This is a genomic window from Sphingobacterium sp. UBA6320, assembly GCF_002440335.1.
GTDB lineage: Bacteria > Bacteroidota > Bacteroidia > Sphingobacteriales > Sphingobacteriaceae > Sphingobacterium.
The window spans coordinates 1-57,671 of record NZ_DJTA01000012.1; the positions used below are offsets into that span (position 1 = coordinate 1).

44 protein-coding genes (1 of these 44 running past the window's edge) are annotated in these 57,671 nt (G+C 38.3%); 22 read left to right on the forward strand and 22 right to left on the reverse strand.

The genetic code is table 11. The features are described from left to right. Nucleotides 1-491: 491 nt before the first annotated feature. Nucleotides 492-2,972, reverse strand: coding sequence for a phosphocholine-specific phospholipase C (locus B3P23_RS07230; protein WP_293925256.1), 2,481 nt, complete (start codon nucleotides 2,970-2,972; stop codon nucleotides 492-494). A 411-nt stretch (nucleotides 2,973-3,383) separates the two neighbouring features. Here B3P23_RS07230 and B3P23_RS07235 point away from each other — a divergent pair, with 411 nt between their 5' ends. Both B3P23_RS07235 and B3P23_RS07240 read left to right on the forward strand, forming a co-directional pair. Beyond that, entirely contained in the window at nucleotides 3,384-4,196 is an 813-nt protein-coding gene (locus tag B3P23_RS07235; protein ID WP_293925257.1) for a helix-turn-helix domain-containing protein, read from the forward strand. A gap of 71 nt (nucleotides 4,197-4,267) precedes the next feature. Continuing rightward, nucleotides 4,268-4,951: a DUF6624 domain-containing protein gene (locus B3P23_RS07240; RefSeq protein WP_293925258.1), complete on the forward strand. Its 684-nt coding sequence runs from the start codon at nucleotides 4,268-4,270 to the stop codon at nucleotides 4,949-4,951. 123 nt (nucleotides 4,952-5,074) lie between these two features. Here B3P23_RS07240 and B3P23_RS07245 read toward each other — a convergent pair whose 3' ends face one another. The 4 genes from B3P23_RS07245 to B3P23_RS07260 form a co-directional block, all read right to left on the reverse strand. Beyond that, nucleotides 5,075-7,129, reverse strand: coding sequence for a glycoside hydrolase domain-containing protein (locus B3P23_RS07245; protein WP_293925259.1), 2,055 nt, complete (start codon nucleotides 7,127-7,129; stop codon nucleotides 5,075-5,077). Nucleotides 7,130-7,230: 101 nt separating this feature from the next. Beyond that, the gene (locus tag B3P23_RS07250) at nucleotides 7,231-8,454 is read right to left on the reverse strand and encodes a YdcF family protein (protein ID WP_293925260.1); all 1,224 of its coding nucleotides are present in this window, start codon (nucleotides 8,452-8,454) and stop codon (nucleotides 7,231-7,233) included. Between the two features lie 31 nt (nucleotides 8,455-8,485). Next, on the reverse strand, nucleotides 8,486-10,006 hold the full coding sequence (locus tag B3P23_RS07255; protein WP_045753060.1) for a RagB/SusD family nutrient uptake outer membrane protein: 1,521 nt from the start codon (nucleotides 10,004-10,006) through the stop codon (nucleotides 8,486-8,488). A 14-nt stretch (nucleotides 10,007-10,020) separates the two neighbouring features. Continuing rightward, nucleotides 10,021-13,176, reverse strand: a complete 3,156-nt coding sequence (locus B3P23_RS07260; RefSeq protein WP_293925261.1) for a SusC/RagA family TonB-linked outer membrane protein — start codon at nucleotides 13,174-13,176, stop codon at nucleotides 10,021-10,023. Nucleotides 13,177-13,493: 317 nt separating this feature from the next. Between B3P23_RS07260 and B3P23_RS07265 the strand changes: the two genes are divergently transcribed. Continuing rightward, the gene (locus B3P23_RS07265; RefSeq protein WP_248754101.1) at nucleotides 13,494-14,321 is read left to right on the forward strand and encodes an aminotransferase class IV; all 828 of its coding nucleotides are present in this window, start codon (nucleotides 13,494-13,496) and stop codon (nucleotides 14,319-14,321) included. Nucleotides 14,322-14,355: 34 nt separating this feature from the next. On the opposite strand, the gene B3P23_RS07270 is transcribed toward B3P23_RS07265, so the two are convergent. Both B3P23_RS07270 and B3P23_RS07275 read right to left on the reverse strand, forming a co-directional pair. After that, on the reverse strand, nucleotides 14,356-15,771 hold the full coding sequence (locus tag B3P23_RS07270) for a PLP-dependent aminotransferase family protein (protein WP_293925262.1): 1,416 nt from the start codon (nucleotides 15,769-15,771) through the stop codon (nucleotides 14,356-14,358). Between the two features lie 183 nt (nucleotides 15,772-15,954). Next, nucleotides 15,955-16,353, reverse strand: coding sequence for a hypothetical protein (locus B3P23_RS07275; protein WP_293925263.1), 399 nt, complete (start codon nucleotides 16,351-16,353; stop codon nucleotides 15,955-15,957). Nucleotides 16,354-16,623: 270 nt separating this feature from the next. On the opposite strand from B3P23_RS07275, the gene B3P23_RS07280 reads away from it, so the two are divergent. Continuing rightward, nucleotides 16,624-17,691, forward strand: a complete 1,068-nt coding sequence (locus B3P23_RS07280) for a DUF6688 domain-containing protein (RefSeq protein ID WP_349681558.1) — start codon at nucleotides 16,624-16,626, stop codon at nucleotides 17,689-17,691. A gap of 73 nt (nucleotides 17,692-17,764) precedes the next feature. Here the strand turns inward: B3P23_RS07280 and B3P23_RS07285 are convergent, their stop codons facing one another. Then, nucleotides 17,765-20,314, reverse strand: a complete 2,550-nt coding sequence (locus tag B3P23_RS07285; protein WP_293925265.1) for a WG repeat-containing protein — start codon at nucleotides 20,312-20,314, stop codon at nucleotides 17,765-17,767. A gap of 18 nt (nucleotides 20,315-20,332) precedes the next feature. After that, complete coding sequence (locus B3P23_RS07290; protein ID WP_293925266.1) at nucleotides 20,333-22,639, reverse strand: WG repeat-containing protein; 2,307 nt, start codon at nucleotides 22,637-22,639, stop codon at nucleotides 20,333-20,335. Between the two features lie 510 nt (nucleotides 22,640-23,149). Between B3P23_RS07290 and B3P23_RS07295 the strand changes: the two genes are divergently transcribed. Then, nucleotides 23,150-23,503 (forward strand): bleomycin resistance protein, encoded by a 354-nt coding sequence (locus B3P23_RS07295; RefSeq protein WP_108157598.1) that lies wholly within the window; start codon nucleotides 23,150-23,152, stop codon nucleotides 23,501-23,503. 98 nt (nucleotides 23,504-23,601) lie between these two features. Here B3P23_RS07295 and B3P23_RS07300 read toward each other — a convergent pair whose 3' ends face one another. After that, entirely contained in the window at nucleotides 23,602-23,835 is a 234-nt protein-coding gene (locus B3P23_RS07300; protein ID WP_094771600.1) for a hypothetical protein, read from the reverse strand. Nucleotides 23,836-24,052: 217 nt separating this feature from the next. Next, on the reverse strand, nucleotides 24,053-24,886 hold the full coding sequence (locus B3P23_RS07305) for an AraC family transcriptional regulator (RefSeq protein ID WP_281047332.1): 834 nt from the start codon (nucleotides 24,884-24,886) through the stop codon (nucleotides 24,053-24,055). An 83-nt stretch (nucleotides 24,887-24,969) separates the two neighbouring features. Between B3P23_RS07305 and B3P23_RS07310 the strand changes: the two genes are divergently transcribed. The 3 genes from B3P23_RS07310 to B3P23_RS07320 are packed head-to-tail and all read left to right on the forward strand — an operon-like array spanning nucleotide 24,970 to nucleotide 27,484. Further along, a complete protein-coding gene (locus B3P23_RS07310) occupies nucleotides 24,970-25,917 on the forward strand; it encodes an NADP-dependent oxidoreductase (protein ID WP_293925267.1) in 948 nt (315 codons plus the stop codon). Nucleotides 25,918-25,928: 11 nt separating this feature from the next. Next, complete coding sequence (locus tag B3P23_RS07315; protein WP_293925268.1) at nucleotides 25,929-26,879, forward strand: alpha/beta hydrolase; 951 nt, start codon at nucleotides 25,929-25,931, stop codon at nucleotides 26,877-26,879. Further along, nucleotides 26,876-27,484: an NAD(P)H-dependent oxidoreductase gene (locus B3P23_RS07320; RefSeq protein ID WP_293925269.1), complete on the forward strand. Its 609-nt coding sequence runs from the start codon at nucleotides 26,876-26,878 to the stop codon at nucleotides 27,482-27,484. Before B3P23_RS07315 ends, B3P23_RS07320 begins: the two co-directional genes overlap by 4 nt. 23 nt (nucleotides 27,485-27,507) lie before the next feature. Here B3P23_RS07320 and B3P23_RS07325 read toward each other — a convergent pair whose 3' ends face one another. The 5 genes from B3P23_RS07325 to B3P23_RS07345 all read right to left on the reverse strand — a co-directional run bounded on the left by B3P23_RS07325 (nucleotide 27,508) and on the right by B3P23_RS07345 (nucleotide 34,316). Beyond that, on the reverse strand, nucleotides 27,508-28,278 hold the full coding sequence (locus B3P23_RS07325) for a hypothetical protein (protein ID WP_293925270.1): 771 nt from the start codon (nucleotides 28,276-28,278) through the stop codon (nucleotides 27,508-27,510). A 297-nt stretch (nucleotides 28,279-28,575) separates the two neighbouring features. Further along, a complete protein-coding gene (gene pdeM / locus B3P23_RS07330; RefSeq protein WP_052627739.1) occupies nucleotides 28,576-29,226 on the reverse strand; it encodes a ligase-associated DNA damage response endonuclease PdeM in 651 nt (216 codons plus the stop codon). Further along, a complete protein-coding gene (locus tag B3P23_RS07335; protein WP_293925271.1) occupies nucleotides 29,198-31,708 on the reverse strand; it encodes a ligase-associated DNA damage response DEXH box helicase in 2,511 nt (836 codons plus the stop codon). The genes pdeM and B3P23_RS07335 overlap by 29 nt, the downstream gene beginning before the upstream one ends. After that, complete coding sequence (locus tag B3P23_RS07340; protein WP_293925272.1) at nucleotides 31,705-33,303, reverse strand: ATP-dependent DNA ligase; 1,599 nt, start codon at nucleotides 33,301-33,303, stop codon at nucleotides 31,705-31,707. The genes B3P23_RS07335 and B3P23_RS07340 overlap by 4 nt, the downstream gene beginning before the upstream one ends. Beyond that, nucleotides 33,300-34,316, reverse strand: a complete 1,017-nt coding sequence (locus tag B3P23_RS07345) for a ligase-associated DNA damage response exonuclease (RefSeq protein ID WP_293925273.1) — start codon at nucleotides 34,314-34,316, stop codon at nucleotides 33,300-33,302. Before B3P23_RS07345 ends, B3P23_RS07340 begins: the two co-directional genes overlap by 4 nt. A 125-nt stretch (nucleotides 34,317-34,441) precedes the next feature. On the opposite strand from B3P23_RS07345, the gene B3P23_RS07350 reads away from it, so the two are divergent. The 4 genes from B3P23_RS07350 (at nucleotide 34,442) to B3P23_RS07365 (ending at nucleotide 39,190) form a co-directional block, all read left to right on the forward strand. After that, entirely contained in the window at nucleotides 34,442-35,227 is a 786-nt protein-coding gene (locus B3P23_RS07350; RefSeq protein ID WP_248754116.1) for an N-formylglutamate amidohydrolase, read from the forward strand. Beyond that, nucleotides 35,214-37,052 carry a flavohemoglobin expression-modulating QEGLA motif protein gene (locus B3P23_RS07355; RefSeq protein WP_248754117.1) on the forward strand — a complete coding sequence of 613 codons (1,839 nt, stop codon included), beginning with the start codon at nucleotides 35,214-35,216 and terminating at the stop codon, nucleotides 37,050-37,052. Before B3P23_RS07350 ends, B3P23_RS07355 begins: the two co-directional genes overlap by 14 nt. A gap of 13 nt (nucleotides 37,053-37,065) precedes the next feature. Then, nucleotides 37,066-38,076: an ATP-grasp domain-containing protein gene (locus B3P23_RS07360; RefSeq protein ID WP_094771608.1), complete on the forward strand. Its 1,011-nt coding sequence runs from the start codon at nucleotides 37,066-37,068 to the stop codon at nucleotides 38,074-38,076. Between the two features lie 154 nt (nucleotides 38,077-38,230). Next, entirely contained in the window at nucleotides 38,231-39,190 is a 960-nt protein-coding gene (locus B3P23_RS07365; RefSeq protein WP_045753039.1) for a helix-turn-helix transcriptional regulator, read from the forward strand. 57 nt (nucleotides 39,191-39,247) lie between these two features. Here the strand turns inward: B3P23_RS07365 and B3P23_RS07370 are convergent, their stop codons facing one another. Further along, the gene (locus B3P23_RS07370; protein WP_293925274.1) at nucleotides 39,248-39,727 is read right to left on the reverse strand and encodes a DinB family protein; all 480 of its coding nucleotides are present in this window, start codon (nucleotides 39,725-39,727) and stop codon (nucleotides 39,248-39,250) included. A 70-nt stretch (nucleotides 39,728-39,797) separates the two neighbouring features. Then, nucleotides 39,798-41,336, reverse strand: a complete 1,539-nt coding sequence (locus tag B3P23_RS07375) for a SulP family inorganic anion transporter (protein WP_094771678.1) — start codon at nucleotides 41,334-41,336, stop codon at nucleotides 39,798-39,800. Between the two features lie 265 nt (nucleotides 41,337-41,601). On the opposite strand from B3P23_RS07375, the gene B3P23_RS07380 reads away from it, so the two are divergent. The 3 genes from B3P23_RS07380 to mazG all read left to right on the forward strand — a co-directional run bounded on the left by B3P23_RS07380 (nucleotide 41,602) and on the right by mazG (nucleotide 45,639). Then, nucleotides 41,602-43,203, forward strand: a complete 1,602-nt coding sequence (locus B3P23_RS07380; RefSeq protein ID WP_293925275.1) for a Na+/H+ antiporter — start codon at nucleotides 41,602-41,604, stop codon at nucleotides 43,201-43,203. An 83-nt stretch (nucleotides 43,204-43,286) separates the two neighbouring features. Further along, nucleotides 43,287-44,774: a PLP-dependent aminotransferase family protein gene (locus B3P23_RS07385; RefSeq protein ID WP_293925276.1), complete on the forward strand. Its 1,488-nt coding sequence runs from the start codon at nucleotides 43,287-43,289 to the stop codon at nucleotides 44,772-44,774. 52 nt (nucleotides 44,775-44,826) lie between these two features. Continuing rightward, nucleotides 44,827-45,639 (forward strand): nucleoside triphosphate pyrophosphohydrolase, encoded by an 813-nt coding sequence (gene mazG, locus B3P23_RS07390; RefSeq protein WP_094771613.1) that lies wholly within the window; start codon nucleotides 44,827-44,829, stop codon nucleotides 45,637-45,639. 124 nt (nucleotides 45,640-45,763) lie between these two features. Here the strand turns inward: mazG and metA are convergent, their stop codons facing one another. Together metA and B3P23_RS07400 are read right to left on the reverse strand one after the other, a co-directional pair. After that, nucleotides 45,764-46,708, reverse strand: a complete 945-nt coding sequence (gene metA / locus B3P23_RS07395; RefSeq protein WP_045756094.1) for a homoserine O-acetyltransferase MetA — start codon at nucleotides 46,706-46,708, stop codon at nucleotides 45,764-45,766. A gap of 203 nt (nucleotides 46,709-46,911) precedes the next feature. After that, complete coding sequence (locus tag B3P23_RS07400) at nucleotides 46,912-47,814, reverse strand: LysR family transcriptional regulator (protein ID WP_094771614.1); 903 nt, start codon at nucleotides 47,812-47,814, stop codon at nucleotides 46,912-46,914. A 282-nt stretch (nucleotides 47,815-48,096) separates the two neighbouring features. Here B3P23_RS07400 and hutH point away from each other — a divergent pair, with 282 nt between their 5' ends. From hutH to kdsB, 7 genes are all read left to right on the forward strand, one after another. Next, entirely contained in the window at nucleotides 48,097-49,677 is a 1,581-nt protein-coding gene (gene hutH, locus B3P23_RS07405) for a histidine ammonia-lyase (protein ID WP_293925277.1), read from the forward strand. Between the two features lie 2 nt (nucleotides 49,678-49,679). Then, nucleotides 49,680-50,936, forward strand: a complete 1,257-nt coding sequence (gene hutI, locus B3P23_RS07410; RefSeq protein WP_094771616.1) for an imidazolonepropionase — start codon at nucleotides 49,680-49,682, stop codon at nucleotides 50,934-50,936. After that, the gene (locus tag B3P23_RS07415) at nucleotides 50,930-52,948 is read left to right on the forward strand and encodes a urocanate hydratase (protein WP_281047340.1); all 2,019 of its coding nucleotides are present in this window, start codon (nucleotides 50,930-50,932) and stop codon (nucleotides 52,946-52,948) included. The genes hutI and B3P23_RS07415 overlap by 7 nt, the downstream gene beginning before the upstream one ends. Further along, the gene (gene hutG, locus B3P23_RS07420; protein ID WP_293925278.1) at nucleotides 52,938-53,897 is read left to right on the forward strand and encodes a formimidoylglutamase; all 960 of its coding nucleotides are present in this window, start codon (nucleotides 52,938-52,940) and stop codon (nucleotides 53,895-53,897) included. Before B3P23_RS07415 ends, hutG begins: the two co-directional genes overlap by 11 nt. A gap of 293 nt (nucleotides 53,898-54,190) precedes the next feature. Then, complete coding sequence (gene trpS, locus B3P23_RS07425) at nucleotides 54,191-55,189, forward strand: tryptophan--tRNA ligase (protein ID WP_045753548.1); 999 nt, start codon at nucleotides 54,191-54,193, stop codon at nucleotides 55,187-55,189. 18 nt (nucleotides 55,190-55,207) lie between these two features. Beyond that, nucleotides 55,208-55,822, forward strand: a complete 615-nt coding sequence (locus B3P23_RS07430) for a deoxynucleoside kinase (protein WP_094771620.1) — start codon at nucleotides 55,208-55,210, stop codon at nucleotides 55,820-55,822. A 70-nt stretch (nucleotides 55,823-55,892) separates the two neighbouring features. Beyond that, entirely contained in the window at nucleotides 55,893-56,636 is a 744-nt protein-coding gene (gene kdsB / locus B3P23_RS07435; RefSeq protein ID WP_293925279.1) for a 3-deoxy-manno-octulosonate cytidylyltransferase, read from the forward strand. Between the two features lies 1 nt (nucleotide 56,637). On the opposite strand, the gene B3P23_RS07440 is transcribed toward kdsB, so the two are convergent. Both B3P23_RS07440 and B3P23_RS07445 read right to left on the reverse strand, forming a co-directional pair. Continuing rightward, entirely contained in the window at nucleotides 56,638-57,543 is a 906-nt protein-coding gene (locus B3P23_RS07440) for an aldo/keto reductase (protein WP_293925280.1), read from the reverse strand. After that, nucleotides 57,533-57,671: the final stretch of an FKBP-type peptidyl-prolyl cis-trans isomerase gene (locus tag B3P23_RS07445; protein WP_045753552.1), read on the reverse strand. The gene runs 569 nt beyond the window's last position; only the last 139 of its 708 coding nucleotides appear in the window; the start codon falls outside the window, past its right edge; its stop codon occupies nucleotides 57,533-57,535. The genes B3P23_RS07440 and B3P23_RS07445 overlap by 11 nt, the downstream gene beginning before the upstream one ends.

The following is a 57,671-nucleotide window of genomic DNA, read 5'->3' on the forward strand; positions in this document are numbered from 1 at the left end:
AACCTATTTCAGTATAAGACACTTCTACCTTTCTTCTACCTTTCTTCGACCTTTCTTCGACCTTTCTTCGACCTTTCTTCTAAACTTGTTCTACCTCCACCTGAGTCTTCTTCGAGTCGGCTTCGAGTGTCCCCTCACTCCCTGTCGAAGCCCAGTCGAAGCCACCTCGGAGCCCACTCGAAGCGACCTAGAAGATGGGGCGAAGTTGGTCAGGAAAAGGTTGGAGGATTGCCGACCCAATGCCGAGCCAGTCTCCAACGTGATCCCGACAGGCATTCGAAACTTGATCAAAGCATATGAAAAGATTAAAGAAAAACAACACTAGTTGCTTGTGCAACAGTGCTGTTTAATGTGTTTTTTCAACCGTTTATTCAGGTAGACATAGGGGTTGTTTATATGTCACACCCACCCATAAACAACCACAAAAAAAATCGCCTGGTTATCCTAGGATTGTATGGCGATTAACATACGATATCCGGATCGCTAAGTTTTTATGCCATTAATGGATCGCTTTTTGCATTTTCACCAACTTCAATACGTCCTGCAAACTGCTCGAAATAGCTCAAGTATCCAGTACAGCTTACTTTTATATCATACCAAAAATGCTGTTTGGATAAATCAACTTCGACAACCTTACTGGAATCTGCACCCAGCTTAATACGGCGTGTTGCTTGTCCATAACTGTTATCTTGAAGCCATACTTCAACCTGACGGTCTTCTTGATTTACGATCTCAAACAGCAATCGGCCAGTAAATCCTTTACCTTTTTTATCATGTTCGTAACGACAAGAAATTTTAATTTTTGGGTTTTCTTTACTACCAGCAAATGTTCGAAAAAAACCATTAGGACCATAAACGCTCAATCTGTATGCAAGATGATCGAAGGTATCTAATGACCAACTATCCTGCAACCGATCTCCTGCGACAGTAGCATAATTCCAACTTCTGCCTTTTTCATTATCATAAGGGGTTTCGCTGTAAACGGTAAATGCTGCCCCCGCTGATGCAGAACCGAACACGCGGTTTGCAGCTTCAAAGGAAATCTGATAGGCTTGATTTTTTTGATCAAAATATCCGTCAACATAGAGTTCGTACGGTAATCCACATGAATCTCTAGAACCTTTTTCTTGCTTTGGAAAGTAAGGAGAAATGCGAGGATCTTGATCTATCTGATCTATTTCAGCTTGATCTAAAGGTTTAAATCCTGTGGGTAGATCTTTATATTGTGCTTGATGAATGCTTTTTATGAATGATTTTTTCTGGACAAATTCGGGCTTTGCTATCACTTCTCCTTTGTAAGGTCTGAAAGCCGACGTTAAATCTCCACAAACTGCCCTCCTCCATGCCGTAATATTGGTTTCTTTGATATTAGAACGTATTTTGTGGCTAATGAACCGCTCTAAAAACTGCAATGGTGAAGTGTGGTCAAATACCTGTGAATTGACCCAGCCTCCTCGGGACCACGGAGAAGCAATAATCATCGGTACACGATACCCTAGACCGATATTACTTTCACGCCCACTTTCGGGGTGATATTGCTCTTCTTTTCTTACATACTCCAACCGTGTGTCGATGCTTTGAGAAACTTTACCTGAATCTTGACGATAAGGATTTGGCGCAGCAAAAGGAGCCACATGGTCAAAATAACCGTCATTTTCGTCATAAGTAAGAATAAAGATGGTTTTTTTCCATACTTCTGGATTTTTAGTTAAGATGTCCATGACTTCACTGACATACCAGGCTCCGAACCAAGGTGAGTCTGGGTGATCCGAAAAAAGTTGTGGTGCCGTCAGCCATGATACCGTGGGCAGTTTGCCTGTATCGACATCTGCTCTAAACTGATGCAAGATATCACCCTTCGGTATCTGGAGTTGGCGAGTCTCATCGCCTTCTTGATATTCCATCTGCTCGAGCTCCATATAGTCTGGAGCAGCACTGTTATTGACAAATGCGCGTCGGTGGATTTCTTTTGTGTATGCACTCAACTTTTCAAAGTTTTCATCTGTATACAGCTCTTGTTCCTTTACCGTTTCTTGCAGCCGCTTTTGTAATTTATCGTACTCTTTCCCAGCTGTAATGCCTTTTTTGTTAAGTTCTTCAAGCTTCACATTGATCTGCTTTCTCTTTTCAATCAATAGATCTTGATACCGCTTGCTATATTTGACAGCATATTGGGGGAAATACTCCATGACATTGCATCCAAAATTCCCCAACCAACTGTTTTCTTGACCACTGTACCCCTCACTACTGGAAGATATTTCATTTTGATAGATTTTCCAGTCCACACCATTGTCGGTAAGGCGTTCGGGAAAAGTTTTCCATGTGGCTTTGCCGCTAAACTCAGAATCTCCATTCCAGACCAGTGCATTATCGGTCAGTTTTTCTCTGATATTGCCTGTCCAAAAATAGAGTCTATTGGGGTTGGTACCGGTTAAACTGGAACAAAAATGTTGATCGCAGATGGTAAACGCATCGGCCATGGCATAGTAGAAAGGTATATCTTCACGTGTATAATGGCCCAATGTTAAGGGCATCTCTTTAAAATCTTTAAATCCCGAACGCTTGACATCTAGCCATCGATCCATCTTGCCTTGATTACGTGCATCGGTCTGGTCTGTCCAATTATGTGGCAGGCAGCCCATCCAAGTGACTTTAGAATCTTTAATATCCAGTCGAAAAGGGACATAAGTTTTACCATCCGATTGGGACTGTAGCCAAACCTTGCGGTGATTGGGTTGGCGGACAACACGCGGGTCGTTAAACCCTCGAACTCCCCTTAGCGTGCCAAAAGCATGATCAAATGATCTGTTTTCTTGCATCAGCAGAACAACATGTTCTGCATCATAAAACGTGCTTCCTAATGTAGGATTAATGGCCATGGCTTTAGCAATAGATTGAGGGAGCAGTTGTGACAAGGACATACCACCTGTCAGCATCGCTGCTTTTTTTAGAAATTCTCGCCTGTTATCCATTTTATCAATTATTCTTTTAAATCATCTTTACTGAATCAGCTACATAAATTCAACTTTTCCTTTTTATAGCAACATACGATCGCTTCTTCTTTCTGATGTTGTAATATCATACTAGACTGAAAATATGAATAATAACTTGTTTATAATGAACAGCAATTATAAACTAATTATTGGAAATAGAATATAATTTTTTTCATCATTTCGATGTTGCTCATTAACCATCATGCTTTGTTGTGATTAGAGATTGATCGCATTCGTTCAAATTAAGTAGCCACACATGATAAGGTCTTTGAAAAAGCTAAAGATCATACCGGAGAAAACTTTTGGAACGGTGCATCTTATAGGTGCAAGTAAGCGATAATCTTATTATCTTTAAGATCTATCTTCTTTTAATCATTTAGATATGCTATTATGTTTACCAATATTACACCTCTTTCCGATCAACTAAAAAAATATATTACCTGCTTTACAGTATCACATCATAGAGAGACCTTTCCTTTAAAGTATACAGCATTTCCTAATCTGGGCACCTGTCTAGCCTTATTTAACCAGACGTCCATAGGCATCAGGCCCAACGAAGTTACTTTCACAAAAGATGTAACCCATGGACCAAAAATTATCGTCTTGGGTAGATTGACACAACCAACCATCATTACGTTTAATGATCCTGTAGACGAAATAAGCATTAATTTTACACCTTGCGGTATCAATTTTTTTTTTAAGGTTCCATTTATAAAAATAGCTGCTCAGTCCTCTCAGTTGCTGAACGAATCCAAATGGTCTAAATTTGCCTCTCAACTCTTTACGGTTCCTATTGAAAAAAGGATTGAAAGACTCGAAGAATTTCTTTTGTCAAATTTAAGACAACATCAAGGTGATCCATTAGAAAGAATTTATAAGAGCACTGCTGAAGTGGATAAATTGACCGTGAAGGAGCTGGCCGCAATCGCCTGTATGTCTGAACGAAATTTCTTAAGGCATTTTAAAAAGTATATGGGCTGCAGTCCATCTCTTTTTAAAAAAATAATTAGATTTAGAAATGTACTTGATGCTCAATACTCGAAAAGTACAAACTCATACCACAGGTTTTTAATTACGGAAGATTATTACGATTCATCGCATTTCAGAAAAGAATTTGTACAATTTACAGGTTACGCAATAAGCTCATTTAAAAAAGGTTCTTTTCTACCCGGCAATGGGAGTTCGGTCTTTAAACTGATGTGAAAGTTGTCCGATTTGTACCTCTTTGGTTTTCTTCCGAAATGTACTTTTGATAAATAAAATAAGTTGTCATTATGAAAGAAGTATTCCTATCAGCATTAACATTTATTAGTTTAAGTTGCTATGCTCAAAAGCCATTAAATCTGGAATTAAAGAAACAATTGGATACCATTCTACGAACTGATCAGGGTATAAGGGAATTTTTAGATCCGCAGGTAACGGATGGAAGGAAAGATACCATTGCGCAATTCCTCAATTACCCGAGACCATTACTCGATAAAAGTAGCTGGAAAATTATGCAAAAAATTGATTCCATAAATATCGAAAAGGTAGAGCATATTATTGAAAAACATGGTTATCCAGGTAAGACATTAGTTGGTGAACCTGAAAATACAGCTGTTTTTTATGTCGTACAGCATTCAGATAAAATCTCAAAGTATTATAAATTAATTGAAAATGCAGGAAAGAATAAAGAATTACCGTTTCGGTATGTTGCTATGATGCTGGACAGAAAACTGACCCGCGAAGGAAAAGAACAGATATACGGTACCCAAGTATATATGCAGATGGTCAATAATCCAAAAACGGGCAAAAAAGAGCCATTTGAATATGTACTGCCTATTAAAGATGCTAAAAATGTAAATAAGAGAAGGAAAAAAGCTGGTTTTGATTCTACAGTGGAAGAAAATGCTCAGAGACTCGGTGTGGTTTATAAAGTATATACGCAGGATCAAATAAATGATATCATTAACAAGTAGGTTGGCGTATCTCTAACAGTTTAATGTTGATTCCATTTGTAAGATATCAACACCAAACTCACAAAACAGCCATTTGGCAATCCCAAACGGCTGTTTGTTAATCAGTTTAATCAGCCCTTAGTCTCATTCTTTCAGATCTGAAACCCAGATATTGGCTGTACCATAAGTAGAAGGTTCGGCGCTGGTTTCTATCTCCAGTAATCCACCTTTACGGAGTTCGTCATGATGCAACCAAAGTCTGTCGATATCTTTACCGTTGAGCAAAATCCGTTTGACATACTTGTTTTTATCGTTATAGTTGATCACTTTGATTTTAAGTTTCTGCTCTCCCCGCTGTACAACGATCTCTGGAAATAAAGGGACGCTGACATAATAGATAGGCTGTCCGATCAAAGGCTGATGTAGGCCCAATGCCGTCAATACAAACCAGCCTGACATGGCGCCGGCATCGTCATCCATGGTCCGTACAAATGCTTTAGGTTGGTTCTTGTATATCCGGTCTATGAAGGGATCTATACCACGGCTATTGTCATTAAAGTAATATTGTATGACCGTATCCAGAGCCAGCTCCCGTACTAATGATTGATAGCGTGATGGCTTACTGCTGGCATAATAGGATGTGGGTGACTGTATATCGGGTTCGTTGGCGCGATTAAAATAATGATGATCAAAAAAATCATCCAATTGCGTTGTAAATGCTTCTTTGCCTCCAGCCAGATTGACCAGTCCCTGCATATCAAAGGGTACATTCCAACGGTATTGACGGATTGTACCTTGATACATATTTCTTGCTGACATACGGTCTACATCCGGACGAGTGAGATCTTTAAATTCCTTTAACCAAACACCGGCATAGCTGCTAGCTCGATCGAGGTAGTGCTTACGATCTGCTGGCAACAAACCTGCCATAGCCCACATGTCATAAGCAGCTTCTAAATATTTATCGGGTTTTGAAAAATCGAAACGCATGGTATCCCGCACTAAGGAATCACGGATAGCGGATAAATGAATATCATATCCCTTCTTACTCGCATCTAAAAGCACAACAGCTGCATGTTCTGTCCTAACGGAGTTTGCAGGCTCGTTTGGTCCGGCGAAATCAAACTTGCCATAACGATAAAGATCTGAAACCGAAGAAACGATATTTTGATACTGCTGTGGATAAAGCAGCTCTAACAAAGGAAGCTGTGTTTTGTAATTATCCCAAATGGCCCACCCATGGTAGCGATTGCCTTTGGACTGGTGGACTTGCCCATCTGTACCCCTATAATGCCCATCTGATTCATTGATCTGATAAGGAGACTGCAGGGTGCGATAGAGCAGGGAGTAAAATAGTTTCTCGCGATTAGGATCTCCTTTGACCGTGATACCTGACAGGTAAGTTTCCCAACGATGATCAGAGTCAGCCTTTACCTGAGCATAGGTTTTAGTGCTATTGGCTTTTAAAGTCGCCTCGGCATAATCGGTACTCACGGCAGAAAAAGCAATACGCAATGTAACCTTTTGTGTTTGATTGTCGAGCTGGAGTGTCAAGAGATTGTCTGCTCCTTTCCATTGGTTATTGTTTGCTACAGCGATGGCATAATGGATGCTGTATATGCCCACCCCACAAGTTGTTCTTGATCGAATAGATCCTTTGAGCACCCCGTCCTTTGTAAGCGTGTACGCGTTCGAAACAAATGCACCATTGAATGCATGTGCGAGATCTAATGTCAGCCCCTTTTCTCCTGCGGGAAACGTGTATTGATGAATTCCAAAGTTCTCATGCACTGCAAATTGTGCTTTTATACGACTCTTTAAGGCAATATCATAATATCCGGGGCCGGCTTTTTCCTGCTCTTTAATCAGAGGTTTGCCATCATCCTGAAGTCCTAAAAATGGCTTTACCAATATTAAGCCACCACTTCCCTTACAGCCTACTCCTTCAAATCTATTGTGCGTAAACCCGAGTATTTCTTTGGCTAAGTGTTCATAGCCCATATGCAACGTGGGATAGGTTTGTGGCGCGATACTCATGTGATGGAATGGCGAAGATGCTGCCGGTGACAGTTGTCCGTGGTCTCCGGAAGATCCTAAAAACACATTTGTAAGTTCGGTCTTTGACTGTCCATGGAGGATCAAGACAGGACTTAAGCTGATTAGAAAACTGGTTGATAATTGTTTCAGGTATTTTTTCATAACGCTATTTACAGGTCCTAAAAATAGACCTGTAAATTACTTTAATTTTGGTGTGGATAATAGATGAATTTGAAAATTATTGAAGCAGCTATCAAAAAATGCTACGGATCTAACGGTTCATCTGGATCTATGGTCAGGGATTCTATACGAGGTTTAAACTCCACGATAACATCACTGATGCGTTTACCCAATTCATAAGGTACATAACCTAATTCTCGTATACAACGATCGGCCATATTTTGAACGGCATCGATATGCGGCACACTGCTGTTGACGATTGCAAATTTATCTGGAGGAAATCCGTAAGTCAACAAGATACGAGCGGTGTTACGGAGATTAGTGGTGGTATGTCGGGCATGTGGATCGATCAAGATCGCTTCTTCGGGTACTCCCAGTACCTGCATCAGGTATCTTTTCATCTCCAGCGCTTCAATATAAGGTGTCTTATAGGGATGCACACGGCCTCCAGAAACCACAATAAAGGGTGCCAGCCCGTCAAAGTAACTACGTGCCGCCATTCTGGAACGCAACATCCCTCCTGGGCTGATAGGCTGATCGTATTGATCTGGACCTGCTCCCAAAGTTAAGAGAAGACTGTAAGGATAACGGGTAAAATCTGTTTTACGGATCGCTTCATATGCCTTCTTGTTTTCCTGTTCCATCAAAGGTTCCAATTGTGCGGCATCCCATCTTTCGTTTACTTCCAATAGCCTAACGGCTGTCCAAAGAGATTCGTAAAAAGCCAACTTAGGTTGCCGCACGTCTTTGAGGACGTCTTGTGCCACGTCTTTGAGCAAGTATAGATAAGGTTTACTGGTAATATTAAAAGAAATCGAATCGATGCGCGGATAGTTGGGCTTCTTAGCTCCAGCATAGACATCGATCACGTAGTTCATTGCTTCTAGATCTTGTCGCAAGGCGCGAGCAAGATATTCATCTGCTTGCTTTCCCTGTGACGGCCCATAGGTCTGAGAATCCATCAACCGCTTACGGAATGACTGCCCTGTCTGCCTTTTGGTGTTAGCAACAAAGATATTCACCAAGAGATCAATCTCCTGTTGCTTCCATTTGAAAGCATCGAGAAAACAGGCTACGTCTGCACATGTAGTATTATTAAGGTAGCGGCTATGCCTTTGTTTCAGCAGATTTTGAACTTCAGGCAGAGATAGTAATTCTCCAGTCAGTACGCTATCTTGAATTAGAATAGAGGTGGCATAATAGTTTTTGGCGATCACCCAATCTTGTGGGCTTCTATCGCTATGAAACTCCTGGCCCCAGGATACATTCGAAAGAAACATACCCAGGGCGAGAAGCCATATTTTCATAGTATTGATCATAAGAATAGTTTGTCACTATTTAATATCCTGTATTTTGATACATTTTTTCAGGATTTAACTTATACTCGTCAAATGGTATCGGATAAAAGCGATCCTTAATCGTAATATTGGATAATTTGGCATTGCCATAGTCGGCCTGACTCTTCTTTTTAAAATAATCGACCAGTCCATTTGCATCATAATTGCGGATGAGGTCAAACCATCTGTGGTTTTCAAAGGCTAGTTCTACACGGCGCTCATGCAAAATAGCATCTTTCAATGTCGGGTATTTGGCTGCGTAACTGGCATTAGTCCTTGAAACTGCATATGATGGTAAGCCTGCCCGAAGTCTAACTTCATCGAGTAAAGCAATGGCTTCTGCATCTTTACCTAAATGCATCTTCACTTCTGCAAGGAGTAACATTACGTCGGCATAACGGATCAGTATCCAGTCATTTCCTCCTCTTCCCTCGGTTCCTGCGGCTTCACTGTTGTCTCTGAATTTGGTGATAAACCAGTCTTTAACTTGTGCATGTTCGGCAAACTTGATCGAAAAGCTTTTGCGCAGATCTTGCTCTTCATAATCTTTTACCAGATCATGCTTCACATTGCCTCCAATACCTGTTGACACAAATTTTGAATTGATATTTTCTCCTCTTGCCTGATTATTACGCGCAATACTTGAACTGTAGTTTTGATCACCTTGCAGATACTGAACTTGCAGCACTAATTCTTTACAGGTACTTTTTTTGCTAACATCAAAAACTTCTGAATAAGGGATCTCGGTAAGCTTTCCGAACGTACGCATTCCGTATGATGCTGCTAAATATTGCTCTGCTTTTTGAAAATTAACTTGTTTATCGCCGGCTAAAGTGGCTCCCATTGTCAGGTAGACTTGTCCTAAAATAGCATTGATGGCTGCTTTGGAGGTACGACCCACAGCATACTGCCACTGCACATTGGGTAGGTTGCTGTTCAGAGCATCAGTCAGATCAGTTACGATCTGCTGGTAAACAGTAGCCTCTTTCTGTCTATAGGCAATTTCGGCAGCTTGCTCTTTGGTCGTGATCTCGACTGTTGACAACGGAATATCACCAAATTTGCGTACCATATGGAAATATAAGAGTCCTCTCACAAACTTGGTCTCAGCAATGTAACGTTCCTTGACTGCATTGTCTGCAAATGTTACGCGGTCGATATTGGACAATAGCGTATTGCAGCGTGCAATGCCATCGTACATCGCTGACCAATGTGTTTTGATATAGGAATTACTCGGTAATATCGAAAAATCATTAAACTGGAAGGGTTCACCTGCATTGGACTGGTTATCATCGCGGCCGGTATTGTCCGAACGCTCTTCGCTATAAAGCGCACTGGACTCGCCGATAGTGCTTCCTAAGCGCAATGCTTGGTATAAACCATTTACAGCTAATAAAACGTCGTTTTCTGACTTGAAATATGCGCCGACTGATACCTCATTGGGATTTTCCTGATTCAAAAATCCTTTGTCACAAGAGGATAGTGCTAGAAGAACGAAGGGTAATAAATATCTTTTTTTCATGATAGTCGATTTTTTTAGAATGTAACTTTTAATCCAAGATTGAATGAACGCACCAAAGGATATAAACCATAATCTACCCCGGGAGTCAGATTACCACGCTGGTTATAGTCGGGCTCTGGATTGTAACCTTTGTATTTGCTAATGGTAAATGGATTGTCTACACTTGCGGATATCCTTATTCCTGAAAGAGATAACTTATTGGCAGTTGCAGTTGGTAAGCTGTAACCCAAGATGATATTGGTCATCCTAAGGAAGGAACCATCTTGTAGGTAAAAAGTAGACAAACGTGTGCTGTTGCTTTGGGTTCCGCCACGTGAGGCACGGTATACTTCGCCGTTGCCCGGATTTGAGGCCGATCTATAGCGTTGCGCCACATCTGCATATTGATTGCCCGAGCCTTCCATATTATACAGGTAGTAATCATAACCATCCAATACTTTATTTCCTTGCGATCCATTGAATGAAGCTCTCAAGTCAAAGTTTTTATATCGTGTATTGATCGCAAAACCATAGGTAAAATCAGGATGCGGACTACCGATAATACGTTTGTCTTCATCATTTACTATACCGTTGCCATCTACATCTTCAAAATAAAGATCGCCGGGTTGCATTGGATTGGTTGAACCTGCAGATGGTGCAACACTTTTATAGTTTTCTTCGGTCGCTACTCCCAATACTTTGAAACCGTAGAACATACCGATTGGACTGCCCTCTTGGGTAATATGTGTGATGTATGAACGCTCCGCCCCATTGGTCATAATGGTAGATCCTCCACCAAGATCCAGTACTTTATTACGGTTGACATTGATATTGCCACTAATCCCTAAATCAAAGTCTTTTTTACGCACTAAGGCAGCATCGACTTGAAGATCAAATCCTTTGTTCTCAACTTTACTATTGGGCAGATTGGTCAAGATCGTAGTCGCTCCGGATACTGCGGTGATCGGCTGGTTGAACAACATATTGGACGAACGGCTCAAATAAATATTGGTCATGATATTCAAGCGACCTCGGAGAAGTCCTAAATCCAATCCAGCATTGTATTGTGAGGTGGTTTCCCAACCCAATTTCGGGTCACGTAAATCTCCTGGCGCAAGGGCGGTTTCTACTTTATTGCCAATGATCACACCTGTGGGTGAATTGTAGGTGGTGATGGCATTATATTCACCAATATTGTTGTTTCCACTTTTTCCCCAACTTGCTCTTAGTTTCGCCGTTGATCCCTCTCCTAACCATGCATCATAAAAATCTTCTTTGGAGATGGTCCAACCGGCAGAAACGGAAGGAAATGTTCCCCATTTGGTGTTAGGCCCAAACCGAGATGATCCGTCTGTACGAAATGAAGCGGATAGAAAATATTTGGATGCATAGCTGTAATTAACGCGGCTAAAATACGACTGCAGTGTTGTAATTCTTTTGTAAGCGTCTAATAGCTGAAAATTTGATGGATCTGCCCCTTTGTTAGTGATTTCATCGATCGCATCATTCTGAAATCCATTGGCGCGAACAGACATATAGTCGACATCTGTCCTTTGTGCCGAATAGCCTAATAAAGCCGTTACTTGATGCTTATCCGCAAATGTCTTATTATAATTTAACGTGGTCTCGACTAGCTTGTCGATCTCACTACGGGTAGTAGCATCGGCATAAGCGGCGGCTTTTGCAGAATTAGAATAGGGTGCATTATTGCCATTTGAAATACTGGTAGGTCGATAATAATCGTGCTTCTCGTCGTAAGTTGACAAGCCACCGTTTACCTTTAGGTTCAAACCTTCTAAGATGGAGAAATCGGCAAATGCATTATATAACCCGCGTTTTCCGCGTCTATTATTTTTGATCTCAGTGACGTAGGCCAAGGGATTTTCCGGATTTTGGACGCCATAGTTATTGGCCGACAAATCGGCCATTAAAAATTTAGCGTAGCTACCATCTTCATTATAGACAGGTAGTGTAGGTAAATAAATTAATGCGGCCATAGAAGGACTCCTATCATAACGGCCTGTAGTCACTTCGTTGTTATCGTTGTAGGTGAAAGAGACATTGGCACCGACAGTAAGCCTTTTGCTCACCTTGGCATCGGTATTGGCTCTGAAGTTAAAAACCTGTTGCCCTGTACCCAACATAATACCTTGCTGATCTTGATAGGAAGTACTTAAAAAATATCTATTTTTATCATTCCCACCATATGCAGATACGTTGTGGCGTTGAAAAGGTGCATTGCGATACAAAGCATCCTGCCAATCCGTATCATATTTTGCTTTCTTAGCCAGACCTGTCGAAAAATCGTAATATTCTTCTGGAATTGAAACCGAACCGGCGTTACTGACACGGGCGACACGATCGGCATTGCTGTCTAAGCGCATATTATCATTCCAGGTCAATCCTTTACCAGTGACCAAATCTTTGTAAGCATTATTACGACCATCGATCAACAAGTCGATAAATTCCGCTGAATTTAATAGATCTATCTTTTTTGATAGCTGCCCAAAACCACCTAATACTTCGTAATCTACTTGACTACGCCCCTCTTTACCACGTTTGGTCGTAATGAGGACCACACCTCCTGCCGCTCTGGAACCATAGATCGCGGCAGAAGCAGCATCTTTGAGGATATCGATGGTCTCGATATCATTAGGATTGATATTCAAGTTATTGCCCGACGGATAGCCATCAATAACATATAGCGGATCTGAACCTGCATTGATAGAACCCATACCGCGCACCTTAATTTTAGTTCCCTCATACGGTGCTCCGCTTGTTTGCATGATTTGTACACCGGCTACTTTGCCCACTAAGGCTTGTGAAAGTTTAGGCGATGTCAGGTTGAGCTCTTCAGCTTTTACACTTGCAATCGCTCCTGTTACATCAGATTTACGGATTTTTTGGTAACCAATGGATACCATCACCTCCTCGAGCTGCTGGCCTTCTGAAACCAATTTGATCTGAAATCCACTTAAAGTAGTAACGGTATGCTGCGCTGTGGCGTAGCCAATAAACCGTATAGAAATGTTGTCTCCTACTTTTCCTTCCAGCACAAATTTACCGTTCTGGTCGGTCTGATAATCTTGTTGGGTGCGTAGATTACGGACGGTAGCTCCGCTAATGGGCTGACCATCTGCATCGAGCACAGTTCCGGATAGCTGCTGTTGAATATTCAGTTCGCTTTTCAACAAGGCTATTCTTAAATTGCTTGCTTCTGTAGGTAGAGAGTGGCATGTAAGTGGTAATAACAGCCACAATAGTCTAGATGATTTAAAGTACATGAGTTTTGCCTTTACAAATAAGATTGATTAGCGGCAAAGCTATAAGTTGATTGTTAAGTGAGGATTACCCCAAGCTTATGAAATGATTAACAAAGGCATGATTGGCTGCATGCTCAACAATAGCCTTAATAGAAAAGATTAGTGGTAAGTAAACTTTTCAAACTTGCTTTTCCATATTGGATTGCCTAGGTTTGTTTCCGCAAAACATTTAATACAAAAAGGATATGCAAACTCCCTATGTTATTTTTAACGGAAAACTCATTTCGGAAAATGAAGCTCAACTCGCCATCAGTGATCTAGCTATCGTTCGCGGATACGGTATCTTTGATTTTTTCAAAACGGTAAATGGACTCCCTATATTTTTGGAAGATAATCTGGATCGTTTTTATCAATCTGCATATCTCATGGATCTTCCTGTTAATTATGCTCGGGAGGCAATCAAAACATGCATAGACACGTTGATACAAGCTAACAATATGCCGGACTCTGGGATTAAGCTGCTATTGACTGGTGGCTATAGTCCCGATGGCTATAGCATAGCAGAACCCAACTTCATTATCAGCCAACAACCATTAAAAAGAAATGTCATTTTGGAAGAGAAAGGATTAAAGCTACTTCCTTTTACCTATCATCGTCCCTTTAGTCAGGTCAAATCCATCGACTATGTCATGGGGATACAAGCTTTAAAAGTAGCAAAATCAAAAGGTGCTGACGATGTGGTCTATATGCAAAATGGCTTTATATCAGAATGTCCTCGTGCCAATTTCTTTTTGATCAGTCATGAGGGTAAGTTATTGACCGCAGCGGAAGATGTTCTTCAAGGTATTACGCGTAAGAAAATCATTGATCTAGCAAAAAATATCATGGAGGTAGAAGTGCGAGATATTAGCATCTCCGATCTGGAAAATGCGGCGGAAGCTTTTATAAGTTCGACCACTAAAAATATTACTCCCGTCACGTCGCTGCTGGGATATCAAGATTTTGCTCCACAAGCTGGACCTTTCACCAAACAGTTGCAAGAGCTTTTACAAGATTTGATTTATAAACAATAACAGGTTTACGGCAACGTAATTGATTACTGATCAATCAAATGGAATTTTTGACAATTTTGCCTAAACATTTCAAATCAGCATAAATCCGTTCGTTCCAACCTAAAGCAAAGTTGAGTCGCATACAGTTGTGATAACGATCTTGGAGGGTAAACATTCTACCGGGAGCAAAGCTAATTTGATGACGCATAGCGGTATCATATAATGCTGCGGTATCAACTCTTTTATCTAACTCAAGCCAAAGCACAAAGCCTCCTTGTGGCTGACCTATTTTAGTATTGTCAGGAAAATATTCCTCGATAGCTTGTTGATATTGCAGGCAATTTGCGTAGAGTTTGTTTCTAAACTGATGCAGATGATGGTCATACCTGCCGTGCTCCATAAAATCGGCTATCACTTCTTGATAGAGTATAGGGGTAGAAATCGTCTGTAGAAGTTTCTGACGAATGATCTTACTCTTAAACTTTCCGGGAGCAACCCAGCCTACTCGATAACCTGGTGCTAGTGTTTTGGAAAAAGAGCCACACCACATGACTATTCCCTCTTCATCATACGCTTTACAAGGCTTTGGTCTAGTGGTTCCAAAGTATAGATTGCCATAAAGATCATCTTCAATTAATGGAATATTATGCTCGGTGAGTAATTTAACCAGTTGTATTTTATGATCTTCTGGCATCAAGCTTCCTAATGGGTTGCTAAAATTTGCTGTAAAACAACACACATTTATACGTGGCAGATACTTTCTTAATGCATCCATATCAATGCCAGTAAGCGGATGTGCAGGTATCTCAATGACCTGTAAACCCAAAGATTTAGCAACCTGTATCGTTCCAAAATACACCGGAGTTTCAATCGCTATGGTATCGCCTGGTTTTGTGACAGCAAGCAAGCAGTTAAAAATGGCATTCATAGCACCAGATGTCGTTACTAAATCATCTTCCGTAAGCTGTCCTTCAAATTCCATACTCCATTTGGCAACACTTCTCCTCAGATTGACACTTCCTTGAGCAGGTTCATAACTTGTCCCTCCATCATCAAGTTTCCTAATCATATGGATCACTCCTTTATTAAGCTTGGCAATAGGAAGCATACTTTGCGCCGGAACACCAAGGGAAAATTGAGTGACCTCTTTATTTTTTAAGGAATTATAAACTTTATCGATAAGATCTTCAGGCTGCTTTTCGCCACCTGATGACGACAACATGCCCACAGATGGAAGAGAAAATCTTCGTTGTGAAGTTTTACTGACATAATAACCAAGGCGTGGTCTAGAGTTGATCAGCGATTTGCTCTCCAATTCGAGAAAAGCCTGTTTAACGGTATTGATACTCACATGATACATCTTCTGTACGGTACGTATAGAAGGAAGTTTTTCTCCCAGTTTTAACGTACCATTGAAGATCTGTTCTTCAATAATGTTTGCAATCTTTACATATAAGACTTCCTTCTTCATGGCTTTAACTATATGATAACAATATATTTTTTAGTGATGCTATGTTCTTCAAGATCGATTTGATTATACGTTAACATGGGATACTAAACCTCCAATGTAATCATTTTTAGAGCTCCAATGATCAATTTTAAAAAATCCAATCCATGCGCAATTAGAACTGCTTTTTAAAGTTACAAACAACATTTAAAGATTCAACCAGTAAATAAGCCTCTCAATAGCTGATGTCAATCTAAGAAGTTGCTGTTCGCCATCCTCAAATGCCTGATTAAAATTATTTTTTGCTTTTGCAATTAATGCGTCTTGAAATTCATGTCGATGGATCTCATCGAAGAAAATACAATTTATTTCCACTTGATGATAGGGATTGACAATTGCTGCTGCATAAGCAACAACCTGTTTAGCTTCTAGTAAAACAGCTAACGGTAACCCAAAGTCTATGGTTAACTGTTCTACCGAATTTACATGCTCTCTAGATAAATTTTGATTAACACGTTGCTTATATAAAGAAACAACAGAACGGAGTTCAGATAGATATAAATTTTCCAATTTAAAATCTTCAAAATTGTTGACTTTCATGCTCATATCATATTCGTGAACGGCAAATTTAAAGAACGATACGTATGGGATACAGATACAGAAACACAATTTTTTAGGGGTACAATAAATATATATTGCCAATTTTAATACGAGTGGTAATCTCTTTTAATTCTTGATTCGAAAAACAGTATTTTTAAGGTATAAATAAGAGGTCATTATCATAAAATGGGACATTTAACATCAAGATATAAACGGAAATTTACATCATAAATTCATTGTACAAACTAACTTTAAAAATAATTCACTTCAAAACTAATGGAAATCTTTATTATACTATCTATACTATCAGTTCCAGTAATCGGCTATTTGATTTATAGGCAAATTCGACAACAGGTTAGTACTCCTACAAAAATTGTGGAGTATATATTTATTGTTGCTTTATGCTTATCATTCCTTTTATTCTGTTTTGGGTTGATGATGTACGGATCACATCACACAGAAGCGATAGATATCGTTGACAATGGTTATTCTCCATTTGCTTCGGAACATAGTTTAACCCTCATTTTCTTATTTGGAACAGCTCTTGTTGGATCGATAAAACTCTGGTTAAAAGGGAGATCACTACCCCCTTTGTTATTTGTACTAACATTGATTTTTGTCGTCCTTGGTATCATAATTAGTTTTTTTGTATTATTACAGATTTCTTCTAACACGCAATTTTACGATGCTTGGTTGTTTGGCTTTTTACCTGTCACCAACATCATAACGGCTATAACTTTAATTTACAAAGTCATTGCTGAAGAGGCAACGGAAGCTTCGAATAAAACTTATCGGAATAAGTTTCTCAATTACCTGAATCAAAAGATGGCTCATACAGCTCATCAACCCTTGTATGTTATTATTTTGCTGGTACCTATATGGATAATGATAGTGGCTATCCTGATGTTATTTGGACAGGAAGCGGATTCGATATCAAAAGTATTTACGGAAACTACAACCTGGAATTTTTCAACAAAAACTCATCCTCCATTTTTAGATCATAGAGGGCATTATTTATGTACTGTTGCCATATGTGGTGATCCCAAAGTCGTAAAACCACTGCGTTTAGGAAAAAGACATGGGTATGAAATCGTTGTAAACAGACAGTTGCTCATTGCTAATGCTTTTGAAGAATTGATCTCGGAAAGTTGGCCTGCGGCACATAAAATCATAAGAGGGTTGTACGATAAATACTGTTACCCTTTGTCTAAAAAGGTCACGTCCGTGGAAAGATCAAACTTGGTATATAGATTAATGAAACCCCTAGAATATTTTTTTCTCTTATGTCTGTACTTGTATAGTGAAAAACCTGAAGAAAAAATTGCCAGGCAATATCAAAGCTAGATCAATAAATTAAATAGAAAACGACAAAGAGATGCAAAACTTTATAAAATAAATAGGGTGTTGGGGTTGAACCTTACTTTACTCCTAACTGAAAAGGAAGCAAATCTCCATTTTTTAATATATATCTCCAGGTATTATTTCGATAAACGAGTAGAGGAAAAATATCTGAAGGAGTATCTGTATGAGTATCAAAATATGATGGTGCATCAAATAGAATTTCTTCCAACTCCACTGGGATAATAATCTTACCTTGAACATCTGATATCCCAAATTTATTATTTTTTTGAAGAAGGAGATATTGTCCATTCTGAATAGATCGGATTTGGGTATATTCAACGGGAAGCAGTAGCTTACCGCTATGCAAATCCCCAAGACCATAATATTGATCATAGCCATTTACTTTTGGTAATATGACAGCATGATCAAGGAAGAAAGATTCTTGATGGTTTAATCTCGAATTGGTCAGATCATATTCCAAAGGGAATATGATGGTTCCCTTTTTATTGATAAGCCCCATTTTAAACATTAATGCTCTCGGATCCAAATTTTCGGATTGGCATACTAAAGCAGCATTTCCTACAAAATCAAAAGCCCATACATATTGGGGAGCGACAACGATTCGACCTTCTTCATTGATATATCCATAGCCGTTTTCATTATGTAGCAAAGCCATACCATTTTTATATGGCATAATGACGGTCTCCTTACCTGAATTCTGAGGCAAGTACCCTTGTTTTACAAATGTTAGGCTATATGATCCTTTCAGCTCCTGATGAGACGTCATATCATAGAGCTTTCCTATTTTATCATCTTCGGACACCATTAAAACCTGAGCTGAATTCATGCGATACACAGCATGATAATTTAGTTCTTCACCTTTTAAATTTTCCAGATTCATTAAAAGATAGCTCATTTTATTACCGTTTCTAATCTTTACCAGAGATCTTTTGCTATCGATGGTATCGATCTGCTTGATATCCGCTCCTACTACTTTTGTGCCTTTTAGGTCAAATAAATGACTGATTTGAGTATCAAACTCATCAATTCTTTCATTTTCAGGAATATGCATATTCGCTTTAATATAATCTTGTTTTCCTAAATTTAAGATATCGATACTTTCGTAAATAGCCGGAATCATCTCCTTGTTCAAATCCAGATCATATAGGCCAGTTTTCCCATTCTTTATAAAGGCGATTATATGTTCAGGTCCATGGTATAACTCAGAAATTCCTTCTACATCACTTAATAACAATTGACCGTTTGTATCAAAAAAACTGAACAATTTATTTTTCTCGGCAATCAGGTATTTTTTTTGACGGTCTGGATTTTTAAAATCAAAAAATTGGATATGGTAATATTGAGGATCTATAAAAGTATTTGTTTGTGGAATGTACAATCCATAAAAAGCTCTTTTCTTGATTTTAAAAATAGCTAATCCATGGCTCCCCGATGAGTAAAAATAGTCATTGACATGTGTTATATCACCATGTTCTATTTTAAAAACGACCTGTCGATTCGGGTTTAAAAGGGAGGTGATCTGTTGCTTCTTAGTAACTAAATAATCATCGTATACTTTGACCTCATCGTATATGTTAGGTAATATTACGGTTCCCTTCAAGTCTACCACTCCTTTTTTATGTTGTTTTGTCGTAATGAGATATTCTCCATAGTAACCGTTAAAAGAATTATCATTAGGAAGTTCAATACGTTCAAATTCAAACGGAATTTTCAACTCACCATCTTGACCATATGCGCCGTAAAGATTGTTTTTTTTGGCAATCAGTAATCCCATGAAGAGTTCAGTATCGACAAATTCCTTTTTGGTAGGAATATGTATAACAAGCGACTTACCCCCTTTTGAAAAGGAAGAAATCCAATTATCACTGCGCATACCCATATGATGATGCTCATATTCAAACGGAATCAAGATATGCTCATTCCAATCTATAACACGCCATTTTCCATCTTTTTGTGCATAAAGATAAGACTGACGATGACCACAACCTCCACAATAATCAAAACCATCGTAACCATTTTTAGTCATTATTTTATTGTGCGACCGACTAAATAAGTACCATTTCCCATGTTGTTTGACGTCAAAATAATCGCCGTCCAAGTAACCAATTTCATCAAAAAAAGGCAATTGCGTTTTATCAACAAATAATAAACTTACTTTACCATCACGTTTTATTTTCCAAAAATCACGAAATTGAATATCTATATCATCATACTCTGCTTCAAGCAAAACATCACCTTTGGGAGATATGATACCCATTTTTTTGTCTTTTAAATATTTTAGTACAGTTTTGGGAAATAGCTGTGGATGGGCTGCCAACTCCCGTTTATAATCTTCTATTGCATAGGTATCATTAAACTCAATGGAGGTTTCTTCTGCCAGTATAAGGCTATTTCCAAGGGTATCTATATAGTACGTATTATCCTTATCTATTATTTTTGCAAATCCATTTCTAAAGGGTGCCATACGCCTCCCCTCCTGTCCAAACCGATATAACTCGGTCTGTGCTTGGGCTGAAAATACTAAGCCAAAGAATAAAGCAAAATGGAATAAAAAAAGCTTCAAATTCCAGGTACTCTGTGCGCTATTAATTAAGAATAATATCATAAAAATTATTTTTAGAGATTAGTACCGTTTCTCTTTTGATTTAATAGCATATTTCTGTCCGTCTCTACCAACAAAATAATACCATTCTCCTTCCTTTACCAAGAGCGGCCATGTTTTATCTTCACCTTCATAATTTCGACGGATCTCATCATACAACGGTTCTACCAAAATTTTACCTGACCAATCAGCCAGTCCATACTTATCGCCTTTTGCAAAAGTAAAATTCAGATATGCACCACCAACTTCGAGATCCTGATATCCAGGACCGAGTATAATCTGCCCATCACGTCTGACCATGATCTGCTGATTCAGTTTACTGAAGATCAATATATCAGATTCTTTACCAGTGGTCAATACCTGTTCATATTCAAAAGCAACTACGATGTTGCCTTTTAAGTCAATCATTCCGCGCTGATATTTAAAGCCTGAGTAATTTTCTTTATCGATGATTTTTTTAGCTGCTATGGCATAACCTTCATAAAAATCATCGACTTGATCGTACTCTTCAAAGCATTTTTCATTTCCCACGGTATCGATAAAAAGATTTCCTTCTTTGGCATATATTTTTTTTAAGCCATGATAAAATCTACCATTCGGATATTTTTCATAATTGGGAAAGCGGATCAAATCGTAACTACCATCGGATGTCCAATTAGTATTGGAATACACCAATTTTCCATCCGTGTCGGTTAATTGCAAAGATTTATCGTGATGTTCAACCAATAAGAAATGGTCGTTTACTAAACGTATATCTGTGACCGTATTGTCGAATGTACGGATCTTATCCTGTCCAATATGATAGATCCAAAACTGGTACTGATAATTAGAAACTAATTTGCGGACAAGAATAAGATCCTTATTAAAGAGCGTGATTTGTTGTTCATGCGGAGATATCAATACTTTCTTAGTCTCCAAATCAAACAAACCTATTTTTAAAGCATGATGTTCGCCCGCTTTTCCATCTGAAAATGTGATAAAACGTTGCGATATATCAAATTGATTTTCTATTCCCGATGCTGAATATTGGTAACCATCATCGAAACTATAGTGCACCGGTAAGATTTCCATTCCATTTTCATATACGATTCCTGAGTTTTGATTAGATCCGACTAAGAAAAAAGTCTTCCCGTTATAATAGTGCAACTTGATGTTCTGATATTTCCCCAATGGAATAATGGTTTTTCCATCCCAGTTACAGATACCTGTTTTTCCATTTTTAGTCACTTCAAAAAAATATGAAGCTTGCTCAATCTGGACTTCATAAGCTAATCTTTGCTTGACTTGTTCCGTTATATTTGCGTCAAAAATAAGATCAGACATCCCGATCACTGGACTGGAACTGTATTTATGATTCCCATTGGCAGCTAATACGCGGATCTCCTCATACTCAAAAGGCAAAATTGTCTTACCGTTGATATCAATAACGCCATAACCACTTGCTTTTTTTGCTATTCCAAGGTTTCTAATAAATGAATCCAGCTGTTCAAATTCATTTTTTATGATTACTTTTTTGGAAATTGGATCAACAACACCATAATGATTTCCCTGTTTAAAAATCAACCATTTAGAACCGTCAATGATTTTGTAATCCGTATATCCAGAAAGCAATACGTTGCCATTGGTATCCATGAGATCAAGTTGTGTACCTTTTTTCCCCTTAATATAGGTCTGTCCATCCCCTTTGATGTACTGGAGATGACTATCATACTCGACAGGTACGATGAGCTCACCATTTATCTTGGCCAACCCACTTTTATCGTGTGTGCGTATCTCCACAAACTCATCAGACAAGAAACTTGTTATATACTCATATTGAGGTCTTTGCAAAATCTGACCATTAAGAGCGGAAACCCATCCCCACAGATGATCATCAGCAACACCAATAATATTTTTATTAATTACTTCAGCTTTCTGAAATTGGACCGGAACAATAATTTTCCCATTTTCATCAGCAACTCCGGTCTTTCCATTCTTTTTTAGCACAAGGTATTTATAATCGTATTGCTTTCCCTTATGCCACTGTCCATCATAAGATGTAGCAAGTTCGATCTCATCATACGCTATAGGAACAATCAGATCTCCATCTTCGTGTAGCACTCCATAATAACCATCCTTAATCACAACAAATAAATCTGCCGCGTGCTCTTCTACATCATCTATCCAATGATTGCCTGCTAAATGATAAAAAAAATCCTTCTTTTCTTTTTTAACTTTGATTAGTGGTGAAATGGACCGCTCAAAGCCCATTGATTCTACGATCTGAACAGTTTGTGAATATCCAAAAAAAGGTAATAGCAGAAAGAAGATAGGAAGAAGATGTTTCATGAACCTCAAGATTTTCTCAAATATCTTAATTATAATGTTGTGAATATCTCCCTGAATACCGCTAGTTTTAGGCTAAATATTTGATCCAATTGAATGTCCATCCGTTACTTCATGTCTCAAAGCGCTCATGTTTTCAGCAACATGTTCCTATAATCAACCCTATCATTATGCTTGGACTCCTATTATGAGCTAAAAAATAGAACATTTATTGGTCATAATCCTCAATGGAAATAAAAATTAGGTTTAAGAAATGAAATCCATGTTAAAATAATAAAAATAGGTACTCCCTCGTTGATTGAAAATAAATTGTTATTTTTACGTATAAGGTACTGAACATCAATAAGGGCATCGCAAGAAATTTTCAGATACTATTTGTACGATTAGAAAGCCTTTTTAAATCTTGAATTTACATTTTAGTACAAAGCAGCATAAAATGCTTTCGCCATTCAATCATGAACAACCTATTCTAAAAAATTTAGAATTCTTGAAAAACTTAAACTGAATTTTAATATGCTACTAGAAATAAACCCAAAGTTACCCATGAGAGATAGGCAGATAACAGCTGACTATTACATCAACAAACTCGGTTTTCAAACTTTCGGAAATGAATTTGAGGATTATTTAATGGTCTATAAGGATCAGATCCAGATTCATTTTTTTAAGTTTACAGATCTTGATCCTAAAGAAAACTATGGTCAGGTATATATTAGGACGGATGATATAGATGCTGTTTACCAGACCTTATTGGATAACCACATTCCGATACATCCAAATGGTCATTTAGCGGTAAAGCCTTGGGGACAAAAAGAATTTTCTTTGCTCGATCCCGATAACAATTTACTGACTTTTGGACAGCAGATTTAACTTAATTCATATCAAGTCAATCAGATCTATTATTCTTCAAAAGCTAATATACCAGTCAGCATACATAAAATTAAATACTGACTGGTATAAGTTTGTGATTAATCTTCGTGGTCTTCTCCCACTAGTGAAAACTTGATTGACTTTTGAGGATAATCATCAAAACTTTTTCTACTGGAATTACCAATTATTTTTTTTAGACTAACTTTATCTCCTAATCTAAACTGATCTTCTACCAATTGATAGTCCAATAAATATGGTCCACAATAGTAATTACCTTTTTCGTCTTGCTCGATTATTCCTTGATATAGCCCTTTTTTTGTTTCTCTTGGCATGTTATTATATTTATGGGACAAAGATACAAAGACTAAAACAATTTAGACAATTAACGTAAAAGATAATGATAAAAGAGATAACTGGATCGTAAAACCAAAGTATTAGCGGGATGTCCTCTATTATGAACTTCACGCTCCAGGTGTACGAACCCATCCATTCGTATACAGATCATCAACGCATGAAGCTTAATCAACATGAAGCTGCCTCCAATTGCTTTTAGGAAAGGGATGCTTCCCTATATTTTTTTAGACTGATACCATGATGACGCTTAAAGAACTTATTGATATGACTTTCATCAGCAAATCCAAATTCATCTGCGATTTCATGCACTCTTTTATCACTAAATCGCAATCGATGTTCGATCAAGCGAATCCGATAGGAAGAGATATACTGCTGTATAGACTCGTTGCATTCTTTGCGGAAATAGCTGCTTAGATAGGTTGGCGAAAATCCAAATTTCGCAGCAATTACAGCGATGGTAAGGAGCTCGGGCTGTCGTATGTATGCTTGGATATAATCTAATATCTGTAGCGTACGCCTATCCGCATTAGGAGTAAGTTGCTGAGGTTTATTGATGGCTATATTTCGCGCTGCGATAACGATAATAGCATTGACCAGATGTCTGGTCAAATCTTCATTGTAAAGGGATTGATGACTGCATGCCTGTTGTAAACTCTGAATCAACGAATTGACCATATGTTTATCATCATTATTGACTAAAATAGAACCTGATAAATGAGAAGCATAATACAAAAGACATTCGATGTGATCGATGCTTTTCCATTGATATTCTTTGATATAACTTTCTCCGAAACGTACGACCATAAACTCATTATTTCCCTCCAAATCAAACCCATGGCAATCATCTGGTGTAATAAGAAATAAGTCTCCCGGAAAATAGTCAAATTTATTTCCATTGACACTGTGCTTTCCTTTACCAGAAATAACATACACCAGCTCAAAGAAATTAAATTGTCTGTCACGCAGCGGACATACCGTTACGTTTTCATAAAAGACTTCAAGGGATTGATAGATATTTTCTTTTGCCATAATGCAAAGATACCCAAATAACACTTAAATGTACCTGTTTTTATCCATTTTTTCAGTCTATTTTTGTTGTTCAAGAATAATATATGAAAGCAATTGTATTGGAAAAATTTGGTGGTGTTGAACATCTTATTGAAAAGAATATTGAAAAACCTTACATCAGACCGGATGAGGTGCTGATCCAGGTGAAGGCGATCGGTATCAATCCTGTCGATGTTAAAGTTAGAAGTTATGATGCTCCGCTTGCTGACATGTTATCACAATATGATCCTCTAATTTTAGGTTGGGATATTTCGGGAGTCATTGTTGAAATTGGAAATGCGGTTACCAATTTTCAAATTGGAGATGAAGTTTTTGGTCTGATCAACTTTGTCGGTCATGGCAGAGGGTATGCGGAATATGTAGCGGCTCCCGAAGGGCATCTTGCACGAAAACCGCAACAAATCAGTCATATTGAAGCTGCTGCAACCCCTTTAGCTGCATTGACAGCTTGGCAAGCATTTCATTCCTACGGAAAACTAAGGCCCCATGACCGGGTTCTTATACATGCCGCATCAGGTGGTGTAGGTCATTTTGCTGTACAGATCGCAAAATATCTCCAAGCTTACGTCATCACAACTTCATCGGCATCTAACCGAGATTTTATCATCCAATTGGGAGCAGATGAACATATTGATTACCAAAAAACGGCTTTTGAAGAAGTTCTTTCGGATATTGACTTTGTACTCGAATCGGTCGGTGGCGCAAATTTTCAAAAATCAGTACAAGTATTGAAACCTTTCGGTTCCATTGTCACCCTGCCCTCTGGACATAGCAAAGATGATGAATTAAAGGCGCAGGAAAAACAGCTTCATGCTTGTTATTTTATGTCCGTCTACAGTAGCAGTACGGAGATGCAAAAGATCGCTGACTTATTGAAATCGGGAATACTAAAACCTCATATTGCTCAGGTGTTCAATTTTGATGAAATGGCAAAAGCACATGTACAAATTGAAACTGGGAGAACCGTAGGAAAAGTCGTTGTAACCTTATAATAGCAAGAGGAATGAACACAATAGATCAGGAGCTTTTAGCCGCAATTTCGCGTAGTGCTTATGGTGAGATTGATTATGAAACTTTACTGCAACATAATCCGCAAAAAATTAGAGAACAAGAAATGCGGGTATCTCTCTTGGAAGCAGATACCATTATCCCGCCCCAACTGGACATTCAAAACAGGTATATACCGTCTTCTGACAAAGGTAGAAATATCCGTTTACGGACTTACAGATCGAAGGAGAAAAGCAATCTACCAATCTTACTATATTTTCATGGTGGTGCTTTTATCTATGGAACTCCCGAACAGTATGATTTTATATTCTTTCGACTGGCTTCGGATCTGGACTTAATGATTGTTTCTGTCGATTATCGATTAGCTCCCGAACACCCATTTCCTGCGGCTATGGAAGACGGATATGATAGTTTAAAATGGCTCGTTCACCACGCTTCTCAACTTGGTGGAGATCCGAATCGTGTCCTCATTGGAGGCAGCAGTGCTGGAGCCACAATTGCGGCCTCCATCACCCATTTGGCACGGGATAAACAAGAAATAAAAATCAGACATCAGCTTTTACTTTATCCTGCGATGAGTCATTTGCTCAACACAGCTTCAATGGAATCATTGGCGGATGCACCTATTCAAACCAAAAATGCCGCGAAATGGATGTGGAAACATTATCTACCCCATATGGATCAACGGCCTGCCTATGCGGTGCCGCTACTTGAAGAAAATTTCAATCAACTTCCCGATGCTACGATAGTGGTCTGCGAATTTGATCCGCTTAAAGATGAGGGGAAAATGTATGCCGAGAAATTACGACAAGCAGCTGTATCGACGGAGCTTATCGAAATACAAGGAGCGGTGCATGCGTTTGATTTTTTCGAGAGTTCGCTATCAGATGCATTTTATGACCGATTATTGAATGTATTAACAAAAACAGTAAATCAAGATAAATGAAAAAAATAATAGTAGTCAATGGACATCCGGACAGAGAAAGTTTTAACAGTGCTATTGCTCAAACCTATATCCAATCGGCACAAGAAGCTGGCGCTGAAGTTCGATACCTCGCTATAGGGGAATTGGATTTCAATCCAAACTTGCAATTTGGTTATCGGAAAAGGATGGAATTGGAACCTGATTTGGTAAAAGCTCTTGAAGATATCCACTGGAGTAATCATCAAGTATGGATACATCCCATGTGGTGGCTGGGGATGCCGGCTATTATGAAGGGCTTCTTTGACAGAGCATTTCTTCCTGGCCTTACTTTTAAAAGCAACAAAAATGGAATCAGCGAAGGATTATTACAGAACAAGACAGGAAGAATCATCACCACAGCAGGTGATGTATCTCTGGATAGTTATGAAAAAAATTATGGTTCGAGTGGACTTATTCAGTTGAAAACAGGAATTTTGGAATACTGTGGAGTATCTGCTATAGAAAATAATTTTATTGGACCTCTGTATGAACTGGATGAAAATGATCGCCTCAACTGGCTCATCAAGATCGCTAATTTGGCGAAGATGGATACTGAAAATAAGGCAGCTGAAAGACCTTTATTATAGTTAAGTGGAAGGAGTTGACGCTCCTATCCACCATATATGGCTATCCCCTTTTCTTGTAAGACAAGTCCTTTCCAGGCAAATAATTTATATTGTTTTGAATCCCAATTGCCTTCACTTGATTTTTCTAGTACAATTCCCTTATCGGAATCTGGTAAAAAAATTTCGGCTTTCGAGTTGTCCGCACTGAAAATGATATAGGTTGGATTTCCTTCTACTCGAGCGCCATCTTTTAAAGGATTTAGTTTAGTTTTAAACGAAGCCAAGGTTAAACAGTTTTGCTCTAGTGTAGAATATACTTTTCCATCTTTATACAAGCAAGCATTTTTCTGCTCATCGCAATCCGTTTTAACCAATGGCATATCGGAAGAAAATGTTAAATTGTTGACATCCTTAAAGGTGGTACCATCTGCATTCATATCTCCGTAACCTTCCATAAGCGTATCTTTTTGGACTTGAAATGCTACTTGTCTAACCGACTCTAATCCTTCGGATTGAAAGGTATAATTTGCAACCAACACCCCGTCTTTCACTTGACCAATAAAAGTTCCTGTATTCTTGTCCTTTTCAGCAAAAGCATAGCTTAAATTTCCTTTCACTTCTGCTCCACTTTCAGTAATTTCTAAGGAAACTTTATTTTTGCCATCATTAAAGACATAGCATCCTAAATCAAGTGCCGTACTGGTTTGCTGTGGCACCTCAGATTTAACCTCATGAGCATCAGCTTTTTTCGCATCTTTATTTCTACAGCTTAGCATGGCGAATACGACACAGGATAATATAATCAGCTTTTTCATATTTTTCTATTTTTAATATTTTTATTGCTTTCCCTAAATTTAATTTTAATTTCTGACATCTTAGATGTTAAGTGTTTTTTTAGAAATTATTAACATGCTGTTTTTCCAAAATTGTTATGAAGAATCGTTTAAAAATCAATGACACTTTCCATGAACGGCCTATTCAATTGATAAAAGACAAAATGAATTTCGATCATTGTCCCCTGCTCACCGCGTGCCTACTCTGTAACAAGCTATTAAGCCTTTTCGACAAACAAATAAGTACAAGAGCGAAAAATGTGGTGATAAACATCAAAATTAAAACGTTGCAACAGTTGTAACTCGATTTGCTGTTATGGCAAATACCTCCTGCCCTGTTTTAGCTTGAATTAAATATAATCCGGTAAACAAACTAAAGGCGGGCAATAAAGCGCTGGTGTCGTCAAAAACAAAGCAAGGTAATTTTAACCGTTGTCTTGCTGGCCCCTTCAATAATATGCCGGGGTGTATATGTCCCGAAAAAATATATTTACCGTGATCAGGTGCATCTTTTCGCTCATGTACAAAGCAGAAATCACCAATTTCATAGTAGGTTGAAAAAAGGTTAATCGCTAATTGTTCATAAAAAATCCCCGCCAACTTATCATGATTTCCTTTCACCAAAATAATTTCCAATGTTTTATTTGCTGTTCTCCATATCCGAAATTCCTCTAAATCCATATTATGATGATGATGAAACATATCACCAGTTACCAATAACGTTTTTGGATTGTACATCGCTACCAGATGATCAAGACGCATTATATCGGTTTCGGATACTTGTTTAGGAATTTGCAGGCCCTCTTTCCTAAAATGTCCCGACTTACCCAAATGAAAATCACTAATAACAAGCAGCTGATAATAAGGAATATACAACGCCCTTTCCTGATCAAGTATGAGCTCAATTCCTCTTTTTATAATGCGAATCATCTTCATCTAAATTTTTAAACACCTCTGCCTTCATTCTTTCTATTCTTGCCTCTAATTCTTCAGAACTCATACTCTCACGCATACTATCAACTTTAATTGGAAAAGAAAAAGGGGTAAAACGCTCTGCCGACTTTAGTACAATAGTACTCTGCTGAATTCTCTGTAAAGCTCGCAATAATCTCGGTTCTTCAAGCTGATAATGAAAATTTTCATCATAAGCTTGTCTGAGTAATAGATTTTTTGAATCATAAGATTCAAATACATCAAAAAATAAAGATGATGATGATTGAATCTGTTTATTTTTTAAATATTTACCTGGATAACCTTGAAATACCAGTCCTGAAATACAGGCAATATCTCTAAACTTTCTTTTGGCCATTTCTGTCCCATTGATACTGGCATTGATATCTTCACTCAAATTATCAGGTGAAAAAACGTCATAAACAATCGCATCATCCATGGGAATTTCTTGATCACTCAACAGTTCAAAACCATAGTCATTCATCGCAATTGAAAATGTAATGGGCATCAATTTTGAAATCCGGTAAGCCACCAGTGCCGCCATGACTTCATGGACCAATCTTCCTTCAAAAGGGTATGCAAAAAGATGGTATCCTTCTTTGGTTTTAATGAGTTCTACCAAAAACTCATGTTCCAATGGTACATGCGTAATCGATTCTTGCAATTCAAACAATGGTTTTATTACGGTCAACTCTTCTTCTTCATGATTTCCATTCAGTACTTGGCTATATTTTTTACGTAGTATCGCTCCCAAATTAGAACTTAATGGCAGTCGTCCACCCATCCAACTTGGTGTTATCGTCTTTTTATGATTACTTCTTCTCACAAGAACCAGCATATCTCGGACCATGACAAATTCCAGACTTCGTCCCGCTAAATTAAAACGGTCTCCAGGTTTTAATTTGGAAACAAAATACTCTTCGATCATCCCAATATATCCGCCAGTCAAAAACTTTACTTTTAGCATCGCATCGCTCACGATAGTACCAATATGTAAACGATGGCGCATGGCAATCTGTCTACTCGTTACTTTCCAGAGGCCATCCTCATCATCTAAAACTACTTTATGAAATTCGGGATATGCCTGTAAACTATTACCTCCTTGAGTAATAAACTGCATACACCAAGCAAATTCTTCTGCCAGTAATTCTGAAAATGCAAAAGTATTTTTTACCTCATCAAAAACTATTTTATCGTCAAACCCATCGCCGACGGCTAAGGTCACCAAGTATTGAATCAGGACATCAAAAGGTAAGATAAAGGGTTCACGTCTTTCAATCTGCTGTGTCTTTGCTGCCGTTTTTATTGCAGCAACTTCAAGTAATTCAAGAGCGTGCGTGGGCATAAAATAAATTTTTGAGGTTTCAAAGGGCGAATGCCCACTACGTCCGGCACGCTGTAAAAAACGCGCCACCCCTTTTGGAGATCCCACTTGGACTACGGTATCTACAGGTTTAAAATCGACGCCCAAATCGAGAGAAGAGGTGCAGATCACGACTTTTAGAACACCGGTATGCAGCGCATCCTCAATCCAATTGCGCAACTCAAAATCAATGGATCCATGGTGTATAGCCATTTGACCGGCAAAGTCTGGATGAATTTTTAGTAAATGTTGAAACCAGATTTCCGCCTGACTACGCGTATTGGTAAAGACTAGCGTGGTTTTACTTTTTTTGATAATTGGAATTAATTTATCTGCCAATTTTATGCCCAAATGCCCTGCCCAAGGAAGCATTTCAATGGTATCTGGAATAATGGATTGTATCCGGATTTTCTTTTCGGCATCTGCTTTGACAATTATTTTTGGAACCATCTGGTGGGGCTGCAACACTTCCAGAGCTTCTTCTAAATTACCTATTGTAGCAGAAATACCCCAAATACGAAGTGTTCTGTCCGTTCTCGATCGAATTATTCCTTTGATTCTGGACAAAGCCAATTCGACCAATACACCACGCTTTGTACCCAATAGCTCATGCCACTCATCTGCGACAATACAAGCGAGGTCATCAAATAGATGGTCTGTATTTTTTTGTGCTAAGAGCAAATGTAGGCTCTCTGGTGTAATCAGTAACACCTGTGGCATGGCACGTTTTTGTTTTTGTCGATCCGATATGGATGTATCGCCGTTACGTACACCCACTGTCCAGTCGATATTAAGCTCTAACAAGGTCTCCTCCATTGCACGCGCCAAATCTTTTGCTAAGGAACGTAAGGGTGTTATCCAGATCATGCGGAGTCCTAGTTTTTTCTTTTTCTTGGATTGACCATGTTCTTGATTGAGATAGGCAATAATAGGTGCTAAAAAAACGGAATATGTTTTTCCAAAACCTGTTGGAGCATTGACCAAACCACTATAACCTTGCAAATAGGATTCCCATGTTTTTTCTTGAAATGGAAATGGCTTTCTTTTATTTGTTTTAAGCCACTTTAAAACGTGTTGATAACCAATTGTTTTTTTCATCTTTCACTAGCTCTCAAAGTTGATTGTAATAGCATTTGCAGATCTTCTAGTGTGTTGATATCAGCGACTTTTTTATCTCTTCTCCAACGGACAATACGTGGGAATCTTAACGCTAGTCCGGCTTTGTGACGCTTACTCACTGCTATACCTTCAAATGCAATTTCAAATACTAATTCTGGTTTAACAGTACGAACTGGTCCAAATTTTTCAATCGCATTTTTCACAACAAAACTATTCACCTCTTTGATTTCTTTATCTGTAAGACCCGAATATGCTTTGGCAATTGTAATAAATTGATCTCCATCGCGCACGGCAAAAGTATAATCTGTAAAAAAGTTTGCTCTTCTTCCACTCCCTTTTTGAGCATAGATCATGACGACATCGATCGTGAAGGGTTCTATTTTCCATTTCCACCAATCTCCTCGTTTTCGACCATTATGGTAAAGCGAATCTTTATGTTTTAACATAATTCCTTCACTATTCAATTCACGAGACTGCTTTCTTTCTTCTTCTAGTGCGTCCCAAGAATTAAATACCACCATTGGCGCAGGAAGTATGATGTTTTCTATGGGCAATAATTGTTCCAGTACAGCTCTTCTTTTATGCAGGGGCTCATTTCTATAATCTACACCAGCAAATTCGAGTGCATCATATGCATAAAAAGCAATAGGTGCTTCTTCCAATTGTTTCTTATAAATTATCTTTCTATTTAGACGCTGTTGCAAGGTACTGAACGATAATACTTCACCATCACGAACAGCCAATATTTCTCCATCGATCACCGTACCATTGGGAAGACCAGTTAAGGCAATATGCAATTCGGGAAATTGATCGGTGACCAATTCTTCTCCTCGGGACCAGATAAACAATTCGTCATTTCGTTTAATAATTTGTCCTCTAATACCATCCCACTTCCACTCCGCCTGCCAGTCCTCTGGAGATCCTAGTTCATGCACAGGTACATCAATTGGATGTGCTAGACAAAAGGGATAGGGCCAAGAACTATCTGTATTAACATGTGAACCGTTTACTAAATCGGTAAAGGTAATCTGGTCAGGATCCCACTTTCCCATGATGCTATGCGTGATGTGGTTGCTATCTAAACCTGTTAATCTTGACAAAGCATGAATTAAATTTTTGGTCGATATGCCTATTCTAAAATTACCTGAAATCAATTTATTAAATACAAATCGCTCTTGAGTATTTAATTTTTGCCAAGCATGAAATACAAAATCTTTTTTTTCCTGATCACTACTGTGAACCAGTCCCTTCAACTGTAAGATCCATTGATGTAAAGGGACATCAGATTCTGATGTAGAAGGTGGTAAAAGCAGTGCTATGGTTTCGCTTAGATCGCCTACATTATGATAACTCTCGACAAAAAGCCAAGGAGGTAAACCCGTGATTTCGATAATCCATTCTTTCAATAACTTGGTATTGATAGTTCTTTTAGGCTTTTTACCCGTAAATAAGGCAATCACCCAAATTTTATCAGCATCATCTGCTTCTGAAAAATAATCCACCAATGCAGCTAGTTTATCATTGGTTTTGTTGCTTTGCTCAAGCTTGGAAATTAACCTGCTGAATTTTTTCAAATTATCACCTCCTTTTCTGCTGCAACATCATCATCTTCTTGACCAAACTGCGTCGTTACGGCTTGGGCAGCTATGCCTTGTTCGGATAAGTATCGAGCAAATACCGATGTAAATCCATGCGTCACATATATTTGTTCGGCTTCAGTAGCTTTGATTGCTGTAATCAGACCATTCCAGTCCGCATGATCACTTAATGCAAAACCAGCATCAGCACTTTGCCACCTTCTGTGACTACGCACCTGCATCCATCCTGAACAGACACCAACAGCTGCTGACTGTAAACTCTTGATCCACTTGCTATCGCGCATTACTGGGGGCACGATCAAAATACCTCCCTGTAACTCGTCCTTAGTCAATTCTGGAGTTATAGTTTGATATGCGGCTAATGGCACTCCTGCATGTTCAATAGCTTCATTTAATCGTCCAATACTGTTGTGCACATAGATCGGAAGATCGCCCGCTAAATTTTGTAATAAGCGTTGTGCTTTGCCTAAACTGTAAGCAATGAGCACGGTTGTTTTATGGTCTTCTTTATTTTGAATAGCCCATTTTTTTATATCGTCGAAGATGATGTCCTGTGCCAACCAATTGTATGTAGGCAGCCCAAAGGTGCTTTCTGAAACAAATGTATGGCATTTGATCGGTTCAAAAGCCGTGCTGACTCCATCATATTCGACCTTATAATCTCCCGAAATAACACAAATCTCCCCTTTGTAGGCCAATCGAACTTGTGCCGAACCTATTACATGACCGGCTGGGTGAAAAGATATTTCAACTCCATTTCGCACGACAGTCTCTCCATATCCTATTGATTCGACAATAAGATCAGCACTTATGCGGCACTTGATGATCGCTTTTGTGAAATGGTGACATAGGTAATATTTATTACCCCAACGCACGTGATCGGCATGACCGTGGGTGGTGACAGCATAGTCTACAGGCAACCAAGGATCAATGTAAAAATCTCCTTGTTTGCAATAAATACCTCGATTAGTAAAACTTATTAAAGCCATATGACTAATAACAAGAATGACAGTAATTAGTTTACTAAGCACCACGATTGGATGCTCATCAAACTATTTGCCATCCAAATTGTTTAATCTGTGTACGATCTACTTATTTTTAAGCGAAAAACAATATGGACATACAATATGTATTAGAAGAAAAAGGTGGACCAATATTTGCGTTGGCCATTCACGACGGACACCAACTTGCAGATCAACTTACGCCTATCATGAATCTCTCGGAATCTGAAAGATTGAGAGAGGAAGACCCCTTTACAGGAATGTTAACGGACATTGATACCAATCGGCTGGTTGTTAAAACCTCCAGATTTCAAGTGGATCTAAACCGATCCATTCAAGACGCCGTTTATTTACGCCCCGATCAGGCTTGGGGACTACAGGTGTGGAAAGAAGCTCCCACTAAAATGATGTTGACTGAGCTACAACGTTCTTATCATTATATTCAAAAAATATTATCACTGATTATCGAAAATAGTATTCAGAAGTATGGGTATTTTATTATTTACGATATCCATAGTTATAATGCCAAACGTCAAGGACCTGATGAAATAGTGGATACTGAGGCTAATCCGCAAATAAATATTGGAACACTTAATAACAAAGGAATCTGGAGACCGTTAATAGACTCCTTTGTAAAATATATAAAGGATCACCGTATTCAAGATCAACCTATTGACATACGTGAAAATGTGAAGTTCTCAGGAGGATACTTGTCCAAATGGATAACAAGTAAATATGGTCAAAAAGGATGTGTTCTATCGATTGAATTTCGTAAAGATTTTATGAATGAATGGACGGGTATACCTCACCTTGACCATATTGAGTCGTTGAGAAAAATCTTACATTCTTCTGTATCCTTCATCAAAAAAAGCTATCAAAATCACTATGGATCAAAGTAAAGCAATCGCAAAAGCAGTTACATCCATCATACAAAGAGAACCCGTTCACATCCAGTTTTCAAAAGACAGTAAGCTCGTTCTGAAACGCATCAGCCCGTTACTTTTGATCTATCGTATTCCTGCTGAAGGCAAAGATCAGATGATATCCAATCTGGCAAAATCGGAGACATGCTCTCTTGTGGGCAAAGAATCTGATTTAGATTTTACTGCTGTTGTAACCCCTATCATCCGACAAATGATAGATGAATTTGGGGCTTGTCAGCTCATTGAAATCTGGCAAGATAAAGAGATGGAAAGCGATGTATCTATTTATATTTCGCAAAAATCGGCTTTGACTATTGCTCAAAAGTTTATTAAAGATTTTAAAACCAATGAGCAGCAGATGGCTTTGTCGATTGACATAAAAAAAGATACCAAGTCACCAAGTCCTCCGGGAACACAACCGGTTATCAATCCTTTAGCGGAAGAATTTAAGCAGTTGCTCTATGCTGGAATTGCTATAAAACCACACTATCTGGATGAAAATTCTGGCAAAGCCTATCCGCTAATTTTGCGAAATTACAGAGATGTTTTAACGAAAAGTCTACGCAAGAGCTTTTTAGAATTTGTTCGTCTTTATACTTCTTTGAAAGTTTCTCAGTTCCGCATGTTAAGTACAACGGAGCTTCAACCGCTGGTGTTAGAAATTGATCAAGAATTGGCTCTAGAAAGTCAAAAATTTGATTTTTTGTTATTAGTAAGTCCATTAAATGCGCGTGAAGCTTGGATCCAATTTAAAAAAGATAAATTTTTAAAAACACCTAAATTTAGGTACAGACCGATGCCTGTAGATCCAGAATTGGTCAAACGAAATTTATACAATCTTCGGATCGAGGATATTGATGATCCAACAATCGCATATCTTTTTAGAGACAAAAGAAAAGAGTTGGATGCGATGATGACGATGCTCATTGATCGCGGAAATGAAGGCTTTTTGCATGGTAGTTTACAAGTTTTTGGTAATGTGAATGACCATTTGTTAGAAACAGCGCGCGCCATTTTAATGGTCTATGAGCACAGCGAAGATAAGCCCGTTGCTCCTAAGAACATGATCAATGCTACTGAATTTGCTAAATTGGCGAAAGAGGAACTTCATTATTTGAGACAGCAGATGCCTGCTTTAGAAACGGGTGTACGGATTCGAGATGATATTACGGGTATTATGGTCAACCGTGGTGTGCTCAATATCAGTAAAGATTATCAAATCGAAGCTTCAAGAGCTATCGCATTGATTCAGCATGAAGTCGGAACCCACATCGTCACCTATTTTAATGGTAAAGCGCAGCCTTTCAAATTATTCAGTCTAGGTGTACCGGGCTATGAACAATTGCAAGAGGGTCTTGCTGTATTTTCGGAGTATATGGTCAATGAACTTAGTGGTGATCGTCTCCGCATTATTGCTGCTCGTGTTGTTGCTGTTCATCATATGTTAGCAGGTCATAATTTTAGCGACACATTCTTCCTATTGGTCGATCGTTATCATTTCACCGAAGAGATATCCTTTCATATCTGTACGCGCGTATACCGTGGTGGCGGATTTACAAAAGATGCGCTTTACCTCAAAGGTCTGATGAGCATCATTACTTATATCCGAGAAGGAAGAGATTTATCTCCTCTCCTTATTGGTAAAATACGGGAAGATTATATTCCAATCGTAGAAGAATTAACACAACGTGGATTATTAAATAATCCCATCTTGAAACCGCGCTATCTAGCAGAACCATATTTACACAATTTAGATCGAATTAAATCAGGGGACAATATTTTCAACCTATCAAATCATTAACATCATATCATCTATGAACATTGCATTCGTCATCAATCAAACGCATAAAGAAAAAGCTAGTTTTACAACAACATTATTAGCACTAAAGGCCCTACAACGTGGTCATTCGATCTATTACATCGGCTTGGCAGATTTTGTCTACCTCGGTCAGGATCAGATTGCGGCACATGCCCGAGCAGTACATCAGATTGAAGATATCACGGATTGCGAAGAGCTGATGGATAAACTTCGATCTACAAAAAAAGAACGGGTTCTAGTCCAAGATTTAGATATCCTGTGGCTTCGATTTGATCCCGTCCTTGATATGATCAATCGTCCATGGGCAGCATCTATGGGATTACAGTTTGCTCAGCTGGCACAACACAGTGGTGTCCGGGTGCTTAATAATCCGAAAGCCTTAGTTGATGCTGAAAATAAACTTTATCTTGAAAAATTTCCAGAAGAAATTCGTCCGAAAACAATCGTGACTCGCAGTTACGACGACGTAAAACAATTCTTTGATGAAGAGAACCATAAAATCATCTTAAAACCATTAAAAGGATCTGGAGGAAAGAATGTATTTCTGGTCAATGAACAAGAAAGTAAAAATCTAAAGCAGATTGTAGAAGTCATCTGTCGAGATGGTTATTTAATTGCACAAGAATATTTACCAAATGCTCAGTATGGCGATATCCGTTTTTTTCTATTGAATGGAAAGCCGTTGGTTATCAATGGAAAATATGCAAGTGTTCATCGAGTGCAACCTGAGGGCGAATTACGAAGTAATATTCATCAGGGGGCGACAGCGCAGCAGGCTGTAATCACTCCTGAGATATTGGAAATGGTCGAAAAAGTTTCCGAAAAACTGATAGAAGATGGGATGTATTTTGTCGGATTAGATATCATTGCAGATAAAATCATGGAAATCAATGTTTTTAGCCCTGGGGCATTACCACAGGCCTGCGAATTGAATGGTGAAGATTATACAAGCGCAATCCTTGAAGATTTGGAAAAATCAACTTCAAAAAAAGAAATCAAATCATAGATACAGTCTTGCATCAGATCAAATAAATCTACTGTTTTTTTTAATGTAATGAGTAGTAAAGTGTTTGGGAGAAATATGCATTTCCATTGTTGTCTTTAAAAATTAATCGATATCTTGAACCTATATTTCATAGCATTCAGAAGAAGATTTTAAAGTGGAACAACTCAATCGATTTGATCGCATTCTTGCAATTTTAATTCAACTCCAATCAAAAAAAACGGTCAGGGCACAAGAGCTGGCAAACCGTTTTGAAGTCAGTTTACGTACCATCTACCGAGATGTAAAAAGTCTGACTGCTGCCGGAATACCGATTATCGGTGAAGCTGGATTAGGTTATGAATTGGTAGATGGTTACAAAATACCGCCTATGATGTTTTCTAAGGCTGAGATTTCGAGTTTTGTGGCTGCAGAAAAATTGGTATTCAAATTTATTGATCAGGAAATGAAGAATCATTTCTCTTCGGCTTTGTTTAAATTGAAGGCAATTATCCGAAGTTCGGATAAAGATTGGATGGAGACTATCGACAAACATGTCGTCATGAAATCGATTGGGCACAATCAACAAAATAAAGCTTTACCCAATACGCTAACCCTGCTTTTCCAGTGTATCGCACAGAAAAATGTATTGCAAATTGGTTATCAGGCAGCTTATCAATCTGATATTACTATTAGGGAAATCGAACCTATCGGGGTATTCCATGAAAGTAATCATTGGTATATCTATGCTTTTTGTTTAGTTAGAAATGATTACCGTCAATTTAGAAGCGACCGTATTTCGGATATCAAAATATTGGATCAGATGCAGTTTAAACAGCATCCCCCGTTGGAAGAGTATTTAGCTGAACGAGAATTGGATGCAATAATTACTAGAGTGGTTATACAGGTCGATCGGCTTTTTGCCCATTATCTACATTGGGAACGCAAATATTTTGGTTTTAAGGAAGAAAGCATTAAAGGTGATCGTATTGAAATGATTTTTGATGTAAAAAATGCAGATATGGGTTTTGCAAGATGGTTTCTTATGTTTGGTGATCGTGCTGATATCATCAGTCCACAATCGCTTAAAGATACGGTCAAATCTCTGCTACAATTACAGATCAAACGCTTGACATAATCAATACTTCCAAAAAAGTGTTTCGCCTTTTCGGAAGTATTGATGATTAAAAATTTTCTATTTGGTATAACGGTCCCAAAAAAATGGAGGCTCAAAGCCTAATGCTCGTAGATATACAAAACCCTGCCCGCGATGGTGCACTTCGTTATCTATAAAATATAAGATATTATCAATAATAGGGAATTCATATTGACCAAATAAATTAAATGTCTGATGAAATTCATCCTCTTTCAATTGTGACCATAATTCTTTAAGTTCTTCTGTATGCTGGTCCCAAACGGCTAATATGTCCGCCTTAGTCGTGTATTTCATTCCTTCGGTATATGCTTCTACCTGTTTATGAACAATACCTTTCAAACCCGGAACTGCAATCGAGATGAGCTCATTGACCATTTCACCGAATGTACGCATACCTGGTACGGCATAATTGAAAAGTTCTGCTTCAGGAAATTTCTCAATGGTTCTTTTAGTCAGGTTTCTATGCCCCAACCAATGCTTTAATAATTCTTCTTTCGAAATAATTGCTACTGTATTCATATCGCTTATTTTAAATTGATACTTCAAAAATAGCGGGGATATTGACAGCCTATTGTCAGTAGCAAAAAAATTATTTAGGCATGACCCGGTAAGTGGGATCGTTTTCAGAAGTCTCGATGAGTACAGGGCTGTCTGCTTTTTTCAATATCGCTTTACAATCTTCACTCAAATGTCGCAATCGGAGTATTTTGGATTGACTCTGATATTTCTCCGCAAGTTTATTGACCGCATCAATAGCACTCATATCGGTGATCTTACTTTCTTTAAAATCAACAATCACATATTGAGGATCATCATTTATGTCAAACTTTTCTAAAAATCCTGTTACCGATCCAAAAAATAAAGGTCCATATATTTCATATACTTTATTTCCTGCTGCATCAATTGTTTTTCGGGCACGGATACGCTTCGCATTATCCCAGGCGAATACCAATGCGGCAATAACTACTCCAACGAGAACAGCTAACGCTAAGTTGTGGAGTACAATCGTAATCAAAGCAACCAACATACCCACAAAAATATCAGACTTTGGCATCTTGGTGATAATACGGAAAGAAACCCATTGAAAAGTGCCAATAGCGACGACCATCATCACGCCTACCAATGCTGCCATGGGTATTTGTTCTATCAATGGGGATGCGACTAAAATAATGGTTAAAATAGTCAGCGCACCAATAATACCTGACAAACGTGACCGAGACCCTGCATTGATATTGACCAAGGTTTGTGCGACCATGGCACAACCGCCCATCCCTCCAAAGAAACCATTGACCAGATTAGCTGCACCTTGCGCCATTGCCTCTCTATTGGCATTGCCTTTTGTATTGGTCAACTCATCCACCATCGATAAGGTCAACAAGGACTCAATGAGCCCTACTGAAGCCATAATCAGTGAAAATGGAAAGATAATCATCAAAGTTTCCCAGCTGAAGGGTAATTCTGGTATATGGAACGCGGGTAAATTTCCTTTTACAGATGCGATATCACCTACCGTTTTGGTATCGATGCGGAAGATATATACCACTAAAAAAGTCGCCAATATCGCGATTAAGGAAGCTGGGATAGTTTTTGATATTTTAGGAAATACATATACGACAAATGCTGCAAATAGCGTCAAACCGAGCATGATATAGGCAGATGGTCCAGACAACCAATGCGTGACTCCCGAGGCATCGACTGTCTTAAACTGCTCCACTTGCGACATAAAAATAATAACTGCTAACCCATTTAAAAAACCAAACATCACGGGTTGTGGTATCAGTCTCACAAACTTCCCAAATTTAAAAGCGCCTACAAGAAACTGAATAATACCCGCCAATACAACTGTTGCAAATAAATATTCTACACCATGCATACTGATCAAGGCGATCAGGGTGACAACTGTAGCCCCTGCTCCTCCCGATATCATACCCGGTCGACCGCCTAAAACAGCGGTCACGATACCCATTATAAAAGCAGCATACAACCCTGTTAAAGGAGAAAGTCCTGCTAGTATGGCAAAAGACAACGATTCGGGAATCATCGTCATCGCAACAGTCAATCCAGCTAAAATCTCTACCCTGTAATTGATTTTCCCATGTGGATTTAAATATCGAAGTAGTGCACTCATTAATTTTTTTTTGCAAAAATACACAAGCATCCGCAGATACTTACGGATTTTATATTCTTTTTGATATCTCTCAGAGATAAGGGCTGCAGAGGCTTGTATCTGTCAGTAAGGGTATTGAAATCATGAGTAGATGAAGAGATGAAAATAAAAATCACTCAAAATAATGTCCAGGAATATTTTATACCGATCTTATAGAATACAATAAATGAATGTTTTTAACTTTGTATCTTAAATTTAGAACCCGTTCAGTAATAATTAAAAACTCATGATAGAGGAGAATGTCTTATTAGTATTATCATTATTTTTTGTGATGGCGATGCTATTTGTGATCAGTCAAAGAATAAAAATCTCTTATCCCATTTTATTGGTTATTGGAGGTTTAGGAATATCACTTATCCCAGGAATGCCTGTAATAAGCATCAATCCTGATTTGGTATTTTTAGTTTTTTTACCACCCCTACTTTTTGAAGCGGCTTGGTATACGAACTGGGATAGCCTAAAAAAGTGGCGTCGATCGATAATAAGTTTAGGCTTTGGACTAGTATTTTTTACTTCGATTGCGATCGCTTATTTCTCTGTCAATATTATTCCTGGATTTACCCTTGCATTGGGATTTTTGTTAGGGGGCATTATTTCTCCTCCAGATGCTGTTGCAGCGACATCGGTATTGAAGGGGGTCAAAATTCCAAAGCGAGGTATCACATTATTAGAAGGTGAAAGTCTCGTCAATGACGCTGCTTCGCTAACTGTATTTAGATTTGCGGTTGCTGTTATTCTGACTGGTCAATTTGTGTTTCAGAAAGCAGCATCAGAATTTGTGGTATTATCCATCATGGGTGTTGTCGTAGGTTTGGCTGTCGCACATATCTTATATTTATTTTTACGCTACGTCGCTAAATCTTCCAGCATCTCCACTCCTATCACACTGATAGCTCCCTATATCATGTATATCGTGGCAGAGCATTTCCACTGGTCTGGTGTATTGGCAGTCGTGAGCGGCGGATTGTTTTTATCCTTTCGTTCTGGTGACTATCTGAACTATCATACCCGCATCCAAACCAAAGAAGTTTGGGCTACTTTAGGTTTTTTATTGAATGGATTTGTATTTATTTTGATCGGACTGGAATTACCGGTCATTGTGGCCGGATTAGGAGCATATTCTCAAGGAGAGGCGATTAACTATGCTTTAATCATTAGTGCTATTGTTATCGTGCTGCGTATAGTATTGGTATATCTATCCGAATTTCTTCCTCGCATGTTATCCAAAAAAATAAGGGTTAGAGAAAAGAGTCCAGGTTGGAAATTACCTTTGATCGTAGGCTGGGCGGGCATGCGTGGTGTTGTTTCTCTTGCATCTGCATTGGCAATACCATTAACTTTAAATAATGGAGACCCTTTTCCGCATCGCAATTTAATTCTCTTTATCACCTTCGTTGTTATTTTGATTACATTAGTTTTTCAGGGATTGACGCTTCCTATTTTAATAAAACTTATCAAGATAGATGAAATTGATATTGAGGAACCTGTCGAAAATCAGATCGACGAAATTCGTGTATTGTTAGCAAAAGAATCTATCGCATATTTAGATCAGAATTATAGCAAAGAAATGGAAGAATATGAAACAATTGCGCGAATAAAAGAGCAATTACAAAGAAGTATCTCGGTTTCTGAAAGTGCAAAACAGGATGATAACTGTGCTCAATTGACTGCGGTAAGGAGTCTCTATAATAAAATCATGTTAGAAATTGTTGCCATTAGAAGAAATGGACTTTATAAAATACGTGAAGAAAAGCATTATGATAGTAGTATTATCAAAGACTTAGAATATACGCTTGATCTGGAAGAATCAAGATTAAAACGTAAATAGTAGAAACCTAAACTCTGGTGCCGACAATAAAGTAATAATACTTAACTTTCCGGACTATTTGATAAATTCAATTTATATGGCAAATGAATAGTCCGGGGCAAATTCCTTTTAATAGCTTTATCCACTTAAATAGACAGGATAGCACTGCTATTTATGTACAATTGGCACAGCAAATTATTCAGGCTATCCAACGAGGTTTTATACCTATCGGAACGAAATTACCAGGGAGCCGACAACTGGCTCACACTTTATCCATCCATCGTAACACCGTCGTAGCAGCTTTGCAGGAACTTGAGGCACAAGGATGGATTGACGTCAAAGCGAACATTGGATCGTTTGTTCTTAAAAATTCTACGAAAGCAAAGAAAAATATCGAACGATCTGGTACAGTAGTACAGAAACAGTATGCTGGGCAGACAGGTTATGAATTTGAAAAGAGCACCATATTAGAAAATCCTTTCGAAACCAGTATGTGTGTACTGAAATTTGATGATGGTATTGCCGACAGCAGGCTTTCTCCCATTTACCAGCTATCCAAATTTTATACGGCAAACTTAAAGCGAAAAAAAAACTTAAAATATCTAGGTTCCATCGACCAAAACAGACCGGCATCTTTTAGAGAACAATTGTGCAACTTTTTAAACCAAAGCAGAGGGTTACACATCCAACCTAAAAATCTTTTAATAACGCGCTCTGTCGAAATGAGTACTTATATCATTGCTCAAACTCTCTTGCAAGCGCATGATCTGGTCATTGTCGGTCAGCCCAGTTATTTTGCAGCGAATATGATTTTTCAGCAAGCTGGTGCAAGAATTAAATCTATACCTGTAGATCATGATGGTATTGTGATCGAAGCTCTTGAGCAGATCTGTCAAACACACAAAATAAGACTTCTCTATCTTACTCCGCATCATCATTATCCGACTACAGTAACGCTGAGCCCGCAGAGAAGAACGGCGGTACTACATCTGTCTTCCCAATATGGTTTTGCGGTCATTGAAGATGATTATGATTATGAGTTTCATTATAATGAGGCTCCCCTTATGCCCATGGCGACTGTAGATTATGATGGTATGGTCATCTACACCGGCAGCTTTGGCAAATCGTTAGCACCGGGCTTTAGAACTGGCTTTATCGTCGCTCCTGAAAATCTGATTTTAGAGCTACAAAAGCTGTTAAATATGATGGATCATCAAGGTGATTTTGTGATGGAACAAGTGCTAAGCGATCTGATAGAGGAAGGTGAAATACACCGATCGTTAAAAAAATCGATAAAACTTTATAAAGAAAGACGCAATTATATGAGTTATTTATTTGCCCGTGACCTGCATGAATATGTAGATTTTGAGATCCCTAATGGCGGACTTGCACTTTGGACCAATTGGTCTAAAAATATAAATTTAATCCAGTTGAGAAAGGAATGCGCAAGGGCGAATCTATTTTTACCTAAAACTATCTTGTACCAAGCGAAGGATATGACAGCAATACGAGTAGGATTTGGCAATTTGAATGAAGTAGAAATGGAAAAAAGCGTCACCATCCTTGCTGAGTCACTAGCCAGAATAATATAGAAGTTTGTATTTTTCATCATTAAATCCCTAATTTTACATTAAATTTTTCACTATGAGCTATCCCATTCCTGCTAGCGAGTCGACTCCAGCAACTGCTTTTCAACGATTATTAGATGTCTTATATACGCTTCGTGTAGCTTGTCCCTGGGACAAAAAACAAACGATGGAATCATTGCGTCACCTCACGATCGAGGAGCTCTATGAACTTACAGATGCTATTTTGGACGAAGATTACCCAGAGATCAAAAAAGAATTGGGTGATGTGATGATGCACTTGGTATTTTATGCCCGTATCGCGGAAGAAGAAAATCGCTTTACGATTGTGGATGTCTTAAATGGCATCTGTGACAAGCTGATCAGCCGTCATCCGCATGTATATGGCGATATCAATGTGGAGAATGAGGATCAAGTAAAACAAAACTGGGAGACGCTTAAGCTAAAAGAGGGAAACAAATCTGTATTATCTGGTGTACCTCATGGTCTGCCTGCTTTGGTAAAAGCGTATCGGATCCAAGATAAAGTTCGTGGAGTAGGATTTGACTGGGAAGACAAGAAGGAAGTCTGGGCTAAAGTGGAGGAAGAATTAGCTGAATTTAAGGCTGAGTACGATATTGACAAACCAGAAGAATCAGATCTCGATAAAGCAGAAGGTGAATTTGGAGATTTGCTATTTTCATTAATAAATTATGCAAGGCATATTGGTATTAATCCTGAAAATGCATTGGAGCGTACAAATAAAAAATTTATCAGCCGCTTTACTTATCTCGAACAAAGAGCAGGTGAAAATGGACAGAACCTACAGGATATGACTTTGGAGGAAATGGACGTCTACTGGAATGAGGCGAAAAAATTAGCGAAATCGTAATAAGCCTGAACTTTCGGATCTTTTTGATATGTAAAACTCACTATAGATAAAAAAAAGCCTTAAAATATAGCGGATATGATCTGCTATATTTTAAGGCTTTTTTACTTTATGATTAAACTTGAGATTAGTTTTGTCTTTTAATATCTTCTAATGTTTCCAGTTCGTTGAGATCGAATGGAGTCTCTTGATAAACATAATAATTCAACCAATTATTAAACAACAAATTAGCATGTCCTGACCATCTGACCAAAGGTCCTTGAGCTGGGTCATTGTTTAAGTAGTAATTATCTGGAACCTCTATCTCGAGCCCTTTCTCTACATCACGCATATATTCTGTATGCAAAGTCAAGGGAGCGTATTCGGAATGTCCTGTCAAATAAAATTCTCTTCCACCGCGTGATGATAAAATAGCTAAGCCTGCTTCTGGCGACTCGGACAATAATTCAATTTCTGGTTTATTTTCAATTTCTGATTTTAATATCGTGGTATGTCTACTGTGCGGGATGAAAAATTCATCGTCAAAGCCTCTGAATAATGGATTGGTTTTATCTAAAGTGGTATGCTTAAACACGCCGAATAGCTTTTCAGCCAATGGGCTTTTTTCAACTCCATAAAAGTGATAGAGTGCCGCTTGTGATGCCCAGCAAATATATAAGGTTGAAGTGACGTGTTTTTTTGCCCAGTCGAAAATACGGGTGACTTCATCCCAATAGTTAACTTCTTCAAAAGGCATCATCTCGACAGGCGCACCTGTAATGATCATACCATCATAATACTGATCTTCTATTGCTGAAAAAGACTTATAAAATAGCTCTAAATGCTCCTGAGGAGTATTTTTAGACATATGAGTATCCAATCGTAAAAATTCGACTTCAACCTGCAATGGATTATTTGACAATAATCTAATAAAATCGGTCTCTGTTGTAATTTTTAACGGCATTAAATTTAGAATGAGCACCTTCATGGGACGAATGTCTTGTTCGTTGGCTCTCAGATCGCTCATTACAAAAATATTTTCCTTTTTTAATAGCTCAATAGCTGGCAAATTATCTGGTATTTTTACTGGCATATGCTTTCTCCCTCCCCTTGGTTTAGTTTGGGTATAAATATAAAAAAAATTAAATTACTAATCTCCCAAATACTGATAATAACAACAATTAAATATTGTTTAACAGGGATTTGACTCATAGAAAAAGCACGCAGAGGGTACCTTTCAATCTTAAAATAATAGATGGCAAGAATATCGATTATTAGATTTTTTCAGATTCGGTTTTACTGAGAAAGACTAAGTTCCTTTTGTACCACATTTAAGAAAAGATCAATTCCCGGATGGCTGACACTGGCATTATAAATCAATGATAAGGTGGTCCTTTGCTTAATATGGATTAAATCAATAAATTTCACTTTTGAAGTATAACCTTTTTTTAATGAGGCTGGAACAATCGCTACTCCTAACCCCTGTTCCACAAGATTAAAGATGGTCAAGGCATTGACTGTACGTAAAGCTACATGCGGATCAAATGCCGCATCTTTAAAAATGCTCATCACTAAATCATAATAGGAATGACTATAGTCTTTTGAAAAAAGAATAAAGGGTTCATTCTTGAATTCACTCACACTGGTAAAGTTTGCCTGCTGAATGGGGTAATCTCCTGGAACAACTAAAGAAAAGTGCTCTTTGACGATGGCAATATGATGAATTCCTTTTGGAAAATCATCTAATCGAACAAATCCAAAATCTAATTCTTCTTTCAATACCTTTGCAATCTGCATTTCATTCGATAGTTCCTGCAAGTCGACTTCTACTAAAGGGAAATCATGTTTCAGATGGACCAATACTTTAGCAAGGACAGATTGAACAGCAGATCCAATAAAGCCAAGACGAAGTTCCGTAAGATCGTCAGATCCCATAATACGGAGCTCACGTGTCATCTTGTCCATATGGCTGAATAAAAGATCTACTTCCTTTTTTAGATATACTCCTGCTCCGGTCAATCGCACATAGCGTTTACCCCTATCAAATAAAACAGCCTGATAGATATCTTCCATTTGTTTGATCTGGCGCGATAACCCAGGTTGAGAGATATAAAGTCGTTCAGCTGCTTTTCTAAAATGTAATTCCTCTGCTAAGACTTTAAAATAATAAAGATGCCTCAATTCTATTTGATAACTCATAGTAATCAACACTTGTCAAAATTGGTATTTATAATCATTAAAGATATCAGTTAAATTTGAGATAATAGAATGAAATCATAGCGGGCAAAGTATTTTTTATCCTGCGACAATGGTATAATCGGCGTACGTGAAATCTAAAAAATAGGCTTACTGTATTTCGCAATATGATTCTTCATGATTTTAAAAAGCTTAAAATAATATGGCTGCTCAAAACTAAATAATCAAGTCGCGTGCAGCAAATTTATCCAAAGATGTGGATACACGTTTAATACAATTTATTCAATGGAAAATAAACTAAAAATATTTCAATACGGCAATGATCAATTAACCTGTTCTATCGCCATGCAACTTGCGACAGGACGTATTAAAGGAGAACTCACTGCATCAACTATAGAAAGGGTCGCAAAAAGCGCTCAATATGTGCAAGATATAGTTGATTCTAATAAAATAGTGTATGGCATCAATACTGGATTTGGACCGTTGTGTACTACGTTAATCAATCCTGCAGACACTAAAAAATTACAAGAAAATATTTTAAAAAGTCATGCCGTGGGTGTCGGAGAACCGATCGATAAGCAATTGTCCAAATTGATGATGATCTTAAAGGTGCATGCGCTTGCTAAAGGATATTCGGGGATTCAGTTGACCACATTGGAACGCATGATATGGTTTATTGATCATGATATCGTCCCGATCGTTCCCAAGCAAGGATCTGTAGGAGCATCTGGAGATCTTGCCCCGCTCTCCCATTTATTTTTACCACTAATTGGATTAGGAAAAGTTTGGTATCAAAATGAGATACGACAAACTTCAGAGGTATTAGCATTATTGAGAACGAATGCGATTACATTGGGTGCCAAGGAAGGGTTAGCGCTCATAAATGGAACACAATTTATGGCGGCACATGCTGTTAAAGCGGTTTCAGAAATGCATAATTTACTTGAAAATGCAGATCTGATTGCAACATTGATGATAGAGGGTTTAAATGGATCGATCAAACCCTTTTTTGCACAACTCCATCAACTTAGACCTTACAAAGGGAACCAATATGTAGCAAGTACTATCTATAACTTATTACAGGATTCGGAAATAGTGACTTCTCACCATAATTGTTCACGTGTTCAAGATCCTTATTCCTTACGCTGTATTCCGCAAATACATGGTGCATCGCGCAACGCATGGTTACATTTAAAAGATACCATTGAAATTGAGATCAATTCTGTAACAGATAATCCGATTATCATCGACAGTGAATTGACTATTAGTGGGGGAAGTTTTCACGGTCAGCCGATTGCGCTTCCCATTGATTATGCGACATTGGCGATCTCTGAAATCGGAAACGTTTCTGATAGACGCGTCTATCTTTCACTGGAAGGTGATACACCAAATGTGCCCAAATTACTATTGAAAGAAACTGGCCTCAACTCAGGTTTTATGATCTTACAATATAGTACTGCGGCATTGGCAAGTGAAAATAAAGGATTATGTTTTCCGTCCAGTGCTGACAGCATCCCAACATCATTAGGTCAAGAGGATCATGTGAGCATGGGATCCATTGGTGCCCGAAAACTGCTACAAGTCATCAATAATGTCGGTAATATACTGAGTATTGAACTCATCTGTGCGGCACAGGCTTTTGATTTTCATAAACCACTCCAATCGACAGCTATTATGGAAGCAGTGCATCAGGAAATCAGAAAAGTGATACCACATATAACGGAAGATCAAATGATGGAAGATATTCTTTCTGCTGCGCAACAACTTATTTCTTCAGGATGCTTGGTGCAGGTTGCAAAACAAATAGCGGAGGAGCAACATGTGCCTTATCACGGATTACATCACGAATATTTTAATAATTTTTAATAATGGATAAAATATTAATTGGTCCCTTCTCTCAATTGCTATCATTTGATAAAACGCCATTAAAAGGAGCGTTAGGAGATGATCAGATCGAAATTGCGAAAAACGCTGGCATAGTGGTTGAAGACGGTAAAATAGTCGCGATTGGCGACTATCATGATTTAAAAAAAAGTGTACATAACGAGGCAGAACTGCTATTGATGGAAGGCGATACCGTATGTGTCCCAGGTTATATCGACTGCCACACGCACCTAGCATTTGCTGGAAATCGAGCAAATGACTTTGCATTACGAAATGCTGGTGCCAGCTATCTTGAAATTGCAGAATCAGGTGGAGGTATCTGGAGTACCGTACTGCATACTCGAGCGGCCAGCGAATCGGACTTGACTGCACATATCGTCCACTATGCAAAAGAATTATTAGCACAAGGAATCACCACTATTGAAGTTAAAAGTGGATATGGGTTATCCATCAAAGAGGAACTAAAAATACTGCGTGCCATCAAAAAAGCACAACAAGCTCTTTCAGTTGACTTGATTCCGACTTGTCTAGCAGCTCATATGAAGCCCAAAGACTATACGGGTAGCAGTAAAGACTATCTGAATGAAATCGCTCATGAGCTTTTCCCAGTATTAAAAAGTGAACAGCTGACCAACAGAATAGATGCCTTTATTGAAAAAAGTGCTTTCACTGCCGATCAGATTGAACAGTACTTCAGCAAAGCTAAAGAAATGGGCTTTGACATCACGGTACATGCGGATCAATTTTCAACATCAGGATCTGCGGTTGCAGTTCGATTTGAAGCAGTAAGTGCAGATCATCTGGAAGCATCAACCGATTTGGAAATTGAATTATTGGCAAATAGCCATACTGTTGCTGTCGCATTGCCAGGTGCGTCAATTGGTATCGGTTGCGCGTTCACTCCTGCTCGAAAGCTCTTGGACCGCGGGGCCTGCTTAGCTATTGCTACTGACTGGAATCCGGGATCTGCGCCAATGGGTCAACTCATGATACAGGCTACTATTCTAGCAACTGCGGAGAAATTGTCAAATGCTGAACTCTTTGCCGCAATTACATACCGGGCTGCTCAAGCGCTCCATTTGAGCGACCGGGGAAGACTGCGAAAGGGAGAATTTGCTGATTTCGTTGTCTACAAAACCAATAATTATCAAAATATCACTTACAGCCAAGGTACTTTAAAACCTATTCAGGTATGGAAGAAAGGAACTTTGATTTATACGAAAGGAGATGAAACATGTTAACTTTTAAAGACGAAATATTACAGGGAATACCTAAGCATTTACCTCCAAAAGTTGCTTATGATGCGAGTGTAAGTCATGCTCCTAAACGTAAAGACATCTTATCCAAAGAAGAGAAAAAATTAGCGATAAAAAATGCGCTTCGTTATTTTCCTATGGATTGGCATGTCGAATTGGGAAAAGAGTTTCTTCAAGAATTAGTACAATTTGGACGTATCTACATGCATCGTTTTCGCCCCAGCTATACGATGTATGCAAGACCAATTGCGGACTATCCTGGCGAAAGTCTTCAAGCGCGAAGTATCATGCTGATGATTCAGAACAACCTCGACCCCGCTATTGCACAACATCCTCATGAGCTCATCACCTATGGTGGAAATGGTGCTGTGTTTCAAAATTGGGCACAGTATGTATTGACCATGCAATACTTAGCTCAAATGACCGATAATCAAACGCTGCACATGTATAGCGGTCATCCTATGGGATTATTTCCTTCGTCAAAAGATGCTCCAAGGGTGGTGATTACCAATGGTATGATGATTCCAAATTATTCTAGACCTGATGATTGGGAGAAGTATAATGCCCTGGGTGTGACACAGTATGGTCAAATGACAGCTGGCTCCTATATGTACATCGGACCCCAAGGTATCGTCCACGGTACTACCATAACGGTCATGAATGCTTTTCGAAAGCAATTGTCAAAAGAGGAAAGTATACATGGCAAGGTATTTTTGACTTCGGGATTGGGGGGAATGAGTGGTGCACAACCTAAAGCGGGCAATATAGCTGGTTGCATTACCGTCTGCGCAGAGGTTAATCCTGCTGCTGCTCGCAAAAGATATGAGCAAGGATGGGTAGATGTATTAATAGAAAATATGCATGAACTCATTACTTTTGTGAGGCAAGCTATTGAAGACAAACAAATTGTTGCCATCGCTTATATAGGCAATATCATCGAAGTCTGGGAATCTTTCCTGCACGCCGACATTCAGATTACCGTAGGTTCTGATCAAACTTCTTTGCATAATCCTTGGGCAGGTGGCTACTACCCTATCGGATTAACCTTTGAAGAGTCGAATGTCTTGATGGCGGAAAAACCGGAACAATTTAAAAGAGAAGTACAACAATCGTTAATTCGTCACGTGAAGGCAATCAACGATCATGTCGCACGAGGCACGTACTTCTTCGATTACGGTAATGCTTTTTTACTAGAAAGTAGCCGTGCCGGAGCAGAGGTAATGGCAACGGATGGTATCAATTTCCGTTACCCTTCTTATGTACAAGATATTTTAGGACCGATGTGCTTTGATTATGGATTTGGCCCTTTTCGTTGGGTATGTACTTCTGCGGATCCAGATGATTTAAAAACGACAGATCAAATAGCATTAAACGTTCTAAAAGACTTACAAAACACAGCTTATGCCGAAATTCAGCAACAATTGGGGGATAATATCAAATGGATTGAACAAGCTGACCAAAATAAACTGGTTGTAGGCTCTCAAGCTCGAATCTTGTATGCTGATGCGATCGGTAGAATACGAATAGCAAAAGCATTTAATCTGGCTGTCCGAAATGGCGAATTAAGTGCTCCAATTGTACTGGGAAGAGATCATCACGATGTCAGCGGAACAGATTCTCCTTACAGGGAAACTAGTAACATCTATGATGGAAGCAAATTTACAGCAGATATGGCTATTCATAATGTCATCGGTGATAGCTTTAGAGGAGCGACTTGGGTCTCTATTCACAATGGTGGTGGTGTTGGTTGGGGTGAGGTTATTAATGGCGGTTTTGGTTTGTTGTTGGATGGCTCTGAAGATGCAGATCGAAAACTCGAAAATATGCTTTTTTATGATGTGAACAATGGTATAGCACGTCGTGCATGGGCTCGAAATGATACGGCTAGACAGGCTATTGAAGTCGAATTGGCAAGAACTAAATCGCTAAAAGTAACGTTGGCAAATCGTGTTGAAACTGTAGCAATAAATCAAATTTTTGAAGAATATGGAGACTAGGCATTGGACTTATTATGAACGGGCAGAGTTTAAAAAATGGTCTGGTCGTATAGATGGTACGACAGAGGAGCATTTAAGATGGCATCAAATTATTCATTGCATTGATCTCAGGGATGAGCTAGATCTTAGCGGCAGTTATGTGCTACTAGGTTTTGCATGTGATGAGGGTGTGTTGCGAAATCTGGGGAGGCCCGGTGCGGCAAAGGGTCCTGAAATCTTAAAGCAAACGCTTGCAAACCTTCCTGTATTTCGGAATAAGAAAACGAAGCTGATTGATGCTGGGACAATCCATTGCAAAGATAAGCAACTGGAAAATTCCCAAGAAGCACTTGGTTTTGTGATCCACCTTATTCTACAGCGTGGAGGATTCCCGATCGTACTGGGGGGTGGACATGAAATCACCTTTGGCCATTACTTAGGTCTCAAAGCTAATTACAAGAATAAACTTGGCATCATTAATTTTGACGCTCACTTTGACATCAGGAAACCGCAACATGAAATCCCAACATCAGGTACGGGTTTCTATCAAATCGCACAATTGGAAAAACAGCTGAATTACCTACCTATTGGGATACAAAAGATCAGCAATACTCAAGTTTTATTTGATACCGCAAGAGAGTATCAAATTAATTGGATAGAGTCACAAGATTTTCGGGATTGCAATAAAAAAGTAATCCTAGATCAAATCGATGCATTCATCAGCGGGATTGATCATCTATATCTAACAATAGATCTGGATGTATTTGCTGCAAGCTATGCTCCAGGAGTTAGTGCGGCTGCCTTTAATGGTATTGTTCCCGACGCATTTTTCCTTGACATATATACGCATATCATTGCTTCTGAAAAGCTCGTAAGTATAGATATTGCAGAACTTAATCCAGAGTATGATTATGATAATCATACCGCCAAGTTAGCGGCAGATCTACTATTTAGGCTCGTTATAGCTTAACAAACAATAAGTTTTAAATGACCTACTAAAAGCCTAAAAATATTACTAAAATTAGAAAACTGAACTGGATTTTCTAGCGACAGTGTAGAGATCGATTAAAATGGATGAAGTTATGGATGAAATTTTATTTTTAACCTTAAGTTGCAATTATTCTAGTGATCGTTAACTAGAATAAGTATTTCCGCAGCTCTAGCGGTATTGACCCTAACCTAAATTAAAGTAAAAGAAAAAAAGGAAAAGAAAAAGTCAGCAGAACAATATTTAAGGAATTTATACTTAAATTCGCAAGCAATATGGAAACTGTTGTCAGTGGTATTAGAAGTACCGGAAAATTACATTTAGGAAACTACTACGGCGCATTAAGCAATTTTGTGAAAATGCAAAATGAATATAATTGTTATTTTTTCATTGCCGATTTACATTCTTTAACGACTCACCCAACACCTCACGGTCTTCAAACTACCGTTCGCCAAGTGATTGTGGAGTATCTTGCGGCTGGTATAGACCCTGAAAAATCAACAATATATGTACAATCGGATGTACCAGAAGTCTCCGAATTATACTTGTATATGAATATGAATGCTTATTTAGGTGAGCTCGAACGTGCAACAGCTTTTAAAGATAAAGTACGTAGCAATCCCGATAATGTCAATGCCGGACTGCTTACCTACCCTGTTTTGATGGCTTGTGATATCTTACTTCATCATGGTACAAAAGTTCCTGTTGGCAAAGACCAAGAGCAACATTTGGAAATGACCAGAACATTTGGTAATCGTTTTAATCGCTTGTACGATGTCGATTACTTTAAAGAAGCGTTTGCTTTTAGTTATTCGGATAAACTTGTTAAAATACCAGGATTGGCAGGACAAGGTAAAATGGGCAAATCTAACGGTGAAGCAGATTGCATCTATCTATCGGATAGTGCAGATGTGATTCGCAAAAAAGTCATGCGTGCTGTGTCAGATTCAGGTCCTACGGAAATGAACCAACCTAAACCAGAATCTATTCAAAATTTATTTGATTTGATGAAAGTGGTTTCAAGTGCTGATACCTTACAACATTTTGAAGATTTATATAATAATTGCGCCATTCGGTACGGTGACTTTAAGAAGCAACTAGCAGAAGATATGGTCAACACGACTGAACCGGTGCGTTCGCGAATTGAAGATATATCAAATGACAATGATTATATTGCTAAAGTTGCTAAGCTAGGTGCCGAAAAAGCTGGTGAATCAGCTCGTAAAACATTGAAAGAGGTGCGCGAGATCATAGGTATTAAAAGATTTTATTAAGAATTTAAACCCAAAAATATGCATATTGCTATTGTCGGAAATATTGGTGCCGGAAAAACAACCCTAACAAAATTATTAGCGGATCATTTTAAATATGAACCTCAATTTGAAGCAGTAGACAATAATCCATACTTAGAGGATTTTTATGCTGACATGAAGCGGTGGTCATTTAATTTGCAGATTTTTTTCTTGAATAGTCGCTTTAGACAAATTGTCGAATTGCAAAAAACAAATATTGATATGATCCAAGATCGTACAATTTACGAAGATGCTTATATCTTTGCTGAAAATTTGTATGATATGGGATTGATGAGTGCGCGTGATTTTGAAAATTATAGTAACATTTTTCAAAGTATCATACATTATATCAAACCTCCTGATTTATTAATATATTTAAAGGCCTCAGTCCCTACCCTGGTCAATAATATTCAGGTTCGTGGACGCGATTATGAGTCTGGCATTCGTTTAGATTATTTATCCAAATTGAATGAGAAATATGATAAATGGATCGATAATTACAAGGAAGGTAAGTTGATGATTCTTGATAAAGATAATTTAGATTTTACAAAGAATCCAGAAGATTTAGGTACTATCGTTGAAAAAATTGAATCCCAATTATTTGGTTTGTTTTAATCAACATAGGATAATATAATTCATAAGCCAGTTTTTGATAGAAACTGGCTTTACTTTTAAAGCTAAAATAATGAAGGTAATAGGTATTATTCCTGCACGGTATGCTTCTTCCAGATTTCCTGGAAAACCATTAATTGATATCGCTGGTAAATCCATGATTCAACGTGTATATGAACAAGTAAAAAGTGCAAGTTGTCTGCATGAGGTCATCGTAGCAACAGATGATGAGCGGATAGCTGAGCATGTGCGTAGCTTTGCTGGAAATGTCGCTATGACATCATCTGCACATCAATCTGGAACAGATCGTTGTGCAGAGGTGGTATCTAAGATCAGTGGGTTTGATATCGCAATCAATATTCAAGGAGATGAACCGTTTATCAATCCGCTACAGATCGAATTACTCACATCTTGTTTTAATAAGGAGGATACACAAATAGCTACGCTTGTCAAAAAAATTCATACAACGGAAGAATTGTTTAATGTCAATATCCCAAAAGTGGTACGTAATGCTCAGGAACAAGCAATTTACTTCTCGAGACAAACGATACCTTACTTGAGAGGCGTAGAACATGAGCAATGGCTCTCAAAACATACTTTTTATAAACATATTGGAATATATGGTTATAGAACCGCTGTTTTAAAAAAACTTACAGCGCTTCCTATAGGATCTTTGGAAGAGACAGAAGCTTTAGAACAATTGCGCTGGATCGAGCATGGATATACCATCCAAACGGCGGAAACAGAGCATGAAACAATCGCTGTCGATACAAAAGAAGATCTGGAACGTATTATACAAACTTATTTCACCTCCTAAATTAACGGTGCTCCGTAAAATATAATGCACGGACACCGCTTAAAAATTCTTTTTTTTCTGTTAAACTTAAAAGACGAATCTGTTCTTTAATTTGAATAAATTCGGTCATTTGCACTGGGGTATTTATGCCCAATAACGCGGAAGTCACGGCTTCATTGGATAGTACAAAAGATAGCGCAGCGGTGAGGTTGTTAACTTCGTGTCTTTTAGCAAAAGCATTCAGATTGCGGATGATATGCTGCACTTCACTGGAACTATATTGTAAAAAACTTTCAGCTGGTTTATTGATTAACATTCCTTTTGCGATTGCTCCTCTAGCCAATATCGACACTTGATTTTCCAACAAATAAGCGGCAATTTGTTCTTCTAAACGTCGATCAAGTAAACTATACTGCATCATTACAGCACTTATATTTGATTTTGCCACATACTGTCGAATGACATTGGGACGGATCGAGGATACACCATAGGTTCGAATTTTACCTGCATCGACGAGTGTTTCAAATGCTTCGATAATTTCATCTATAGGATCTTCAATAGTGCCTCCATGAAGCTGATAGAGATCGATATAATCTGTTTTTAACCGTGATAGTGATGATTCAACTGTTTTGATAATATAATGCTTGGAGGCTTTCCAATCCCAGCCGTTTCCATCAGCTCGCCAACTGTTTCCAACTTTAGTTGATAGCACAATATCCTTTCTGAAATCTTGTACGGCCTCACCAACGAGCATTTCATTAAATCCTTTTTCATATAAATCAGCGGTATCAAAAAAATTGATCCCGCTGTCAAATGCTTTACGAATGAGCTCTATGCCTTGCTTGTGCTTACTGCCCTTTAAGGACATACACCCTAAACCGACGGCCGAAACTTCTATAGCTGTTTTACCTAATTTATTATACTGCATCTTTGACAAAATCCAATAACTCAATATCAAATATCAAAATACTATTTGGCGGAATTGCACCCATATTTTGACTTCCATATCCTAATTTGCTAGGAACATAAAATCGATATTTGGCTCCCTTGGACATG

Coding starts and splice junctions, on each gene's coding strand:
- B3P23_RS07250 (WP_293925260.1), bottom strand. CDS start 8,454: ATGAAAATATGGCTTCTCGCCCTGGGTATGTTTCTTTCGAATGTATCC.
- B3P23_RS07310 (WP_293925267.1), top strand. CDS start 24,970: ATGAAAGCAATTGTATTGGAAAAATTTGGTGGTGTTGAACATCTTATT.
- B3P23_RS07385 (WP_293925276.1), top strand. CDS start 43,287: ATGAATAGTCCGGGGCAAATTCCTTTTAATAGCTTTATCCACTTAAAT.
- B3P23_RS07285 (WP_293925265.1), bottom strand. CDS start 20,314: ATGATATTATTCTTAATTAATAGCGCACAGAGTACCTGGAATTTGAAG.
- B3P23_RS07355 (WP_248754117.1), top strand. CDS start 35,214: ATGGATCAAAGTAAAGCAATCGCAAAAGCAGTTACATCCATCATACAA.
- B3P23_RS07325 (WP_293925270.1), bottom strand. CDS start 28,278: ATGAAAAAGCTGATTATATTATCCTGTGTCGTATTCGCCATGCTAAGC.
- mazG (WP_094771613.1), top strand. CDS start 44,827: ATGAGCTATCCCATTCCTGCTAGCGAGTCGACTCCAGCAACTGCTTTT.
- B3P23_RS07230 (WP_293925256.1), bottom strand. CDS start 2,972: ATGGATAACAGGCGAGAATTTCTAAAAAAAGCAGCGATGCTGACAGGT.
- B3P23_RS07270 (WP_293925262.1), bottom strand. CDS start 15,771: ATGAAGAAGGAAGTCTTATATGTAAAGATTGCAAACATTATTGAAGAA.
- B3P23_RS07315 (WP_293925268.1), top strand. CDS start 25,929: ATGAACACAATAGATCAGGAGCTTTTAGCCGCAATTTCGCGTAGTGCT.
- B3P23_RS07380 (WP_293925275.1), top strand. CDS start 41,602: ATGATAGAGGAGAATGTCTTATTAGTATTATCATTATTTTTTGTGATG.
- kdsB (WP_293925279.1), top strand. CDS start 55,893: ATGAAGGTAATAGGTATTATTCCTGCACGGTATGCTTCTTCCAGATTT.
- B3P23_RS07235 (WP_293925257.1), top strand. CDS start 3,384: ATGTTTACCAATATTACACCTCTTTCCGATCAACTAAAAAAATATATT.
- B3P23_RS07430 (WP_094771620.1), top strand. CDS start 55,208: ATGCATATTGCTATTGTCGGAAATATTGGTGCCGGAAAAACAACCCTA.
- B3P23_RS07345 (WP_293925273.1), bottom strand. CDS start 34,316: ATGGCTTTAATAAGTTTTACTAATCGAGGTATTTATTGCAAACAAGGA.
- B3P23_RS07440 (WP_293925280.1), bottom strand. CDS start 57,543: ATGCAGTATAATAAATTAGGTAAAACAGCTATAGAAGTTTCGGCCGTC.
- B3P23_RS07245 (WP_293925259.1), bottom strand. CDS start 7,129: ATGAAAAAATACCTGAAACAATTATCAACCAGTTTTCTAATCAGCTTA.
- hutH (WP_293925277.1), top strand. CDS start 48,097: ATGGAAAATAAACTAAAAATATTTCAATACGGCAATGATCAATTAACC.
- B3P23_RS07415 (WP_281047340.1), top strand. CDS start 50,930: ATGTTAACTTTTAAAGACGAAATATTACAGGGAATACCTAAGCATTTA.
- B3P23_RS07290 (WP_293925266.1), bottom strand. CDS start 22,639: ATGAAACATCTTCTTCCTATCTTCTTTCTGCTATTACCTTTTTTTGGA.
- B3P23_RS07255 (WP_045753060.1), bottom strand. CDS start 10,006: ATGAAAAAAAGATATTTATTACCCTTCGTTCTTCTAGCACTATCCTCT.
- B3P23_RS07300 (WP_094771600.1), bottom strand. CDS start 23,835: ATGCCAAGAGAAACAAAAAAAGGGCTATATCAAGGAATAATCGAGCAA.
- B3P23_RS07335 (WP_293925271.1), bottom strand. CDS start 31,708: ATGAAAAAAACAATTGGTTATCAACACGTTTTAAAGTGGCTTAAAACA.
- B3P23_RS07350 (WP_248754116.1), top strand. CDS start 34,442: ATGGACATACAATATGTATTAGAAGAAAAAGGTGGACCAATATTTGCG.
- B3P23_RS07280 (WP_349681558.1), top strand. CDS start 16,624: ATGGAAATCTTTATTATACTATCTATACTATCAGTTCCAGTAATCGGC.
- B3P23_RS07360 (WP_094771608.1), top strand. CDS start 37,066: ATGAACATTGCATTCGTCATCAATCAAACGCATAAAGAAAAAGCTAGT.
- B3P23_RS07265 (WP_248754101.1), top strand. CDS start 13,494: ATGCAAACTCCCTATGTTATTTTTAACGGAAAACTCATTTCGGAAAAT.
- hutG (WP_293925278.1), top strand. CDS start 52,938: ATGGAGACTAGGCATTGGACTTATTATGAACGGGCAGAGTTTAAAAAA.
- B3P23_RS07320 (WP_293925269.1), top strand. CDS start 26,876: ATGAAAAAAATAATAGTAGTCAATGGACATCCGGACAGAGAAAGTTTT.
- B3P23_RS07275 (WP_293925263.1), bottom strand. CDS start 16,353: ATGAGCATGAAAGTCAACAATTTTGAAGATTTTAAATTGGAAAATTTA.
- B3P23_RS07375 (WP_094771678.1), bottom strand. CDS start 41,336: ATGAGTGCACTACTTCGATATTTAAATCCACATGGGAAAATCAATTAC.
- B3P23_RS07305 (WP_281047332.1), bottom strand. CDS start 24,886: ATGGCAAAAGAAAATATCTATCAATCCCTTGAAGTCTTTTATGAAAAC.
- B3P23_RS07295 (WP_108157598.1), top strand. CDS start 23,150: ATGCTACTAGAAATAAACCCAAAGTTACCCATGAGAGATAGGCAGATA.
- B3P23_RS07400 (WP_094771614.1), bottom strand. CDS start 47,814: ATGAGTTATCAAATAGAATTGAGGCATCTTTATTATTTTAAAGTCTTA.
- trpS (WP_045753548.1), top strand. CDS start 54,191: ATGGAAACTGTTGTCAGTGGTATTAGAAGTACCGGAAAATTACATTTA.
- hutI (WP_094771616.1), top strand. CDS start 49,680: ATGGATAAAATATTAATTGGTCCCTTCTCTCAATTGCTATCATTTGAT.
- pdeM (WP_052627739.1), bottom strand. CDS start 29,226: ATGATTCGCATTATAAAAAGAGGAATTGAGCTCATACTTGATCAGGAA.
- B3P23_RS07370 (WP_293925274.1), bottom strand. CDS start 39,727: ATGAATACAGTAGCAATTATTTCGAAAGAAGAATTATTAAAGCATTGG.
- B3P23_RS07240 (WP_293925258.1), top strand. CDS start 4,268: ATGAAAGAAGTATTCCTATCAGCATTAACATTTATTAGTTTAAGTTGC.
- metA (WP_045756094.1), bottom strand. CDS start 46,708: ATGCCAGTAAAAATACCAGATAATTTGCCAGCTATTGAGCTATTAAAA.